The following is a 49666-nucleotide window of genomic DNA, read 5'->3' as shown; positions in this document are numbered from 1 at the left end:
GCCTGCGCGGCATGTGGGCCCACTTGGCCTCGAACCGCATGGGCGGTGGCGTCGGTTCGCGCTTCGGTGAGGGCGAAAGCCAGCTGGAGGTCGACCGTCGTATGGTGCGCAAGCGCATCACCTCGATTCGCCGCGAGCTTGCCCACTTAAGCGAGGTGCGCTCGCTGCAGCGCGAGAGCCGCTATGGCAGCGGTATGTTCAAGGTAGCCCTGGCGGGTTACACCAACGCGGGCAAAAGCTCGCTCATCAACCGACTTACGGGATCCGACGTGCTCAGCTACGACAAGCTGTTCGCCACGCTTGATTCCACAACACGCAAGTTCGAGCTGCCCGAGGGACGCGAAATCACCGTCACTGACACCGTTGGGTTCATCCAGAAGCTTCCGACCACCTTGGTGGAAGCCTTCAAGTCCACCCTCGATGAAATTACCGGTGCCGACCTTATTCTTCACGTCGTCGATGCCTCCTCGCCAGAGTTCGAGGGGCAAATCGATGCGGTCCATGACGTTCTCGACCAGATCAGCGCCCAAGATATCGCAACGATTCAGGTATTCAACAAGTGCGATATGCTCGATGACGACACTAAGGCCGGCTTGAAACGTCGATTCCCCCATGCCCAGTTCGTCTCAGCAAAGACCGGCGAGGGGATCGACGCCCTGGTCTCGGCCATAGCCGCCTCAGCTTCAGCCAGCGACGTGAAGCTTGACGTGGTTATCCCTTACCAGCGGGGCGATTTGGTGTCGTTGGCCCATGAGCGGTGTCATATTATCTCCGAGAACCATGAGGCCGATGGCACGCATCTGCAAATGCTGGTTTCACCTGCCTTCGCCGCTTCCTTTGAGGCCTTTGCCTGCTAGCCCTATCCCATGGCCAACCTAATGCGCTCCAAGCAGAAAGTGCGCCCTTTCCTGTGAAAGGGCGCACTTTGCTGAACAAGGGAGGGGGAGGGAAGTCGAAACCCTACAGGCGACGAAACACCGCAACCACTTTGCCAGCGATGGAGCATTGCGTGGTGATAATAGGCTCCATGGAGGAGTTTTCTGGCTGCAGCCGAATATGATCGGCCTCTTTGTAGAAGCGCTTGACCGTTGCGCCATCGTCGATGATGGCCACGACAATATCGCCGTTGTTAGCCACAGGCTGCTCTTTCACGACTACGTAATCACCGTCGTTGATGCCGGCCTCGATCATTGATTCACCGCGAACGGACAACATGAACGAAGGAGCATCGCCCACAATATCAGTGGGGAGCGTGATGTTGTCAGTGATGTTTTCTTCGGCCAGAATAGGGGAGCCGGCAGCAACATTGCCCACAAGGGGAATGGTGACCAAATTGCTGTAGGCCTCTGCCCCCGAAACGGCGGCCGACGCAGCGTCTTCGATGGCATAGGTGAGGGCAATGGAACGGGACTTGAGAGGATCGCGCTTGATAAAGCCCTTCTCTTCAAGCGCCTTCAAATGCACGTGCACGGTGGAAGGGGAGGAGAGGCCCAGAGACTGGCACACCTCGCGCACCGTCGGACCGTACCCTTTCTCTCGGATGCAGGCCTCGATGCAGTCGAGCACCGCTTGCTGCCTCTTGGTCACTTTGTGCGTCATAGTGCATCCTTTCAAAAACGTACATTTGTTTTATTTTCTCTTGACATGAACTTTTGTTCGATCTATTATAACCACGAACAAAGGTTCTACGCAAGAGGTCAGGAGAGAAAAATGGCTCGCTATGAATTCCCCATCGCTTTCGCCCTCAGCACCATCGCCAGCTTTGTCATCTTCTTTGCCTAGGTAAGCGGGCACCTCTGGGGTGTCGCGATGGTAGCAATGTTTTGAAAACGCAAGGATGCGTCTCTTCATAGGGTATGATGGGCTTCACACTCATTGTTAGGAGACCCTATGCGTTGTCCATCCTGCGGCTATCCCGAATCAAAAGTCGTCGATTCTCGCTCGGCGGACGAAGGAGCCTCTATTCGTCGGCGTCGCGAATGCCTTGAATGCGGCCATCGATTCACCACCTATGAGCGCCTGGCGGAAAACCCCATTCTCGTAACAAAGACCGATGGCTCCTCTGAGGTGTTCGATCGAGCGAAGCTGATGCGCGGCCTTCTTATCGCTTGCGCGAAACGGCCTATCACGCCTGAAAAGGTAGACAACCTCATTGCCAGTATCGAAACCGAGCTCCGGTCGACCCAGCGCACGGAAATCAAATCGAAGGACCTCGGCGACATGGTGCTCGCGCGGCTCGCTAACCTCGATGACGTTGCCTATATTCGGTTTGCCAGCGTCTACAAAGATTTCCAGAGCATCGAAGAGTTTTCGGCCGCCCTGAAAGAGATAGGGTAGTGCCGTGCTCAATATCCCCATCAAGCTCCTCGATACCGAACTACCCGCCCCGGCCTATGCTCACCCAGGGGACGCTGCCCTTGATATCCGCTCCACCATTAGCGGCACCCTCGAACCAGGAGAGCGCCAATTGGTTCCCTGCGGGTTTGCCTTAGCGCTTCCCGAGGGCTACGCCGCTCTCGTCATTCCCCGGAGCGGTTTGGCCGCCAAACACGGCATCTCCGTCGTCAACGCTCCGGGTCTCATTGACAGCGGCTATCGTGGCGAAATTAAAGTTAGCCTTGTCAATCTTGATTCTGATCAGGCTTTTTCCTTCGAAAGAGGCGACCGGATCGCCCAATTAATGATCATTCCCGTCCCCGCAGTCCGCCTCCAGTGCGCCGACGAGCTTCCTTCCAGCGACCGAGGCGTCCAGGGTTTTGGCAGCAGCGGGCTTCAATAAGAATCGAGCGAACCATGACCGAACAAGACAACAAGCCCCAGCAGCCGGAAGCCCCGGAGTCATCCCAAGGCACGAACGGCCCCGTTTCTCAACAGAACCCGCAGGCTCCTTTGCCGCCTGAGCCTCAGCCCATCGCGCCGCAAACCCCAACGCCAGAAACGCCAGAAACTTCCGGGCCTCAAACCATTGCTGAGCAATCAGAGCTCAATTCAGCACGTACGCTTTCTACCATCGCCACTATCGGCGGTCCGGTTTCTTTTATCATCGGCGGCGTGCTGCTCAGCTCAGTCTCGCTCATTTGCGCGCTCTTGGCATTCTTTAAAACCAAACGAGTGCTCGCCAATCCATCTTCGCCGTTTTTAGCCTACGCCAAGGCGCTGCGCCAAACTGCCATCATGGGCTTGTTCATTAGCCTTGTCGCTCTCGTGCTCAACATCATTGGCGTAGTGACCATGATGCCCATTCTTCTTGACGCCCTCCAGTCGGGCGACTATAGCTCCATCCTTGGCAACGGCGTCACCGCAACGCAGGCACCGTCATCTTCAGGAGAATCCGCCTGGGGCTAACCCCATGGCGCCTCCACAAGCTTCAAGTACAATAGCGCCAGCCATTTCGATACCTGCCTTAGATTTCATAATGAAAGGATGATAATCCATGTTATGTAAAGTAAATTCCTTGAACAGGACATCACGGTTCATTGGTTCTTTCCTGGCGGTTTTGGCTCTGACTCTTGGCATGGCTACCCTTTCGGGATGCACACAGCCGCAAGATGACTCGGAGGCCATCCGTCAATCGCTCAGCTCGGAACTCGACAGCATCAAAAACCTGGACGACACCTTTGTCACGGAGTTCTCTGAAAGCATCAACATGAGCCAGCTCTCCATGTACGGCATTGACGGCGTGGAATTCATGAAGGCCTACCTCAACGGCTTCGACTACACCATCGACGACATCACCGTTAATGGCGACACGGCCGAAGCGCAAATCACGCTTACCTGCAAAAGCTACACAGGCTACCAGAAAGCCCTTGAGGAAGCCGTCACTAAGATCACCGAGAACCCCGACGAACTGGCCGGCATGTCCAACGAGGACATCAATAAGAAAATCGGCGAGATTGTCACTGGCTCTTTGGACAATGTCGAACTGAAGCCGACGGAGCCCATTACCATTACTTATACGAAAGTTAATGACGTATGGGAGCCGGCATCTTCTACTTCGGGCGATATTTCTGCGGCTCTTATGACCAACTAGCCCGCTGGTTTCTTCCAAGCACCGCTTAAGGCACCTGGCAACGGGTGCCTTCTTTTATAATGAGCCTATCGAACACTCCCCTTCTAAGGATTTCAAAAAACGAACATGCGTACTAATAGTAGAAAAGGGGAGGGGCGGTCGTTCTCCCCTCTCACTCCCCGCCTTATGATGCAGCTGGCCGCCCCCCATACCTGGCCCGCTGCTATCTTGCCCGTCCTTATTGCCGTTGGCTGCACGGAGGCAACCTGCGGATCATTCTCCCCTCTTAGGGCTGTCGTGCTTCTTGTTATCTGCATTCTCATGCAATCATCGGTCAACACCTTCAACGACTATTTCGATTTCGTCAAAGGCACTGACAGCGCCGATGACAATGTCGAGGTTACCGATGCGGTGCTTGTCTACAACAACGTGAACCCCCGATCCGTGCTCGCTTATGCTATCGGTCTCCTTGTGGCCGCCTTTGCGCTGGGCCTCTACATTATCGCCGTCGCTGGATTCATTCCCCTGGTCATCGCCCTTATTGGGGCTCTTATCGTCGTGCTGTACTCGGGAGGCAAGACCCCCATCTCCTACCTGCCCATCGGCGAGATTGTCAGCGGCGGCGTCATGGGCGGCCTCATGCCCCTCGCCTGCTATCAGGTGCTCTCGGGCACTTTCTCCTGGATGATGCTCGTGTGGAGCATTCCCACCATTATCGGCGTCGGTCTCATCATGATGACGAACAACACCTGCGATATCGAGAAGGACCTTGAGGCTTCCCGTCGCACCCTGCCCGTGCTGCTCGGACGCAAGCGCGCCCGTGTACTCTACCATGGCCTTCTGGTGGCCTGGGCCAGCACCATCGTTCTCATTATCGGTCTTTGGTTTCCCCGGGGCCTTATCATCATGCCCTTCATGCTGCTCGCGTGCTACCCCCTTATGATGGGGCTTTGGAAAAACCCGCTTGCCCCTGCCGCGCGCATCGGCGCCATGGGCCAAATCTGCAGCGTCAACGTGGCTCTCGGCGCGTTCTATGCCTGCGCCCTCATGCTGTAGTATCCGGCCAGAGAATCTGCACCTTATCAGGGAAAAGACGGGGAAGATGCTCCACATCGAACGTCGCGAGAAGCTCTTCCGGTGTGGCGGGATCACTGGTGGGCGCAAGGCCCGTTTTGCCGGCAATATGGCCAATAACCGCTTCAGGGGTCTTGAATCGCACCAGCAGCTCGTCAAGAGCCGCATCTTTATCGCGCTTCGAGAGCCGCCGATCCTGTTCTCCCACTAAAAGCGGCACATGGGCATAGGTGGCCTCAGGCAAGCCGAGCAGCCTCTGCAGGTATATCTGCTGAGGTGTCGAGCACAGCAGATCGACCCCGCGCACAACGGAATTCACTCCCTGGGCCGCATCGTCCACGACAACCGCAAGCTGATAAGCAAAAGCCCCGTCGGAGCGACGGATAAGAAAGTCACCACATTCAGTGCTGAGACACTGGGACGTCGGCCCTTGGACGAGATCGTAAAAGGAATAAACCTCATCAGACACCATAAGACGTTGGGCCGGATGGCGTCCTGCGGCTTCGCGCTCGGCGCGCTCGTCGGTCGACAGCCATCGGCAGGTGCCGGGGTACACCGGCTTCTCCCCTCGATGGGGCGCAGAAGCGGCATGGAGATCGGCCCGGGTGCAATAGCAGGGGTACACCAGATCACGACCGCAAAGCTCGTCAAAGGCCGCCCGGTACGCCTCATCGCGGGTGCTCTGAAAAAAGGGGCCGCGGTCCCACGTGAGGCCCAACCTTTCAAAGTCGCGTTGCACTCCATCGATGAACTGGGGCTTTGAGCGTTCGCGATCAAGGTCTTCCACGCGCAGCACCATGGAGCCGCCCTGGGACTTGGCGACGAGCCACGCCACCAGAGCGGCGAAAATATTGCCGGCATGCATGCGGCCCGTGGGCGACGGAGCGAAGCGCCCCACGACGGGAGCGTGGCCCTCGCCCTGCACTAGCGATGCAGAAGATCGAGTCGCCGGCACTGCTTCTCCTGGGACCGCGGGCGCCATGCTACTTCTTGCGGCGATCGTCGACGTGCTTGGCCTTGCCCACGGCACGCTCGATGCCGCCCGGCTCCACCAGGCGCACCGCCGGAGCCACCAGCAGCGTGCTCTTCAGCTTCTCGGCAATGTTCTCCTTGATAACGTTCATGGACTCGAAGGAGTCGGAGAACGCCTCGGGTCGCAGCTCGGTCTCCACCGTGAAGACGTCCATGCCGTTTTTCGTATCGACAATGATGTGGTAATGGGGCGTCACTTCGTCGATGCCGCTGAGCACGTCCTCGATCTGCGAGGGGAACACGTTGGTGCCACGGATGATGAGCATGTCGTCGCTACGCGAACGCACCTTGTCCATGCGCGCATGGGTGCGCCCGCAGGCACAGGGCTCGGTATGCACGCGCGTCAGGTCATGGGTGCGATAGCGCAGCACGGGAATGGCCTGCTTGTCCAGCGGCGTGAGCACGAGCTCGCCCATCTCTCCCTCGGCCACGGGCTCACCAGTTTCAGGATCCACCACCTCCCAGAGGAAGTGATCCTCGGCGATATGCTGCTGGAAGCGTTCGGCCAAGCACTCGCCCGACACGCCCGGTCCCATTACCTCGGTGAGACCGTAATTATCCGTGCAGGTGATATGCATGCGGCGCTCGATCTCGGCCTTCAGGCCCGGCGGGCACGGCTCGCCGCCGAACAGGCCCACGCGCAGAGGCGAAGACGCCCAATCATAGCCCATCTGCTCCCCCACCTCGCAAATATGCATAGCGTAAGAGGGCGTGGCCACCAGCACCGTGGTACCGTAGTCCTCGATCATCTGGATGTGGCGCTCGGTATTGCCCGAGCCTGCGGGAATCATGGCGCAACCCAGCTTCTGCAGGCCGTAGTGCAAGCCGAAACCGCCGGTGAACATGCCGTAGCCGAAGGCCATTTGGGCCACATCGCCCGGCACGACACCGGCCATTTGCACAAGACGCGCAATGCAGTCGCTCCACACGTTCAGGTCGTCCGGCGTATAGCCCACCACCACCGGTTTGCCGGTGGTGCCTGACGAGGAATGCAGTTCGCGCACTTCGGACAGGGGAACCGCAAACAAGCCGAACGGGAACGTGTCGCGCAGAGCGGTTTTGTCCGTAAAGGGCAACTTGCGCACGTCATCTAAGGTTTCGATATCCTCGGGCGCCACGCCCATCTCGTCCATCTTCTGACGGTACCAGGGCACGCGCTCGTAGGTATAGGCAACCTGGTTCTTCAGCTTCTCCAGCTGCAGGGCCTCGATGTCCTCGCGGGAGGCACATTCGATCGCTCGATCATAGATGGGCAGCGCATCGAAGCGCCCCTCTTGAGCCGCGCGCAGAGCTGCGCCCTTCTCAGTGACAGCGAAAGTTTCCTCAGCACACGCCATGGGCCTAGGCCTCCTTCCAGTCGGGGCGCTCGGCAACGTAGCGCGTGATATCTTCCTGAGCGATCGTCTCCACAGGCTGATCAGCCAAAAGTTCGCGAGCCCGCTCGGGATCGGTAGTGGAGAGCACAATGTAGGTGGAGATCATCGAGTAGCTGTACACCACATTGATACCGCACTCGGCCAGCACACCCATAACGCGCAGCAGCTCGCCGGGCTTGTCCTCCAGCTTGAGACACAGTACCGGAGACACCGCGCAGGCACAGCCGGCACCGCGCAGAGCCTCGTAGGCCTCATCGGGCTTGTCCACCACAAAACGAAGGATGCCGTACTCTCCGGTATCGGACGCCGAATAGCCGCGCACGCTGACTCCGGCCTGGTCGAACAAACCCAGGACGCGGCCTAAATGGCCCGGCTTGCTCTCGGCGAAAACACTGATCTGGGATACCGTCATGATCTAGTTTCCTTCCTGCTCGAGCACGAAAGCGCGACCGGCGCGCAGAGCGGCCACATTGGCCTCGATAGTGTGCGCCGGCACCCGCTCCTCTACCGTGGCCACCCATACCTCTTCGGGAATGTCGAGCCGCGCTGTGAGCGCCCCGAGCAGCACCACGTTGGCGGTCTTGGGATTGCCCACCTTCCAGGCGATGTCAGCCGCGGGCACCAGAAGCGCGCCGGCGTCGATCAGGGTCTCGCGGGGATGAGCCGGCATGGAAGCCGCGCCCGTGAGCACCGGCAGGGGCTTAATGGCCTCGTCGTTGACGATCAGCGAGCCGCCCTCCTTCAAGTTGGGCAGATTGCGCAGGGCCTCGGTCGTTTCAAAGGCGACAATAATGTCGGCGCTGCCCGCATCAGCCACCATGGACTGCACGTTCTCCCCGACGCGCACCACCGTGGTGACGGCGCCGCCGCGCTGGGACATGCCGTGAATCTCGGACACCTTCACCTGAAGGCCGGCGCGCATGCACCCGAAGGCCAGCAGATCGGCGGCAAGGATGGTTCCCTGACCGCCCACACCGCACAGAAGCACTGTTTTCGTATCGCTCATAGCTCTCCCCTACTCCTTCACGATGGCATCGAAACGGCAGTACTGAGCACATTGACCGCAGCCGATGCACTGGGCGCGATCGATATAGGCCACGCCCATCTCGTCGCGGGCAATGGCGGGGCAGCCCAACGTGGCGCACACGCCGCAGGCCGTGCACTTACTGGTGACCTCATAGGGCTTCTTAGACACCCGCTCCAGCAGCACACAGGGAGAACGGAACACGAGCACCGAAAGGCCCTCGAAGGCCGTGGCCTCTTTCAGGGCCGTGCGCACGGCTTCGGCATCGTTCGGATCGATCACCCGCACATCCTCGACACCGAGCGCCGACACCACGCCCTCGATGTTCAGCTCGCGGCTCGGGCGATGCTGCAAGGTCACGCCGTTGAAGGGGTTGCCCTGACGCCCGGTCATGGCCGTGGTGCGGTTGTCGAGCACGCAGACGGTGCCGGACCCCTGGTTGTACACGGTGGAGATCAGCGAGCTCAGGCCCGAATGGGCGAAGGTGGAATCGCCGATGACCGCCACCACGGGCTTGTGCTCGGTGCCGGCCAAGGCCAGCTCGAAGCCGTGGGACATGGACACCGACGCACCCATATCCACCGTGGTGTCCATAGCTGAAAGCGGCGGGAGCGCGCCGAGGGTGTAGCAGCCGATATCGCCCGTGACGATGGCCTTCATCCGAGCCAGCTCCTTGAACACGAGGCGATGGGGGCAGCCCGCGCACAAAGCGGGCGGCCGCGGCGGCAAGCCCTCGACCGGGGCCGCATGGGGCGGCTCCTCCAGACCAAAGGCCGCTCGCACCAAACCGGGGGTCAGCTCGCCGGCGCGCGGCAGGGGCTGCGGAGTGTCGACCACGGGAACGCGGCAGGCGCGCACGGCATCGATAAGGTAGGTGGACGCCTCTTCCACGACATAGAGCGCGTCGACGGAATCAGCGAAATCGCGGAGCGCCTGGGCCGGCAACGGCCAGGTTACGCCCAGCTTGAAGATGCTCGCTTCGGGCAGCGCCTCAGCTACGTGCTGGTACACCGCTCCGGCGCATACGACGCCTACGGCGGAACCGCGGCGAATGACCTCGTTATAGGGGCACTCCTCAACCCACGCACGCAGAGCGTCGATGCGGTCGAGCTGCACCAAACGGCGCGGCTTGGCGAAGGCGGGCATCATCACCCATTTTGCCGGGTTCTTCTCGTAGGGGCGCAACGGCACCGCCTGACGCTCACCCGGCTCCACGGGCGTCTTCGTGTGGGAGATGCGCACGCTCGAGCGAATAAGGAAGGGCACATCGAAGCGCTCGGAAAGGTCGAAGGCCTCGCGGGTAAAGCGCAGAGCCTCGGCCGAATCGGCAGGATCGAGGCACGGAAGCGCCGCCGCCATGGCGTAATAGTGGGAGTCCTGCTCATTCTGAGAGGAGTACATGCCCGGATCGTCGGCGGCAAGGATGACAAAACCGCCGCCCACTCCCGTATAAGCAGCCGTGAACAAGGGGTCAGCCGCCACGTTCACCCCCACGTGCTTCATGGTGGCCAGCACGCGCGCACCGGCCGCCGAGGCACCGACGCCCACTTCCACGGCCACCTTCTCGTTCACGCACCATTCTGCGTACACGTCGTCCTTCTTAGCAAAGGCCTCGAGGGTCTCCGTGGACGGGGTTCCCGGATAGGCCACGCCAATGGTGCACCCGGCCTCCCAGGCGCCCTGAGCGATGGCCTCGTTTCCCGACATCAACTCCATAGACTCTTTCCTCGTCTTCTCAGGCGGCCTCCCCTGGCCGCAGCTCGATGGTTAGTTTTCCTCGTATTGAAGGCAGAAGGTGCCGATTTGCACGTAATCGCCGGGACGCAAGGTGCGCGCCTCGACGTTCTCGTTGTTCACCCATACGCCGTTGAACGAATTGGCATCGCGAATGACGAAGCAGCGCCCCTCGGGCTCGATGGTGGCGTGCATGCGCGAGACGGTCATGTCGTTCAGGAAGATGGAGCACTGCGGGCTGCGACCCACGGTCATGGGCTCGGCCTTCAGGGTATAGCTCAACCCCACCTGCGGTCCGCGCACGACGTTCAGGCAGGCCTGGGCGGGCGCCGCCTCGACAGCCGCCACCTCCTCGGCCTCCATGACCAACGGCTTGAACGCCTGGGTGGCGCCAAGCAGTTTAAACCCGCACGTGGGGCAAACGGCATCGCCAGGCGACACCGGATGGGAGCACACTGGACATACTTCGCTCATGGCTCTCTCCTTCTCTTAGTTGCTCTCGCCCGCATCGGCAGGCGCTTGATTGTCGGACTGATCGGCTTCATTCGCTGTGTTTTCGGCGTCGTCCTCGGTGGCGTCATTGCCTGCATCCGCCTGATCGTCGCCGGCTGCAAGCGCCTCGGCCGCCGAGGGAGCTGTCGTCGATTTACTGTAGATGAGCGGCGTCTCGTTGTACACAAGCGGATCGGCTACTTCGGCGGTGCCACCCAAGCCCTGCCAGAGACGATCCCACCAGATGCCCAAGCCCTCGAGAAAGTCAGGGGCGGCGGCGTCTTCGGTGGCCACCAATTCTTGCGAGGCAATGACCTGGTTGTTCTGGTAGAAGTTTACCGTACCCACCACGTCGCCGACGCTCACCGAGCCGTTGAGCTCCCGGTAAGTGAACTCCTGGCTCACATTACCCTCAGGGGCGAAGACCTCCACAGATGCCGCCGGATCGGCAAAAGTGGCTTTCACGCGCTTGTCGGGCCATGCGGTGAAAGGCACCTCAGCGATAAGCGGCACCTCGGTTGCGGTGCCATCAACGGTCATGGTCGTCGTTTGACTCGTATGGGCCAACGGGTAATCGATCTGATTGTCGTACACCCAGCTGAACAGCGCCTCGGCATCTTCAAAACGGCCGTTTTCCGAGGGAGCTCCCAAAACGATGGCGTAGAGATAGGAGCCGTCCCGCTGGCAGGCGCCCGCGAAGGACTGCCCCGCCTGCTCGGTATAGCCCGTCTTGATGCCGCACGCTCCCTCATAGCGGCCAAGCAGCAAGTCAGTGGATGTCAAGTTGATGACCAGGGCCTCTTTGCCCCGTTTGACGGTAATCTGCGCCTTTTCCTGGGCCACGATGTCACGGAAGGTCTCGTTCTCCATGGCATGCTGGCACATAAGCGCCACATCATGGGCCGTGCTGTACATCTCGTTGTCGTAGTTGCCGATGTCGAGACCATGGGGATTGGCGAAAAGCGTGTCGTTCATGCCCAGCTCGGCAGCTTTAGCGTTCATAGCCGCCACAAAAGCCTCGTTGTTCGACTGGTCGTCGGAGGTTTTCAGCGCGGCCCCCACCGTGTCGGCAATGGCGATGGCGGCATCGTTGCCCGATGACACCATAAGGCCCGTTAGCGCCGCTTTCATGGTAAGGGTATCGCCGGCGGCAAGACTCGCCGTGGACTCGCCCACCTGGGCGGCCTCGGCGGTGACCGTCACCGTATCCTCCAGCGAGGCGTTCTCCAGCGCCACGATAGCGGTCATCACCTTCGTGATGGAGGCAATATGGGTGCGCTCGTTCGCCTCACGCGAGAAGTACACGGTGCCCTTGTCGTCCATCAACAGCGCGTACTGGGCTGTGACATTCGGAGAGGCCACCGCCGGAAGACCCCGCTGTTCAACGGTCTGCCCGAGCAGCTCGTCGGTGCTGCGCACTTCGGCCCAAGCCGCGGGCGCCAGGGAAACCGCAAGCGCCAGGGCGCACAGGAGCGCCCAGAAACAGGCGAGCGCCCGGGTCCTCAGACCGGTGCGCTCGCAGGCAGAACCAACGGAAAGCGAAGCGTTATTGTGCATCGACCGCATAGACGTCTTCCGGAGCAAGAATCGTGAAACCGGCTTCGGCAAGCACCGCCTCGGCCTCGTCGCCGCCAATCTTAAGCACGTCAATGGCGCGGCCGTCGGCCGTGCAGAAGCAGTAGCCGTACTCGACGTTCATGGAGGCGCCCTCGCAGAAGCCGAGCAAGTCGGCCAGCGTGCCGGGCTTGTCAGCCACCGACACGGCGATAACCGGCGTCAGCGTGGCACGGAAGCCCGCCTCGCACAGTTCCGCCGCTGCGCGGTCGGGGGTGTCGCAGAAGATGCGCAGGATGCCGAAGTCGGCCGTGTCGGCAATGAACAGGGCCTTCATGTTGATATCGGCATTGGCCAGGGTGCGCGTGGCCGCGGCCAGGCGCCCCTTCTCGTTGGTGAGAAAAACCGTCAGCTGAGAAATCATTAGTTGGTCTCCCCTCTCAGGTCGATAACGCGCTTCGCCTTGCCCTCGGAACGGGCGATGGTCTTGGGTTCCACGAACTTGATGTCCACGGCCACCTGCAGGTTGCTCTTGAGCGCAGCGCCCAGACGGCTGCGCAGATCCTCGAGCTTGCGCACCTCGTCGATGGGGAAATCGGGCTCGGTTTCCACCTGCAGCTCGACGTGATCGAGCGGGCCGCGCGTGGTAAGAATGATCTGGTACTGGGTGGCGATCTCGGGGAACTCGGTGATGACCTGCTCGATCTGGGACGGGAACACGTTCACGCCGCGGATGATGAGCATGTCGTCGGTACGGCCCAGCAGACGCCCGATTTTGCGATGGGTGCGCCCGCAAGCGCAGGGCTCGTCAATGATAGTGGTAACGTCGCGGGTACGATAGCGGATCATGGGCGAGCACTCGCGGGTAAGCGTGGTGATGACCAGCTCGCCCACCTCGCCATCCGGCAGCACCTCGAGGGTTTCGGGATCGATGATCTCGCAGAAGAACTGGTCCTCGGCAATGTGCAGACCGCCGCGCTCCTTGCACTCCATGGCCACGCCCGGACCCATGATCTCGGAGAGACCGTAGACATCGCAGTACTGGAGGCCCAGCTTGTCGGCAATTTCCTGGCGCATGTTCTCGGAGCAGGGCTCGGCGCCGAAGATACCGCCGGAAATTTGGAACTCGGTAGCGGGGTCGTAGCCCATCTCGATGGCCGTGTCGGCAATGAGCAGAGCGTAGGACGGCGTGCAGCAGAGGATGTCGGTATGGCAGTCCTTCATCATCTGAATCTGGCGCTTCGTGTTGCCCGAAGAGGTGGGGATGACGGTGCAGCCCATGGCTTCGCCGCCGGCATGAGCGCCCAAGCCGCCCGTGAACAGGCCGTAGCCGTAGGACACCTGGATGGTGGAGTCCTTCGTGCCGCCCACCATGGCAATACCGCGGGCGAAGCAGTCGCCCCAGTTCTTAAGGTCGGCGGCGGTGTGGCCCACCACCGTGGCCTGTCCCGTCGTGCCCGAGGAGGCATGGATGCGGGCCACGTCGGCGTTCTCGCGGGCGAACATCCCGAAAGGATAGGCATCGCGCATGTCCTGCTTCACCACAAAGGGGAACTTCTGCAAGTCCTCCAACGATTGCAGATCATCGGGAGCAACACCGGCTTCATCGAAGCGCTGGCGATACAGTTCCACGTTCTCATAGGCGTTGCGCAGCGATTCGCGCAGGCGCTCCACCTGCAGTTCACGCAGCTCCTCGCGCGGCATGGTCTCAATCTCCGGTTGGAAGTACACCGTCATCCTCCTTTTCCTGTTCGCTTTCCGTCGGGGTGTTCGGTCCCACCACGATCACCTCGTCGATTGGCGCGTAATTGGACGTGAAGTCCTCTTCGTGCCGCACATTCCCACTTCTATCGCGTACGATGCGATGCACCGTGACACTTCGACCATCGGCGCCCGTCGTTTTCACATAGCGCGTGCCCTCGGGCTCGTTCTCATCGACCTGGTACTTCGTTTTATAGGCCTCGCCTTCGGCCCAGTCGCCCGTCTTCGTGGAAACCACATAGCCTGGATCGATGCCATATAGTGTAACGGTTAGGGTGCTGTCGGTGTAGCGCGCCCGCATCAAAACATCGGAAGAACTGTCATTTTCCCACGTGAGATCAAGATCAGGATAGGCGATGGCCGCATCGCGGCCCGTGGGATAGCTGGAAATGTAGAGGGAGTGGTTGCGCCGCTCGGTTACGGGAAAGCCCGCTTCGTAGACAGCGTTGAACACCGTCGTAGCCACCTGGCAGATACCGCCGCCGATGGCGTCATCGTACTCGCCGTTGATGATGGCATGGGCGGCCTGGAAGCCTGAGTCCTCGGAAGCCTCGCCCACGGTATCGTTGAACGACCACGTTCCCCCATTGGCCGGAGCAATGGAGTCGTTGAGCAGGTCAGCTGCCAAATGGATGTTGTGACGGCGATTCGCGGTAGCGGCGCTGTCGGTATACTCCGTCGTATAGGAAGATATCTCGCTGATAAGGCCTAAATCGAGCGCCTCATCGAAGGTGCTGCGCTCGGGAGCGGCGTCCCAGCCGATGCGCACGGTGGACTTGTCCGCCGAGGCAAGCTCCGTCGACCCCGTCGCGTCATAGGCACCAAAAAGCTCCTCGTTGGCCTCCTGCAGCGCCGTGGCCAGCTGAGGGTAACGCGAGCCGGGAGCCGTGAGCACCCACACTTCTCCCCCTTCGTTTTGGAAGGAAACGGTGGCGCCCGAAGTAAAACCCGCCCCTCGAATAAGCGCAAGTAGATCGGCGCGCGCCACAGCCTCGTCAATGACGGGCGCAAGACGCCAGGAGCCTTCCTCTCCCGTCACCTTCGTCGTCACCCACGAGCCCAGATCGGCTCCGACGATGTCCCACTGATTGTCCTCGAAGGCGAAGGCAATGCCGCGATCGATGACTGCTTGCACGAAATCCGCGGTCTGACGGGCCGCCGCCTCATCGATGCGCAAGGGGGCGTAGTAGGCCTCGGCCACAAAGGAGAAGTCACTGCTCTGCTCGCTGAGGAAACCTTCTTGGAGGCGATCTTGCAGCTCCGCAGGATCAACGATGGTGCCGTCATGGCCCTCCGTCACTGTTACCGCGCCGTCGTCGATGGCTATGCCCCAATCCTTGCGGGGCTCGCCGATGACCTCGTCGATACTCGAGGCCAGCGCTTCGACGGCCTCCTCGTCGAATTCAAGGCGCACGGCAATGGCGCGGCCGGCGGCACCAGCCTCGATGCGCTCGAGGACTCCCCCGTCGCGCCCGATGGCGAACGCCTCTTCAACGAGGGCGTTAACGGGAACGCGCGCGCCCAAGGTGCCCGCCTCGGCCACCCACAGCTGCTTGTTCTTGCGAGCCTCTTCCACCGACACCTGCTCGGCCGTGGCTTCTTCTTCGGCCAGCTCGCTCGCCACATCCACCGATTGCTCGGCTTCAGCACTGGCGAAGATATAGCCGCGCCCCGCAGCCACCCGAGGGCCGTAGGCAGCATCCACCGCCTCGCGCGCCTCTTCCTGGGTCATGCCGGAAACGTCGACGCTTCCAATGGAAACCCCCTGGTAAATACGACTGCCGTGAAGCAGGCCGTCGATACCGCCGGCCACTACCGCCACCAGCAGGAGCGCCACCACCACGACGATGCCGCGCCGCCAGGCAGGGGTCGGAGACGATGCCGTCCGCTTTCCCGCCTGAGAGGCGCCAGGCCGGCGGGAGCCGCTTGAGGGGCGCAGAGGGGCAGCTCCCGAGGGGCGGCCGCCGGTCGTGCGCTTCGCCGGAGCGGCCGAGGCGCGTCCGGAGGCGCGCTGGCCGGCACCCCGCGATGGCGCGGCGGAAGAGGGGCGCCCGAGCTTGGCGCCCGCACCCCGCGAGGAAGGCCGCGCCGCGGTTGAGCCCACGGGACGGCCCCGGCGCACCGAAGCGGAAGAAGGCGCTGACGGGTGCTGCTTTTTCGATGACGAGGCGCCCCGCGTACTCGAGACCGACCGAGAGGCCGACGACGCAGATCGCGACCGGCGACCAGAGGCTTCCTCGCCTCGACGAGGACGAGCCGGGCGACCCGAAGACGACGAAGCCGCTCTCTCTTTACGAGAGGCGGCGGGACGTGTCGGTTTTTTTCGCGGATCGCGACCGGGGGCCGCGGAACGATCAGACGACGCCATCAGCGGGCTTGCCCTTTTCCCTCAGCACACGGCCCAGCGCTTTGGCCGCGGCAACTGAATAGTAGACCGTAACGCCCAGCGACAAAATAAGACCGGCATAGATGAACCAAATACCCCAGGAAACCGGTGCGCCGTTGAACCCGGGCAACCAGGAGAAATCGCACCAGCCTAAACCGGGAATAAGCGGCCAGTTCAACAGCAGCCCCGAAAAGCCAACGAACAAAAACGTGGTGGCGAACTTCCCGGGATAGATCACCGGAACGCGGATATGGAAGCGGGACAGCAACCAACCGCCGCCCACCAGCAAATAGGCGTCGCGCACTACCACGACGATAATGACCCACAGCGGGATGCGCCCCACTAAAAAGACGCCCAAAACACCCGTGATCATGAGGATGCGATCGACGGCTGGGTCGAGGATTTGTCCCAGGCGCGATACCGTATGGGTGCGTCGGGCAATCTGCCCGTCGAGGAAATCGGTGAAAGCCGACGCGGCAAACACGAGCGTGGCTGCCAGGTTGTAGCCGTTGAGAAGAAGAACCAGATACACGGGCACCATGCACAGACGAACAAAGGAGACCACATTGGCCAGCGTGAAGATTTTCGAAGTGACCTCTTCGGGGGCCTGAGGGGTGGTCTGTGGGTCGGGCATGCCCCTGCCTTTCTGTCTCTCAAAAAGTCCGGACTCCGTAGGGAGCCCGGACGGTCATGTCACTGTTCGATTTTATCAGAAGCGCGCTGCTTCCCCATGGTCACTCCGGAGTTCCTGACACTCCGTAGATTACAATTTGGTCACAAGGCCGCTTAAGCCGTGGCTTCAGCGGCGGCCGTCTCCTTTTTCGGATCGGGCACCGTTACCACCGTGCAGGACTGCGCCGTGGCCACGGCCGTGTAGGTGGGCTCCATGATCAGGCAGTGCTTCGGGCACTGGCGCACGCAGGAACCGCACTGTACGCAGCGGAACGGATCGATGGACCAGGTGCGCTCCTTCTTCTCCACCACAATGGCATCAGCGGGACAGCACTTCTGGCAGATGCCGCACAGAATGCAGCGGGCGGCATCGTTGGCCACGTGGCCCTTGAGGCCCGCCGGCGCCGGCTTCTGCTCGAAGGGGTACAGGATGGTCTCGGGCTTTTTGAACAGCGAGCCGAAGGTCATGCCTCCGAGTTTGAAACTACCCATGTCGGCCTACCTTTCCGTGCAGCTGATGCAGGGGTCGATGGTGAGAATGATCATGTTCACGTCCGCCAGATCGCAGCCCTTCAGGGCCACGGTCATACCCGCAAGGTTCTGCGAGGTGGGCGTGCGCATGCGCATGCGCTCCAGGTTCTTCGTGCCGTTGCCGCGCGCATAGTAGTAGCACTCGCCGCGGGGCTGTTCGAGCACGTTGGAGGCCTGGGCGCCGTCGGCCGGCGAGCCCTTCACGTCCACAGCGATGTCGCCAGCGGGCATCTTGGCCGCCAGCTCCTCGATGATGTCGATGGACTGAAGCACTTCCAGGCAACGCACCTTCACGCGGGCGAAGCAGTCGCCGCCGTTATCGGTGATCACCTTGAAGTCGGACAGATCGCCGTAGGCGCCGCGACCGAACATGCGCACGTCGTAGGCCACGTTGGAAGCGCGAGCGAAGGGGCCGACCATGGAAAGCTCCACGGCGTCGGCCTGGGACAGATAGCCCACGCCCACGGTGCGGTTCTTCACCGACGTGTCGGTGAGCAGGGTGTTCATGATGGTGGTGTACTCGCCGCGAATGCCCTCGAGCACCGAGCAGATCTCACGCATCATGGCATCATCGATGTCGCGCACCACGCCGCCTACCTTCACCACGGAAAGGATGACGCGGCCGCCGGTGGTCTTCTCGAAGATGTCGAGCACGCGCTCGCGCAGGCGCCAGCAGTGCATGAACATGGACTCGAAACCGAAGGCATCGGCCGCCAAGCCGAGCCACAGCAGATGCGAGTGAATACGGGACAGCTCGTGCCAAATGACGCGCAGGTACTCGGCGCGCTTGGGCACCTCGACGCCCATAAGCTCCTCGACGGTTTCCGCATAGCCCAGGGAGTGGCCCATGGCGCAGATGCCGCAGATGCGCTCGGCAATGTAGATGAACTGGTTGTAATCGCGCGTTTCCACCAGCTTCTCAAGGCCGCGATGGACGAAGCCGATCTGGGGAATGCAATCGACCACCGTCTCGTCCTGCACCACCAAGTCGAGGTGCAAAGGCTCCGGGAGCACCGGATGCTGGGGGCCGAAGGGAATGATTGTCGCCTTGCTCATGCCTACTCACCTTCCCCTTCTGCGTTCGCAGCCGCTTCTGCAGCCTTTTTCATCTTTGCTTCCATAGCAGCGCGCACCTTGGCGGCCTTCTCCGGGTCGAGGCCCGCAATCTTGGCTTCGATAGCGGCCTCGTCGATGACGGGGGCCGCGGGGGCCGGAGCCGGAGCTGCCTCAGCAGCGGCCTTCTTCATCTTCGCCTCCATAGCAGCGCGCACCTTGGCGGCCTTCTCCGGGTCGAGACCGGCAATCTTGGCCTGAATGGCAGCCTCGTCGATGACGGGGGCCGCCGCCGGGGCCTCGGCAGCCTTCTGAGCCGCCGCCTCCTTGGCAGCCTTGGCCGCGGCCACCTTCTTCGCCTTCTCGCGGGCAGCCAGCTGCGCCGGCGAGATGACCGTCATGGGAGCTTTCTCGGCCAACTGGTAGAAGTTGCCGCCGAAGTCGATGGCAATGCCGGCAATGTTGAGCCCGTAAAGATCGTGGATCTCGTTCTCGCAGACGAAGGCCTCGAGGTACACGTCGGTGATGGAGGGCACCACCTGCTCGACCGTCACGCCGCGCACCACCAGATTGTCGAGCACGCCATCGAGCATGTAGGAATAGACCAGGTCAACGCCGTTCTCGGTGTTCACTGCCAGAATTTGCACGTAGCGCCAGCCTGCCGCTTGACGCTCTGCCGCCGAGACATGGATGTCCTCGAAGGCAAGGTCCTTGAAGTCCTGGGAAAAGGTTGCCATGGTTACGCTCCCTTCTTGGCCGCTTTGAGGGCCTTCGACTTCTCGTCGAGCACGGCCACGCCCTGGACGATAGCGTCGATGAGCTGCTCGGGACGCACGGCGCAGCCCGGAGCGTACACATCGACGGGGATAGCTTGATCGACACCACCGATGACGTTGTAGCAATCATGGAAGACGCCGCCGGAGCAAGCGCAGATGCCACAAGCCACCACCACTTTGGGCTCGAGCATCTGGTCGTAGATCTCCTTCACCACGTTGATGTTCTGCTCGTTCACGCTACCCGTAACCAGGAAGATATCAGCGTGCTTGGGATTGCCCGTGTTGATGACGCCGAAGCGCTCACCGTCGAAGCCCGGGCACAAGGTGGCGAGCACCTCGATGTCGCAGCCGTTGCAGCTGGAGCCGTCGTAGTGGATGACCCACGGTGATTTTGAAGCAAATGCCATGGTAATCCCTCCTTACAGAAACGCGAGGACGGCCACGTTCACGCCGCCGGCGATAAGCGCCACGAGCCATGCCGACTTGAACATGAACTGCCACTTCACACGCGCGAAATTGTTGTCGATCCAAATTTCCAGGAAGTACACCAATAGCACGATGACCAGGGCGATAACAAGGGAGACGGGGTTTGCCCAGACAAAGAACATGCCGATCCAGCCTAGGAACAGGACGTTCTCGCACCAGTGCATGATCTCCACCAGACCCAAGGTGGGACCGGACATCTCCGTGGTCACCCCGCGGACAATTTCCTGATGGGCATGATGGGACATGGACAGATCGAAGGGCGACTTGCGCAGCTTGATGGTGAGGATGAACAGCACGCCCAGGAACACGAGCCAGATGGTGCACACCACCGGATGGCTGAGGCCGAGCACCGCTGCCACATCGAAGGAGCCCGACGCCTGGAAGAAAGCCACGGCCATCAACAGCACCATGGGCTCGTAGCACATCACCTGCAGTGTCTCGCGAGCCGCGCCCACCTCCGCGTAGGGAGAGCGGGTGGAGTAGGCCGCCATGATGAAGAACAGGCTGGACAGGGTGATGATGAACACGCACATAAGCAGGTTGCCGCCGGAGAAGAACACACCGCCGGCCACCACGGCGAACAGCAGCGCAGAGGCCACGTACACCGATTCCACGCTGTTCACCGACACACGCTCCTTCTCAAAGAGCTTGCGCACGTCGTAGTAAGGCTGCAGCAGCGGCGGTCCCACACGGCCCTGCATGCGGGCCGAGATGATGCGATCGAGACCGGCCAGGAAACAGCCGATGACCGGGCCCAGGATGGCAAACAGAAGGGTGCCGATAAGCATAGCGAGCAAAGACATTGATATCACACCCTTCCTAGAAGACGATGGGAGTCAGAACGAAGGCCACTACAAACGTAACGACCATGATGACCGAGTTGAACACCACGCCCACCGGAGCGATGCGCTTCTCTCCGAAGACCGCGTCCATGTACCAGTTGCGAGCCGAGGCCTCGGTAGTGCCGGACAGGGAGTTTTGGAACGAACGCGCGTCGTTGTCGCGGCTGACACCCGCCAGATACACGCCCACCCGACGCCCCTTCTGCTTGGAGCCCAGCCCCGAGAAGAGCACGATGACCACCACGGCCGTGCAGATGGAAGCCAGCCACAGGTTGTCGCCCGTGATGTCCTGACCCAGGGTGCCGTAGACCGAGTACACGTAGGGCTCCACGTTGAACGCGGAGATAAAGGGCAGGAACACGCAGGCTAGCACCAGCAGCACGGCCATGAGCAGCAGCGACACCCACTCGGTGGGACGCACCGTGGTCTCGACGTTCTGCGGATTGCCCGCGATGCCGGCCAGCTTGCCGAGCCACTTCGCCCAGAACATGAACGTGGCCGCCGAACCGAAGGCCAGAATAAGGATGAGGGCCACCTGGCGCGCGTCCACGAAGGACACAAGCGTTGCCCACTTCGCCATCAACATGCCGAAGGGCGCGATGAACATGCACATGATGCCCAGCATCATAAAGCGGGCCAAGCGGGGCATGCGATCGAACAAGAGGTCCATGTCCTCGATGTCGCGGCTGCCAATGTGGTGCTCGGCCGTGCCGACGCACAGGAACAGCAGCGACTTCGCAATGGCATGGAACAAGATGAGGAAGCACGCGGCCCACACGGCCTCAGCCGTGCCCACGCCGGCGCAGGCCGTGATCAGGCCCAGGTTGGCGATGGTGGAGTAAGCCAGCACGCGCTTGGCGTTCGACTGCGAGATGGCCATGAACGAGCAGAGCACGAAGGTAATGCCGCCCACCAGCATGACCATGAGCGAGGGCGTCGGGCACACCTGCATGATGGGGGCCAGCTTCACCAGCATGAACACGCCGGCCTTCACCATAGTGGAGGAATGCAGCAGCGCACTGGTAGGCGTGGGGGCCACCATGGCGCCGAGCAGCCACGTTTGGAAGGGCATCTGAGCAGCCTTCGTGATGCCGGCAAAGGCCAGCGCCGTCACGGCCAGGGTAACCAGGGCCGGGTTGTTCACGCCGATGACGAGGAACTCGTAGAACGAGAAGGTGCCCACCGTCAGGGCGCAGGAGTACAGCGCCACCAAAAAACCCAGGCCACCGGCAAGATTCATGATGATCTGACGGAAGGCATTCTTGATGGCCTCCTCGGTGCGCGTGTAGCCGATGAGCAGGAACGAGCAGAGCGTGGTGACCTCCCAGCCCGTGAACATCCATTCCATGTTGTTGGCGAACACGATGAGGAACATGGCCGACAGGAACACGAACATGAGGGCGAAGAACATCGGGCGGCGATCGGGGGCATCCACGGGCTCATGGGCCTGGAAATCTTCCATGTAGCCCAGTGCGTAAATGCAAATGCCCGAGCCTACCACGCCGATGATGAACACCATCAACAGCGACAGCGAGTCGAAATAGAGGCCGTAGGGCACCTCGATCTCATGGGCGAACGCAAACTCGAGCACGATGGCGCCCACCACCTGCACCACCGCCAGCACCGCTGCCCACACGTTCTTGTAGCGAACGGCGAACCAAATGATCGTGGCGGCGATGAGGCAGCTGATTCCCGTGCAAACGAAATCGAGCACCTCGCTCTCAAATTCGAAGAGCGTGCACGAAGCCCCCAGATTGAGCACCACCATGATGACCGACGCGATGCCGATGACGACACCGGATACGCACACCACGATGTTACGCACCTTGTCCTGCTTAACGAACAGCAGCACTGCCGCGACAATCAGGGGGAACACAATGAGAAATCCGAGCAATCCAAGGCTGAATTCCATGCAGGATCCTCCTTACCCTAATTCGGCCCCTTTCGCCTTTATTTGCCGACGAAAAGAACAAGATCCCGAAGGACCTGGACAGTACCTTAGCAAAGGAGGCGCAGGTGGGCGTTGCCACTTGGGGGCCTTGGGGCTATTGCTCGGTAAAGGGTGGAGAAATTTTGTGCACGTGCGCTAGCTGGGAGGCTTTGGTGGTTGCTCAATCTGGCCGCTCCCGCTTGCTCGGCCTTCGGCCTTGCGCGCGGTTGCTGGGTGGTTCCGGGTTGCTCCACCTGGCCGCGGACGGCCCCGCTGCCCCACTCCGGGCACGCGCCGCTCCGCTGCTCGCTTCGCTCGTGCGCTGCGCTCCCTCATGCATTTACTGGGCGACCTTCGGTCGCTTTTTCTTTTGGTGTTCAGACGGTGCCCTGCGGGGGCGGCGGGGCCGTCCGCTACTCCCCTGCTGGCTGGCGGGGCTGATCGAACTTGGATCCAAGCGCGGCGCCGGCTGCGGCGCCCAGGAGCGCTGGGATGAGCCAGCTGAAGCCGTATTCGTAGAGCGGGGCTGCCTCGACGAAGCTGAGAGCGCCGGTCAAATCGTTGACGGTGAGCATGAGGCTGGCGACCACGGCGGCCAGGGCCGCGCCTTTGAAAGTCCAGGTGCTCTTGATGTGCTTGCGGAACAGAAGCAGGATGACGGTAATCATGAAGGGCGGGCAGATAACCGAGAGGATGGGGGCCGCCATGTTGATGATGTTCGTGAGGCCCAAATTGCAAATGAGCAGGGCGATGACCACAACGCTGATGAGCCCCGCTCGGTAGCTGATGCGGCGGTTGGAGATGCGCTCGACGTATTCGGCCGTGGCGCCGCACAGACCTACGGCGGTGGTGAGGCACGCGAAGCCGACGACAACGCCGAGTACGATAAGGCCCACAGGGCCCATCAGCTGCTCGGTGATGAGCGTGATGAGCGTGGCCTGGTTCACATCATGCGGCACCACCGTGGCAGCCGTGGCGCCCAAGTAAGTAAGGCCGCCGTAGATAAGCGTTAGCAAGATGCAGGCCACCAAGCTGGCGCGGGCCGTCACCGACAGCTGATCGCGGGCCGATTGATAGCCAGCAGCGCGCACTGATTCCTGCACGATGATGGCAAAGCCCACGACGGCAAGAATGTCCATAGTCTGATACCCGGCCGAAATGCCGTCGGCTACCACGGTAGCGGACTCAGGCGCTACCACCGGGCCCAGCGGATCGGCGATGCCCGACACCACCATGATGATGATGCCCACTACCAGCACCGGGGTAAGGATCTTGCCGACAATGTCCACAATACGGGTGGGGCGAATGGTCAGCGCAAGTACCACGGCGAAGAACAGCAGCGAAAAGGGCAGCAGTCCGATGGCGTCGCCCAAAAGCGGCGCGATGGCCATCTCGTAGGTAGTAGCCGCCGTCCGCGGCGGGGCGATAAGCACGCCGGTGCACAAAATGGCGGCACTGTTGAGTACCAGACCGGCTCGCTTACCCAGCACTCCCTGGATAGACAGAATAGAGCCGCCGGCAGCGTTGATGGCGTAAACGCCAATACAGGAAATGACCACGTCGACGAAAACGAAGCACGCCAAGCCCAACGGCCACTCGAAGCCGCTTTCCATGCCAAGAAACGGCGGAAAGATCAGATTACCCGCGCCGAAGAACATGGCGAACAACGCCAAGCCTACGACGAGCGAATCTTTGTTCATGCTTCCTCCCAAAACAACAGCGGTCTCCTGCGATTTTCTCTATTCTCGCAGGAGACCGCTGAATTTATGCGCTCATCCTAAAACGGCACAAAATCGTAAAGGGAACCGGAAGAAGCGGGGCCTAGCAACCGGCCGTAGCCAAGGCCTGCTCGTCGAGGGCGATGAGCACGGCGTCCTCCTTGGCATTCTGCAGCAGCACCGGCAAGTCGATGGCCTCGAAGAAGGCCTGGCGCTTCCCGTCGTCACCATCGGCCAAGACAATGACATCGGCCCCTTCCACCAGAGGTTTTGCCACATTCTCGGTCTCGCGCTGCAGAATACGCAGCTCACCCACGGGAACATCGGCCTTCGTGAGCGCCGAGCAAAAATCCATGCCCAGGTTCTCGATGAACGTATCGTCATCGGGATCAGCAGCAATCATCAGCAGCCGCGGATTCTCCGGCCAAACACCGGCCACGTCCTCGGGCAGCGTGCACGTAGGCTTGAGCGAGGCGAAGCGGTACAGACCGCGGATTTCGTAATCGCAGGGATCAACGGCCACAATGGTTTTTTTCATGGTTGCATCCTCCTTGTTTTTGCTTGGCATCAGCCTACCATACCCTCCCCTCTTCGATTCATTGGCATTTATCACAAGCTATCGGAAGCTGTCGTTTTGCAGCTCTGGTACGCGAACGCTCGCTACGAAAATGCCACTCGATGATTTTGGCGAAAAAACTCTTGCAAACGTGAAAAGGGAAGGTTACTATAGACAAGCTGTTTGGGCGAGAGCCTAAAAGCCAACGGGTTGTGGCGCAGTTTGGTAGCGCACTTGACTGGGGGTCAAGGGGTCGCAGGTTCGAATCCTGTCAACCCGACCATGAGACTTAAGAGGCTCCGTCGATATAAGATATCGACGGAGCCTCTTGCTTTACCGAAGTCTTTGCACAGGTGGGGTTTACAGGCATCTTAGCTGCACCCCCCCCCCGGCAGAAACCCTGCACTTCCTCGCCAATGTTTTCCCAGCTGCACACCAACAATGGCTGTTGACATCTGGAATGACAACAGAGCAGATACCCATCTCACCCGGATTAGTCTCAAGTACAAAAACAGCGGGGCGCCCTCCCCTCGGAAAGCGCCCCACCTCACTCGTTGTCTCGATCTCCTTCTTTAACGCTCAGTCCCGTCACCGAACAGCAGGTCGTGCTCCAGGCCGACGATTTGGGAGCGCGCCTGTTCGCGCAGGTTGTTCAAACTGGCCAGATACTGGCGATAGAGCACCACCGTCAGGTAGCGGCCGCGCGGGGTCAAGGTCAGCTCGTCGTCGTTGTCGGTGGCGAAGGCGCCGTTGAGGCGCATAAAGGCCATCTCCGCGGGAAGCCCCCGCTCGACGCTGACACCGAAGTCGCGCTCGAACTCGTGCTTGTCGAAACGCAGAGCGTAAAGCTGCAGCAGGAACTTGTAACGCATCATGTCGCGGCGCGAGATAACCGCCTGGCCCAGCAGGGGCGCCTGGCCCTCGGCCAGCTGGCGACCGTACTCTTTCAGGTCAAACGTATTCACCAGCAGCCTATGATCGAGATGGGTAATGGAGCCGCTGCCGATGCCCACGCACTCCTCGTAGGACACGGCGTACTCGTCCACTTCCAAATGCTCGGTGCGCTCTTGATTCTCGTCGAGGCGATTAAAGGTCCACAAGGTGCGACGCTCGAAGAACGGATGCTCGCCGCCGGCCAGCACCTCGTCGATAATATGGTAGAAGCGACGCTCCTTCTCGTAGTCCATCTTGCCCAGAACGTTCTCCATCTTGCGCGTGGTGGCGTGGGACTGGTACAGCGGCGAGAAGGTGGTCTGGTCGCAGCCGCAGAGCGTGATCTTCTCCAAATCGCTGAACAGGATATCCTCGGTTTGCGAGGGGAAGTTGAAGATCATATCCACATTCAAGGATTCGAAATATGGGGCCGTCTCGCCAATGCGCTCGAAAATCTTCTGGCCACTGCCGTATTTCTCGTAGCGGTCCATCTGCTTGAGCAGTTCGTCGTCGAAGCTCTGCACCCCTACCGAAAGACGCTGCACGCGGCCCTTCAACTTATCCAGATAGGCCGGAATAAGGTGGTTCGGGTTCGTCTCGGAGTTCACCTCGCGAATGGAGAAGAGCTCGCGGGCCAGATCGATGGTCTCGCACAGCTCGTCGATGTCCACCGTCGGCGTGCCGCCTCCCACGTACATGCTCTCGAAATCATAGCCCTGATCGGCTAGCATGCGCATTTCCTTGCGCAGCGACGCGAAATAGTCGCGCGCTCGCTCCTCGCGATAGGGAAAGCGGTTGAAGCTGCAGTAGGGGCACAGACGCTCGCAGAAAGGCACATGGGCGTAGAGCGTATAAGGGCGACCGGGCACGGGATCGGGAAGCTTATCCTGGCTGGGGGGTTTCAGGGTCAACTGGTTTTTTGCCAAGGTGCCGACGACACCCGTAAGCAAACGCTCGGAAAGCATAGATCTCCTTCAGCTCGTCAGTTTGCGCCCTGCACCTCCCCCGATTGCGTGACGCATTTCAGTAAGTGGTGTCATCCTATCACTGCGACCGACGAAGCCCGAAATTTATTGCTGATTGCTTACGTCATCGTAAACTTTACACATTGCACGAAAGAGCAGACGGCACCCTAGCGCTCGGCCGCGTCCCATCCGGGCTTGCCCACGCCGCCCTGCTCGATGGTATCGAGCAGCCCCTGGCGATCGAAGACGCCCACCTTCCGATAGATATTGCTCACATGGTGCTTGGCCGTGCCCTGGGCAATATGAAGCTCCTCGCTGAGATAGGGCACGGAGCGCCCGCGCGCCAGCAAAACGAGGACCTCGGATTCCCGATTCGTCAAATGGCACATCTTGGCAATGGCCGCGCACTTCTCTTCCAAAGAGGCATCGACCTGCTGCGCACGGGGCGTCACGTAGAGCCGCTGGACGTCCGCCACGGTGAAGAACAACATACCGATGATGGCGAGGGCCAGCAAGGTCACCAGCAGCACATCGGTGCGCAGGGCTTCCGACCAGAACACCGACCCCATCAGGCCGTTGGCGCCAATGGAGCCGAACAGGGTGCCGGTGCGCGCCACCAAAATTGTCAGACCGAAGGACATGGCCACCGAGATACGCCCACGAAAAGCCACGTCCGTGGAAACGAGCATCATGAGCATGTCCAGACAGTAGATGCCCATGATGATGAGACCCGATCCTAAAAAGGGGTAGAGCGGCGGCTGCAGCAAAAGGAACACCAAACCCACGGCCATGGCCGGGAGCACGGGCCGGTAGAGGGAGAGCGCCTCGGCTGGCGCGGGCGACACCATCATCGAAAGCGTAATAGCGGCAATGCCCGCCCCCGCCAGGATAAGAGACTTCGCCGTGAAGTCGGCATCGCCTACGGCAAACGAGCCGATAACGCCTTGGCTGAGGCCCCAGGCCAGACTCAGGATAAAGATGCTGACCAAAAGGCGACGCACGGGAACCGTCGCGATATCAAGGGGAATAACCGAAGGCTCACGTCGCGGCTCGTTGCGGCAGGCCGCCAAAATAGCGGTCGAGGCCACCGGCATCGCCGCCGTGGCAGCTACCGCCAAGGGCGCCGGCATCCAATAGATGAGAAAGAACAGCACGAAGGCAAACGTATACGAGGCATAGAGGTGACGCCCGACGCGCCCGGTAGCCAGGGCGCTCCATAGCTCGCCCCACATAATAAGAAGAAGCGCATTGCCGAACGAGGCCAGGAGCGCCCCTCCGACAAAGAGCCCCAAGCCCAGCCAGCCGCCCGCGGAGCCGAGAGCAATGGGCATCACCACCGTGCCCACGGCCGTTGTAGCCGCAGCCGCCACAAACGCGCTGCGCCGGCCGAGAAACGGAGCCCAACGACGCGACAGCAACACCACTGCAGCGTAGCTGACAGTGATAAACACCAGCAGAAGAAGCAGAGGATTGCCGAAGGGAACGACCACCTCGACGGAGGGCACGATAAAGGTCGTGCACATAGCGACCATCTGCCATACCTGCCAAAAGCCAAGGCCTAGCAAGCGCCAATCGGCCGACCATCCGCTCTCCCTCAAAACGGTGATAAGACGCCCTCGAGGGCGCGGTTGCGAAGAGGCCGCCTCGCTGGCCGTCTCCGGGGTGTGTTGCTCCATAGGTATCCCTCCCTGACGTGCCCTCTCTTTCCGCTCAGCTCCGCGGGAAGTGCGAACGTCTCCCAACGTCCCTCGTCCGCTGCACGTCTTGCTAAATCTAACTCAAAAGAACGCCTCCCAACAAGGAAAGTCCTATTTTCCTATGGGCCGATTTGGCCCATTTTGGGTCTGATCGGGGAAATGTACCGTTTCGCAAGATGCTCGTTGACAGCTTGTCATGGAAGAATGCGTCCTGGGAGGGATGCCGCGGACTTCTTGAAACCAGTCCTCGGCTCCCCGATAAGTTGAGGCGAAGTGAGGGCTTCGCCAAGGAAACGGAAGGGGTTTCAATGTCTGAAATCACTAACAAGGGCCTGTCCCGCCGCGCCTTCTTGGGCATGGGCGCTACCGCGGCCGTGGCTGCCGGTGCCGCCGGTCTCGTGGGCTGCGCTCCCGCCGCCCCGGCTGAGTCCGGCACGGCCGCGGGCAGCAGTGAGAACTTGGCCGCCACGGGCAAGGCACAGTACGAGTGGGAGATCGCTCCCGAACCCATCACCGACATCGCCAGCACGGTCGATACCGACATCCTGGTGATCGGCGCTGGCCTCGCCGGCTGCGCGTGCGCCGCTGCCGCCGCTGAAAAGGGCGGCAAGGTGACCGTCGTCGAGAAGTCCGAGAGCTGGAACGGCCGTGGCGGCGGATTCGGCGCCATTAATTCCCGCTACATGGAGGACCTCGACGTCAAGGTGGACAAGGTGAACGCCAAGCAGCACTGGATCGCCCAGTGCGCCAGCCGCGCCAACGAGGATCTTATCGTGAAGTTCTTCAACAACTCCGAGGAGGCCTCCAACTGGCTCATCGACAAGGCCGAGGCCAAGGGCGGTTCCGCCATGGTGGGCGCCTTCTACAGCCATGACGACGTTTACGCCGAGCAGCCGGGCTACCACATGTTCATGTTCCCCGAGGATACCGATCTCACCTCCACGGGCTTCGCCGGCGCCGAGCTGTGCTACCTTGACGCCGTGCGCGACGGTGCCGAGTTCGTGTTCAACTCCCCCGCCGTGCAGCTTCTCAAGGACGAGTCCGGCAAGGTAACCGGCTGCATCTGCGAGACCGGCGAGGGCTACGTACAGTACAACGCCGCCAAGGGCGTCGTGCTGGCCACGGGCGACATCGGCGGCAATGTGGAGATGTGCGAGGCCTATGCCCCCATCTGCGTCGAGTACGGTCAGCCCCGCAGCCAGTACACCCCCGCCGGCGTGAACACCGGCGACGGCCACAAGATGGGCATGTGGGTCGGCGCACAGCTGCAGGACCTGCCCTTCCCCACCATGATGCATCCCCAGGCTTTCTGCTGGTTCCACGGCCCCTTCCTGTTCGTGAACGACAACGGCGAGCGCTTCATGTGCGAGGACACCTGGGTGCAGGGCAAGTCCCTGGCCATCAACCGCCAGCCCAACGGCGAGGCCTGGTCCATCTTCGACGCTAATTGGCCCACCGACCTGGTGAAGGGCCTGCCCTATGGCGGCGGCATGTTCTGGGACTCTTTCCGCCCCTACGGCAGCGACCTTGAGCTGGCCCCCGAGTACTTCAAGACCCAGATCCCGCTGTACATCGAGCAGGGCATTGCCTACGAGGCCGACACCATCGAGGACCTGGCTGCTCAGATCGGCTGCGACCCCGCGACCCTGACGGGCACCGTCGACCGCTACAACGGCATGTGCGAGGCCGGCGAGGACACCGACTACTACAAGAAGCCCGTGTTCCTGACCCCGGTCAAGGAAGGCCCCTTCTACGCTCTGAAGGTCGGTCCCGCGCTGCTGGCCGTTACCGGCGGTCTCAAGTGCAACACTGACTTCCAGTGCCTGGACGCCGAGGGCAACCCCATCGAGGGCCTCTATGTGCTGGGCAACGTCATGGGCGACATCACCGCTGTGGACTACCCCATCAACGTGGCGGGCAACAGCCACGGCCGTTGCATCACCTACGGCTACCTGCTGGGCCACGACCTGGCCGGCGCCTAAGCAGCGCCCATAGCGCTCGGCGAGCACCTTCGCTCGCTCCAACGCACCAACTTCGGCTTGCCAGCGGATACCCTCCCAATCCGCTGGCAGCACCTTCAGGAGCCCTTCGGGGCTCCTTTTGCTGCGAGGGGAAAGCTGCTCCGAGCGAACAACGGCATAGCGATCCGCGCTCGGCACGTGCAGACATGCACTTACGACGAGCACTTGGGTTTGGACTTGGACTTGGACTTGGACTTGGACTTGGACTTGGACTTGGGATCAGGCTTAGGCCCAGGCTTAGGCTCAGAATCGAGCTCAGACTTATGCCTCGTCTCCCACATGGGGAGCCAGCAGGTGCGTGAGCACGCGCACATGGGCGCGGGAGCGGTTGAGGCACGGCACGTAGATGAAGTCATCCTCGATCTCCTGCCGGGCGTGGTTGCCGCGCAGGTAGTCCTCGGCGGCCTGCTGGCGGCGCTTCGTGCGGAAAACGTCGCGATGGGCCTCTTCATGGCAGGAGGCTACGGTTTTTCCCGTATTCTCCAAGGCACCGGGCTCTTCATCAGCATCGACGAAGTCGCCGGCCAGCGCCGCCCGATACAACGGCTCCAGCTCGTAGGGAATGTCGTAGAGCGTCTCCAGGCAGTCCACCGAGAAGTTGGGGCACACTATGAACAAGCGGCTGCCAGGCTCGGCGGCCTGGGCCAGGCGCACCAGCGTGGGCCGGGTGAAGGGCGAGAGCCACGTGCGACCCTTATCGAAACGGCTTTGGTAGCTGATGGTCCACCGGCGCCGATCGAGGCCGAGCTCACCGGCCACGGCCAAGCTGGTTGCCCCCGTCTGCAGCTCGTAGGTGTCGTCCGCCTCGATGTCCTTGAGCGGAATGGAGTGGAACGAGAACAGAAGGCGATCGTTGGAATCTTCACGGAAGCCGGCATTGCGAACGGAGGCGGCAATGGCGCGCACGTAGACAGCGTCCTCGCTGTAGCCTTCGATGACCTCTACCGGATGCTTCCACCGCGCACGGCGCACGGCCTTGTGCAGCGCATCGGTAACCGAGCCCACCGTCGAGTAGGCCGTTTGGGGATACATGGGAAGCACCACGAGCTGCGTGCAGCCCGCTTGCTTCAGCTCCTTAACAGCCTGCTTGAGCGAGGGCTTGCCGTAGCTCATACCTGCGCGCACTTCCACCGGAAGGCCGCGTTCGGCGTAATACTCGTTCAGCCCGCGTTCGAGCGAGCGGTAAATGACGTTCAGCGGCGACCCTTCGGGCATCCAGATTTCCTCGTACTTGGCCGCCGAAGCCTTGGCGCGCTTGCGCAGGATAACGGTATGGAGCAGGCACCACCATATGGGCCGCGGCATGGGACAGATGCGCCGATCCATAAGGAACTGCCCCAAGTACTTCTTCACGGCCTTGGGCGTAGGAGCCGCCGGCGTGCCCGTGTTCGCAATAATGACACCGATTTTCGGGGCGGCCAGGGCCTTGTTCTTGCGACGCGCACGTTTAGTCATGGAATACCTGGCCTTCCACGGACGGGGTGGGAGCGGACGCCATAAGAGTGGCCACCTCGCGCCCCGCTTCGGTTTTTCCCAGCGAACGCGGAGCCAAGCTATCGAGGGCCTCCTGCAAATCCCGCGGCAAGTTGTCGGCGAAGGAGAGCGGCTCCCCCGTTACCGGGTGCTCGAAGGCAATGCTGTAGGAGTGCAGGAATTGGCGCTCGAGCCCCAGCTGGGCACGGGCATCCCGCGGGCCGTGGGCGTTGTACACCGGATCGCCCACAATGGGATGCTTCGTGTACTGCATGTGCACGCGAATTTGATGGGTGCGTCCCGTGAACAGCTTGCACTCGATAAGGCTGTAGCCGTCATCGCGCGGGCCGTGCTCGAAGCGCTCCAGCACCCGGAAGGTGGTAATGGCCTCCCGCGCCGAGGGCACATCGCGCACGGCCATGCGCGTGCGCTCGTTGGCCGAACGGGCAATGGGCGCGTCGATCATGCCGGTGTCGTGGGCCATAATGCCGTGCACCAGGGCAATGTAGTGGCGATCCACAGCGCGGTCCTGGATCTGCGCCATGAGTTCCTCGCCCGCCAGGTTGGTCTTCGCGGCCAGCATGAGCCCCGAGGTGTCGCGGTCGAGGCGATGGACGATGCCCAGGCGATCGGCTTCTTCTCCCTGCACGTTGCAGAGGTTCTCCTCGCCGCAATGCCAAATAAGGGCATTCACCAACGTGCCGTGGGAATGATCCACGGAAGGATGGCACACCAGGCCCACCTGCTTGGAAATCACCAGCATGTCGTCGTCCTCGAAGCGCACATCCAAATCGATGGGCTCGCCATAGACCACCACGGACTCGGGCTCGTCGTCCACCTCGTAGACGACGGTATCCCCGGCAGCCACCGCATGCTTCTTCGACACCGTCTGGCCGTTCACGAACACACGGCCCTCCTCGATGGCGCGCGCGGCTGCCGAGCGACTGGCATAGAGACCTCGCGCCGCGCAAAGGGCGTCAAGACGGCTGCCGGCATCTTCGGCAGCTACGATATGGCATAAGGAGCGTTGCATAGGTCCATTCTATCCTTGAGGTTCGTTGGTCTCATCGCTCGAATAGGTGATACGTGCGAACGGCAGTCTGGCGCTCGCAACAATTCGGCGCCTACGAAGCCGCCGGTGGGTCTGCAGGCTCCTCTTCGGCACGAGAGCCCCGCATAGACCAGAACATGCCAACAAAGAAGATGACGAATCCGCAGGTTACGCCGATGTCAGCCACGTTGAAGGTGGGGAAATTGATAAATACGGTATCGATGAAGTCCACGACATAGCCCAAGGTAAACCGATCAAGGGCATTCCCCAGACCGCCCGCAACGATAAGAGCGAGACCCACCGTCTCCACGACCGAGGCGCGCTTGCCCGCCGTGAAGAGGTATACCGTCAACGCCACGCACACCACGGTGGACATGACGCCCAGGGCAAAGGTGGAGTCGTCGAACATACCCCACGCCGCGCCCGTATTGTGCACCAAGCGGAACTGCACCAACCCCAGGAAGGGACCCGCCACCACCTGGCCCACGGTAAACCCGTTGAAATAGGCTTTCGTGGCCATATCGAGGGCAAACCACAGCACCACAAGAGGCACGAAAATGGCAGCGTTTCGGCGGCGAAGACTCGATGCGCCGCCCGTCGCAGGGAGGGGCGTCCCACTCCCCTCCCGCTGGTGCGACGGCGTTGTTCTCTGCTGGTCAGTCACTTATTCCGCCTCGAAACCCAGAGCGTCCAGGGCGTTGCCACAGCGCTCGCAGACGTCGGGGTGATGCTCGTTGCCGCCCAAGGTGCGGATGTTCCAGCAGCGCGGGCACTTCTCGCCCTCGGCCACCGAAACCTCTATGGTCACTTCCTCATCGGGGCCCTCCCGGAAGGCTACGGAGGCTACGATGAAGAGCTCCTCGAACACCGCCGGGTCGAAGGCGGATGCCGTGGCCACCACGCCAGCTGGCGCCGTTACCACAAGAGCCGCCTCCTGGCTCTTGCCGATGATCTTATCGTTACGGGCATCTTCCAGCGCCTTGGTGACCACCTCGCGCACGGCCATCATCTCGCCGAAAGCCGCCACCTGCTCGCCGGCATCGGCAGGAAGAGCGGGGGCGAAGTCGCGCAGCGCGGGCCAGCCGGCCAGCTGTACCGACTCCTCGCGGCCGGGCAGGTTGCGGAACGCCGGCGGGTAGCACTCCCACACCTCGTCGGCGGTGAACGACAGGATGGGGCTCATAACGCGCACCAGCACCTCGAGGATGTTCATGAGCACCGTCTGCACGGCGCGGCGGCGCGGCGAGTTCGGCGCCTCGGCGTAGAGACGATCCTTCGTGACATCCATGTACACCGAAGACAGCTCGTTTACGTACTCATAGAGCGTGCGGTAGACACCGTTGTAACGGTAGTTTTCGTAGCCCGCCTCCACTTCGGCGAGTACCTCGGTCAAGCGCACGAGGGCCCATTGGTCGAGCGGCTCAAGCTCGTCCCAGGACTCCACCATGTTCTCGGGACCGAAATCGTTCAAGTTGCCCAGCAGGAAGCGGAAGGTGTTGCGGAAGCGACGGTAAGCGTCGGACACCTGCTTCAGAATGCCCTCGGAAATGGACACGTCCTGGGAGTAATCGCAGGAAGACACCCACAGGCGCAGAACATCCGCACCGAACTTGTCGCACATCTCCACCGGATCGATGCCGTTGCCCAGGGACTTGGACATCTTGCGGCCCTCTTCGTCAACGGTGAAGCCGCAGTGCATGACCGACTTGTAGGGCGGTACGCCGTAGGCGCCGATGGAAGTGAGCAGCGAGGACTGGAACCAGCCGCGGTGCTGGTCAGAGCCCTCCAGGTACATATCAGCCGGGAAGCGCAGGCCGTCCTCCTCGGAGCGGTGGCGGCACACGCTGGTGTGGCTGACACCGGACTCCCACCATACGTCGAGGATGTCCTTCTCGGGCACCAGGTCGGTGCAGCCGCACACTTCGCACTTGGTGCCGCGGGGCAGGTACTCGCTGGGCGCCTCGGTGAACCAGGCATCGGCGCCCTTCGTATTGAAGAGCTCGATGACCGCGTCGAAGGTTTCCTCGGTGGCCACGGTGCTGCCGCACTTCGCGCACTTGAACACGGGAATGGGCACGCCCCAGCTTCGCTGACGTGAGATGCACCAGTCGGGACGGTCGGCCACCATGGCGCCGATGCGGTTCTTCGCCCAGGCCGGCACCCAGGTTACCTCGGTGTTGATGGCGCGCAGGGCATCCTCGCGCAGGGAGTTCTTGTCCATGGACACGAACCACTGGTCCGTAGCGCGGAAGATGACGGGCTCGTGGCAGCGCCAGCAGTGCGGGTAAGAGTGGTTGATCTTCTTCTCGGCCACCAGGGTGCCCTGCTCGCGCAGCCAGTCGATGATGACCGGGTTGGCCTCATCGGTAGACAGGCCCGCGAACTGACCCGCTTCGTCGGTGAACACGCCGTTGTCGTCCACGGGCATGAGCAGCGGAATATCGAACTCCAGGGCCACCAGGTAGTCGTCCTGGCCATGGCCGGGGGCCGTGTGCACGGCACCGGTGCCCGTGTCGAGCGTGACGTGGTCGCCGTAGATGACGGTGCCCTTGATGTCGTGGCGGATGGGAGCAGTGTAGGTAAGGCCGAAGAGCTGCTTGCCCTTGATGGTCACCGGCTCGCCGGCGGCATCGGACACGAAGCCGTAATCCTCCCAGCCGGCCACCTCGGCCACCGTCTCCACCAGCTCTTTCGCCATGACCAGGTTGTCGCCATTCACCTGCACCATGACATAGTCGGCGTCGGGCGCCAGGGACACGGCGGTGTTCGCCGGCAGCGTCCAGGGCGTGGTGGTCCAGATGAGCACGTAGGCATCGCCCGCGGCCCCGTTGGCCTCGAAGATGCCCGGCACAGCGTCGAGCTTGAACTTCACGTAGATGGAGGGGGACACCTCGTCACCGTATTCGATTTCCGCCTCGGCCAGGGCCGTGTGGCAATGGGTGCACCAGTGGATGGGCTTGCGGCCGCGGTAGATGGAGCCCTTCAGGTACAGGTCCTTGAAGATTTCCACGTTGCCGGCCTCGTAGTTGGGAATGAAGGTGAGGTAGGGACGGTCCCACTCGGCGTTCACGCCCAGGCGCTTGAAGCCCTCGCGCTGGATGTCCACGAAGCGCTCCGCCCACTCGCGGCAGGCTTTGCGCAGCTCCGGCTGGGAGATCTCGGCCATCTTCTCGGGCCCCAAGGTAACTTCCACCATGTGCTCGATAGGCTGGCCGTGGCAGTCCCAGCCGGGCACATAGGGCGTGAAGTAGCCGCGCTGGGCGTGGCTTTTCACGACGAAGTCCTTGAGGATCTTGTTGAAGGAGTGACCGATGTGGATGGGGCCGTTGGCATAGGGCGGCCCGTCATGCAGGATGAAGGGCTTGCCGTCCTTGTTCTTCTCCAGGACGCGATGATACAGATCCTCCTGCTGCCATTTCTCCAAGCGCTTCGGCTCGTTCTGGGGCAGATTGCCGCGCATGGGGAAATCGGTCTCGGGCAGGTTCATGGTGTCTTTGTAACTGGTGGCCACGTTCACTCCCTCTTCGGTTCTTCTTCCAACGATGTTCTATGGCAGGGATGCCCAGGCATCCCCTTGTTTGCAACTGGTAAAGTATAAAGCAAGCACCCCACGCAAACCACCATTGCGCCCAGGGTGCGCGGAAAATCCGCGCCGATGGCACAGGCAATCGTTACAGGTTCGTCTCAAGGCCGCTCGGGATCGCGTGCCCTCGGCGGTTTCCGTCGACCTTTGGAGTAGAATACCGCCAGATCCAAGAAACGCAGCAGCGCCCCATCGTCCGAGAGGAGCGACCATGGCCTTCGCCATCGTCACCGATTCATCATCCAACCTTACCGAAGAGCTCATTGACGAGCTTGACCTGCACATTCTGCCTCTCACCTTCATGGTAGACGGTCAGGAGTTCCAAAGCTACCTGAAGGGCGAGAAAACCGACCTTTCCCAGTTCTATACCATGATGCGCGAGGGCAAGGTCATCACTACCTCGCTGCCGAACCTCAAAGCCTCCCGCGAGCTTATCGAGGGCTTGCTGAAAGAGGGCCAGGACGTTCTGTACCTGGGCTTTTCCAGTGGGCTTTCCGGCACCTATCAGGCCATCGAGCTCATCTTGGCAGAGCTGGCCGACCAGTACCCCGATCGCACCGTCATGGGCGTGGACACCTTGGCGGCCTCCATGGGCGAGGGCCTGCTGGTGTACTATGCCGCCCGTAAGCGCAACGAGGGCGCCTCCATCCAAGAAGTACGCGACTGGGTGGAAGAGCATAAGCTCCATCTGGCCCACTGGTTCACCGTGGACGATCTCATGTTCCTGTTCCGCGGCGGCCGCGTGTCGCGCACCAGCGCCTGGGCCGGCACCCTGCTCAACATCAAGCCGGTCATGCACGTGGACGACGAGGGGCACCTCATTCCCCTAGAGAAGGTGCGCGGGCGCAAGAAGTCGCTCAAGGCCCTGGTCGACCACATGGAGCAGACGGCCAACACCCCCGTGGCCGAGCAGACGGTGTTCATCAGCCACGGCGATTGCCTCGAGGATGCGCAGTACGTGGCCGATCTGGTGCGCGAGCGCTTCGGCGTCACCGACATTGTCATCAACTACGTAGACCCAGTGATTGGCGCCCACTCGGGCCCGGGCACCATGGCCCTGTTCTTCCTGGCCAGCGAGCGCTAAGACTTTTTTCTAGCCTGTCGGGGCGGCTACCGAGCCGCCCTTTTTTACGTCATCCATTCAGAACAGATGTTTTATGTTCTGCAGCGGTGCGCTACAATGCGCTCATGAGCGATAGCGAGAACATACTGCTCCCTCCCTGGGAGGGCCCGGCCATCCTGCTGGTGGACCTGGACGCCTTCTTCGCCTCAGTTGAGCAGCTCGATCACCCCGCTTGGCGCGGCAAACCCGTCATTGTGGGCGGCGATGCCGATGCGCGCGGCGTGGTGTCCACCTGTTCCTACGAAGCTCGGGCCTTCGGCGTGCGCAGCGCCATGGCCTCGGCCCTGGCGCGCCAGCTGTGCCCCGAAGCCATTTGGACCCGGGGCCATTTTCACCGCTACCGCGAAGTATCGGCTGCCATCATGGCCATCCTGCGCGACGAGACGCCCCATGTGCAGCAGGTTTCCATCGACGAGGCGTTCATGGACGTGAGTCCCACCGCGGTCAACACCGAGCACCCCGTGGCCATTGCCCGACGCATCCAGGATCGCGTCGCTGCCCTAGGCGTCACCTGCTCCATCGGCGTCGGGGTCAGCAAGTCCGTAGCGAAGATTGCCTCCGATCGCGACAAACCCCGCGGCCTGACGGTGGTGTATCCTGGCACCGAGCAGGCCTTTCTGGCACCGCTGCCCGTGCGCACCATGAGCGGTGTGGGAGCTGCCGCTGAGAAGGTGCTCAAGGCCCACGGCATTCGTACCTTGGGCGACCTGGCTGCCGCTGACACGGCCCTGCTCAAGCGCGTCTTCGGCAAGAACGGCGAGATGATGCGCGAGCGGGCCCTAGGGGCCGACCGTTCCCCCGTTGTCGTCGATGACGAGGTGAAGTCGGTATCCAACGAGGTCACCTTCGCTGAGGACCTCACTGATCGGGAAAGCATCGAAGCCGCCCTGGCCACCATCGCGGCCAAGGTGGGCCGACGTCTGCGGCGCAAAGGGCTTACCGGGCGCACTATTGCCATCAAAGTGCGCTACGACGACCGCTCGGTGCATTCCGTCCAGCGTCAGCTGCCCACCCCCACTGACGACGACTTGGCCTTCACTCCCGTCCTGCGCACCATGATCGACGATCTGTGGGAACCGGGCATGAAGATTCGCCTGCTGGGCGTTGCCGTCACCCATTTCGAAACCGAGGAAAACAGTCAGGAGTCCCTCTTCGACGCCTCGCTGTTCGACGCGTCCAAAGCCGATGAGGCCGCGCCGCTCATCGAGGACGACGTCAAACGCCGTCGCCTCATCGAGAACCTGGATGCCCTGCGCGACCGCTTTGGCGACGACACCGTGCGCTTCGGCTTTGAGCTACGCAACCAGGGCAACACCACGGGTTCCTCGTCCAAGAACGTCGAGGATTACAAGTAGCGAAGCCAATGGCCTCGAGCACCCCGGGCACCAAGAGCCGCAACTCGCAACTTCCTGGTTTACAATAGACGCATTCCCACCCAAGGAGGCAGCCATGGAAACCGTTCTGACTATCGATATCCGTAATACGCGCACCCGCATCGGTCTAGCGTGCGACGATACGCTGATCTCCCAGTGGGCCGTCCCCACCAACCCCGCTGACACCGCTGATAGTGCCGTGGCCTGCGTCCTGGCATTCTTCGACGCCCTTGAGCGCGGTCTGGCGCCGCTGGAGCCGAACGCACCAGCCACTATCGAGCTGGCCGAGGCCGCCCCTTTAGCTGACGGCGCCATCATTTCCTCGGTCTTCCCTACGCTTACCACCGTGTGGATCGAGGCGGCCCGGCGCCTCACCGGTGCGCGCCCCTTGACCGTCGGCCCCGGCCTCAAAACCGGCCTCAAGATGAACTTCGCCGATCCCACGGCCGTAGGCGCCGACCGCGTGGCCGAGATGGTGGCCGCCAAGACCACCTACGGATCCCCCGCTCTCGTCATCGACCTGGGCACCTCTACCACCTTCGAGCTGCTGGACAAGGAGGGAGCCTTCCGCGGCGGTATTATTGCCCCAGGCATGAACCTGGGGGCCGCGGCGCTGGCCCGTGGCGCCGCGCAGCTACCTGCCGTGGAAGTGCGGGCCCCGAAAACGCTGCTCGGCCGCACCACGGCCGAGGCCATGCAGGCAGGCATCGTTATGGGAGAAGTGGCCCGCATCGACGGCCTTATCGACATGATTTGGGCGGAAGCGGGCTACACCACGCCGCTCGTGCTCATCGGCCAGGGCGCCGAGGCCATCGCCGCTCTCATGACCCATCAGGCCACCGTCGACCAGACCCTTGCTTTGCGCGGCTTGCTGGAGCTCTACCAAGCGAACCGCCGTTAGAAATTCCGCGCCGTTAGTTGAACTTGAAGATCTTCTGAGCGATGTGGTAGCCCTTCAGACCGATCTTGCCGCCCAGCTCCGTAGGGAGATTCGTGCTGATGTTGAGCACATTGGTGCGCACGCGGCGATAGAGCGAGGGGTTTTGCTCCTTGAGGTAGTTCCAAATGTCCTTAAGGTCTTCCTCGTCCTGCTCTCCCCCGCGCATGCGCAGAAACACCGAGCAGATGCACATCATCATAGACAGATAGTTGCGCAGGTAGTGGCGCAGATGGCGGTTGCGCACCGCCTGGGGGTCCACATTGTCGATCATCTGGCGCGTGACCCGCAGCTGCTGGTCCATGCGGCCCATCATGACCTTCTCGTTCACCGACTGGTCCTCGCGGCCAATGAAGTAGCGGTAGGCGTCTACGTCGAAATAGCGCATGGTGCGCACGTACACCAGCGGCTCATAGACGAAGATGTTGTCCACGTAGAAGGTGTGCTCGGGCAGCTTGAGCCCCATTTTTCGAAGCATATCAGTGCGGTAGTACACCGAGTGCATGAGCAGGTACTGGGAGGGCAGGAAGGTGCCCACCTCGTCCCAGCCGAACTCGTAGCCCTCGGGGAAGACGTTGGTGTAGCCCATGACCTTCTGCACACCCTCGTCCACTTTCTCGTAGACGTAGTTGGCCACCACCATGTCACAGGGCACCGGGGCGTTCACTTGGGAGCGCAGATACTCCATGAGCGGCTGCATGGCCTCGGCATCGAGCCAGTCGTCGGAGTCGACCACCTTGTAGTAAAACCCCGTCGCATTCTCCAAGCCGGTGTTCACCGCGCCGCCATGGCCCTTGTTAGGCTGATGAATGGCGCGAATGATATCGGGGTATTCCGCCTGCCACCGATCGGCAATGGCCGCGGTATCGTCTTTGGTGGAGCCGTCATCGACGAGCAAAATCTCGATGTCGGTACCGCAGGCCAGAATGGACTCAACGCAATGGTCCATGTAAGCCGCGGAATTGTAGCAGGGCACAGCGAAGGTGATCGTCTTCATGAAGCCTCCTAGGATGCCTGAGTCGTCGCACCGCTGACAGCATCGACGGCCTCGGGGTCGAGCCCGTCGCAAAGGGCCAGAATGCGCTGAGAAGCCGTCAGGGCATCGTCGACCACCTTGTCCATATTGAAGTAGCGATACTCCGCCAAGCGGCCCAGCGGATGGAAGTTCGGCAGGGTGTCGGTCAGGCGACGGTAGCGCTCGTACAGCGCATCGTTGTCGTCGTTGATGATGGCATAGTAGGGAATCTGCGTGGCCGGATCCTCGTAAGCGCGCGAGTACTCCTTCATGATGGTGGTCTTGTCGCCGCGCTGGCCCGTGAGCCACTTGAACTCGGTGATGCGCGTGTAATCCTCCGTCACCGTGTAGTTCACCGTGCCGCAGGGCAGGTGGTAGTCCTCGTCGAAGGTCTCGTAGACGAAATCGAGGGAGCGGTAGGGCAAGCGGCCGAACCGACCGAGGAACAGCTCGTCCAGCGGCCCAGTGTACACGATCGGCCCCTCGAATTCGCGATCCTTAATACGGATTGCCTCCAGCGGCGCGTCCTCTTCGCGGCCCGAGAACACGAGCTCGAACACACTCTCGGCCTCGGTATTCAGGCAAACGGTAATACCCTCGTGACCCAGCATGTTCTCGAAGAGCCGCGTGTAGCCGTCCTCGGGCATGCCCTGGTAGGTGTCTTGGAAGTAGCGGTTGTCGCGGGACAGGAACACCGGCACGCGAGCCGTCACGGACGGATCCACCTCTTCGGGAGTAAGGCCCCACTGCTTCTGCGTGTAGTATAGAAAGACGTTCTGGTAGATGAAATCGGCCACTTCCTGCAGCTCGGGATCTTCCTGGGCGCGCAGCTCATTGATGGTGACTTTGCGCTCGTCACCGAAGGTGTCCACGAGCTTCTTGATAAGACGAGCTGCCTTCTCGTCGCCAAAGGCGATCTCCATAGAGTTCTTGTTGAAAGGCACGGGCATATAGGTGCCGAACCAGTCGGCCAGCACGCAATGCTGGTAGGAGGACATGGCCGAGAAGCGCTTGAGGTACTCGTAGGCGCGCTGGCTGTTCGTATGGAAGATGTGGGGGCCGTAGCGGTGCACCAGGATGCCCGCCTCATCGTATTCGTCGTACATGTTGCCGGCGATATGGGCGCGCTTCTCGATGACAAGCACCTTCATGCCGCCCTGTTCGGCCAGCTCACGGGCCGTCACAGCACCAGCGAAGCCGGAGCCCACCACCACGGCATCGTAGTCGTCAATAGCGATATCGCGAAAATCGGCATAGTTCACTGCCATAAGGGCTCTCCCCCTGTTGTTAGCCTGCCAGCACAGCGCCTTACCGGCGCCGCCTTGTTCAAATCCGAAGGATATTTTACCGAGTCAGGTCTGATGATGAAGAAGGTTCACATACAAACCGAATATATGAACCTACGGGGCGATGTCTCCGCTTGCGACGGTTGTCCACCCGCTATCATAAAGACATGCCATCCGCTTAAGGAGAAAGGACCCGTGCATGAGCGCATTTCTCGACACCATGATCGCCCAGGCCAAAGCCGACAAGAAGACCATCGTCCTGCCGGAGGGCAACGACGTGCGCACCCTTCAGGCCGCCGAGAAAATTCTCGCCGACAACCTGGCCGACCTCATCATCCTCGGCAACGTGGACGACATTGCCGCTGCAGGCTACAACCTGGAAGGCGCCCGCATTATCGACCCCTTGACCTCCGATATGCGCGAAGGCTACGCCGAGAAGCTGGCTGAGCTGCGCAAGGCCAAGGGCATGACCGTCGAGGACGCCCTGGCCCTTATGGACAATGAGCTCTACTTCGGCATGATGATGGTGAAGGACGGCGAAGCCGACGGTCTCGTATCCGGCGCCTGCCACTCCACCGGCGACGTGCTGCGCCCTGCCCTGCAAATCTTGAAAACGGCCCCCGGCGCTCAGATGGTCAGCTCCTTCTTCGTCATGAACGTGCCTAACTGCGACCTGGGTCACAACGGCACCTTCCTGTTCAGCGACTGCGGCCTGGAGGTTCAGCCCGACGCCGATCGCCTGGCCCAAATTGCCATCAACGCCGAGAAAGCCTGGCGCTCGCTTATCGACGACGCCGATCCGGTCATCGCCATGCTCTCCCACTCCTCCTACGGCTCCGCGAAGAACGACGACGCCAACAAGGTGGTGGAGGCTACGGCGAAGGTGAAAGAACTGGCGCCCGAGCTGGTGGTCGACGGCGAGCTGCAGCTGGACGCCGCCATCGTGCCGGAAATCGGCGCCGCCAAGGCCCCCGAGTCCGCCGTGGCCGGCCGCGCTAACGTCCTGGTGTTCCCCGACATCGACGCCGGCAACATCGGCTACAAGCTGGTGCAGCGCCTGGCCAACGCCGAAGCTTACGGCCCCATCCTCCAGGGCATCGCAGCCCCGGTAAACGACCTGTCCCGCGGTTGCTCGGCCGACGACATCGTAGGCGTGGTGGCCATCACGGCAGTGCAGGCGCAGAACAAGTAACTGCTGGCAATGCCCTGTTAGCGTCTGCTGAGAGCGGGTGCCGCTTGTCCGGTCGGACGGGGCCGGGGGCTCCTTCCGGGGAGCCGCTTCGCTACCTCGCCTTCGGCTCGGGCGCTGCGCTCCCTCATGCATTAACTTTGGAGGCTCTTCGAGCCTCCTTTTCTTTTGGTGTTCAGACACCCCGGCAGGAGCCCCCGGTCCCGTTCGGCCTACTTTTCCGCAACCAACAAAAAAGACCCCGAAGGGTCTCTTAAGCAAATTAAAACCTAGGTTCGCCTAAGGAAATCAGCGAGGGTCCGACAGGTGCCTGGAATTGCCCCGCCTTTCGCCCAAGCGTACTTCGGTACGCACCGTGGCGAAAACAAGGGGCAAGGCCAGGTGCCTGTCGGAACCGCAGCGTCGGCGTGAACGTCGTTGCGTTAGCAACGGCGGAACATCAAAGACCCATACCGTCTTCTTTGACAAGCTGGTAGGTATCGCGGGCGATCATATATTCTTCGTTAGTGGGGATGACCACGATGCGTACGGCGGAATCGTCGGTGGAGATTTCGCGCTCGTGGCCGCGCAGCTTGTTCTTCTCAAGATCGATCTTGATGCCCAGGGGCTGCAAGCCGGCGAAAATCATACGGCGCATCTTGTCGCAGTTCTCGCCCACGCCAGCCGTGAGCACGATGGCGTCGACGCCGCCCATGACGGCGATGTACTGGCCGATGTACTTCTTCACGGAGTTCGAGTACATATCGTAGGCCAGCTGGGCGCGCTCGTCGCCCTCTTCCGAAGCCTGACGCACGCTGCGCAGGTCGTTTGAAATGCCGGAGATGCCCAGCAGGCCGCTCTTCTTGTTCATGAGGTCGTTGACCTCGGCCGTGGTGAGATTCTCCTTCTCCATGATGAAGGGGACGATGGCCGGATCGACGGCACCGCAGCGCGTGCCCATCATGAGGCCGTCGAGCGGCGTAAGACCCATGGACGTATCCACGGCCACGCCGTGATCGATGGCGGAAATGGAGCAGCCGTTGCCCAGATGGCAGGTGATGAGTTTCAGATCCTCCAGCGGCTCGTCCATGAAGGCGGCGGCACGCTCGGAGATGTAGCGATGGCTGGTGCCGTGAGCGCCGTACTTGCGAATGGCGTGCTTCTCGTACAGCTCGTAGGGAAGCGGGTACATAAACGCTTTCGGCGGAATGGACTGGAAGAACGAGGTGTCGAACACCGCCACCATGGGCTTGCCGGGCATCTGTTGCTTGCAAGCCTCGATGCCCATAAGCGCGGCTTTGTTGTGCAAGGGAGCCAGTTCGGCCAGCTCGTCGATTTTGGCGATGACGTCGTCGTCGATGAGTACCGAGCGATCGAAGTACTTGCCGCCCTGCACAACGCGGTGGCCAATGGCGTCGATCTCGTCGAGAGAGTCGATGGCCTTAGTCGAGCCCGAGGTGAGCGCCTCCAGCACCAACGCCATGGCGGCATTGTGATCGGGCATGGGAGTGTCGTGCACTACTTCGTTCTCGTCGATGCCATGCTTGTGGAAGGCCTCATGGGAACCGACACGCTCGCAGATGCCTTTGGCGAGGACGTCTTGAGTTTCGACGTTGATGAGCTGGTACTTCAAAGACGAGGAACCAGCATTGATGACGAGGACGTTCACTGACTTACCTCCTAATCATGAGTATTAGATCATTGTAGGAGGAAGCCGCAGGCGAAGCAGGGCGCAGCGCGGGGGTTTCGGCGAATGGAGCCCCGCTCGCCGATTATGTTACGAGAGCGTGGTGTCCTGGGTCTCGTCGTCGGGAGCGACCACCAGCTCGCCCATCAGCACCTCAACCTGCTGTTCGGCGGCGTTCAGGCGCTTTTGCAGCGAACCCAAGAGCGCCACCCCGCGCTCATAGCGGGCCAAGCTGTCTTCCAGCTCCAGCGTGTTGCTTTCCAAAACAGCCACAATGGCCTCCAACTCGTCAAGGGCCGCACGAAAGCTGAGCTCCTCGACGGGCACCAAGGCGACTGTCGACTCTTCGATACTCTCGGTCATAATCATCCTTTCACTTCTACGATTGGGCAGGATCCGGCTGAACCTCGTCCACCGTGCACTTGATGGCGCCATCGGCCACGGTTACCGACAAGGGGTCTCCCGAGGTCACTTGCGTTGTCGAACGCACCACCACTCCCCCTTCGGTGCGCGCAATGGCATAGCCGCGGCTGAGCACCGTCAAGGGCGAGAGATCGTGCAGGCGCGCCGCAGAGAGCGCAACTGCCGCACGGAAGCGCTCGGGAAGCGCCTCCCCCTGGTAGAGCAAGCGCCGCTGCGCCTCGGCGGTGCGCTGACGCGCAGGGCCGCACAGTGACGGCCCCAAGCGCTCGAGCGCGCGATGGGCTTGCTGAAGGCGCTGGCCATCCTCGCGCAGCGCTGCCGGCAACGCCGAGGTCAAGCGTCCCGCCAAATCGTCCAAGGCCAGCGCCTCGGCATCGAACAGACGCTGGGGCTCGCGGAATACCGGCAGGGAGGCTACCCGCTCCAGCCGCAAGCCCAATTGGTCAAGACGCCGTTGCTGAGCATTATGGAGCCGCGCTGCCAGGGCATCCAGGCGCGCCGTTATCTGCTCGACAGCGGGAGCCACGGCCTCAGCAGCGGCCGTGGGCGTAGAAGCGCGCACATCGGCCACCATGTCGGCAATGGAGGTGTCGGGCTCATGCCCGATGCCCGTAATAACCGGCACGGGACAGGCGGCGATAGTGCGAGCCAGGCGCCGATCGTTGAAGGGCATGAGATCCTCGAACGAGCCGCCGCCGCGCACCAAAAGCACCACTTCGGCCCCCGAGAACACCACTTTGGCCAAGCCGTCTACCAAAGCATTGGCCGCACCCGGGCCTTCCACGGGCACGCCTGCGAACAAGATGCGCGCCAAGGGGTAGCGGCGGCGCAGCGTGCGCAACACATCGTGAACCGCCGCCCCGCGCGGTGACGTGACCAAGCCGATGGTTTGCGGATAGGCTGGCAGCGGCCGCTTGCGCGCCGCATCCATAAGGCCGGCCGCCTCCAGCTCGCGGGCAAGATTGGCCACTTGCAAACGGAGCTGCCCCTCGCCGGCCAGGGCGATGGAGAACACGTCGAAGTTCATACGCCCCTTGGCCGCGTAGAGCGAGAAGCGGCCCGTCATCTCCACCAGCGCCCCCACCGTCAGCGGCACCCCGGCGGCACGATAGCGGTTCATCCACATCATGCAGGGCAGCGACGCCTTCTCGTCCTTGACGGTAAAGTACACCGCCTTGTAGCCGGGCTTGTCGTTCACTTCGGAGACTTCGCCCACAAGGCGCACGACCACGGACTCAAGGGCGTCCTTCGCCATGCCCATGGCCGCAGAAACCGAAAGGGCCGCCTCGGCGTCCCCTTCAGCAGCGCCTCCGGAAGGCGCAGTTTCATACTCGGTTTCGGCGCGCGTCAAAGCTCGTTACTCCTGACGCTGGCCGAGCAGCCACAGCAGCTGCAGGATAGAGGTAAGCGCTGCCGCCAGATAAGTGAAGGCGCAGGCCCGCAGTACGTCGAAGGCGCCTTTGCGCTCCTGGGCCGGCAGGCCGATTTGACCCATATAGGCCATAGCGCGCTGAGAGGCGTTGAACTCCACCGGCAGCGTAACGAGCTGGAAGAGCACCACCACGGCGTACATGACAATGGCCAAGGTAGTAAGGCCCGCCAAATTCAGCACAATGCCCGCCAGCAGCAGGAACATCCAAGCGTTGGAGGCCAAGTTGACCGCCGGCACGATGGCCCCGCGGATTTTCATGGGCGTGTAGTCCTGGGCGTACTGGCAGGCATGGCCCACCTCGTGGCACGCCGTGGCCGTGGCCGTAATGGTGCGCCCGTCATAGGCCTCGGGCGAAAGGGTGACCGAGTTGCTGCGCGGGTCGAAGTAATCCTGCCCCGGGCCGCCACGGAAAATCTGCACGTTGGTGATGCCGTAATAGGCAAGCATTTGGCGGGCCGCCTCGGCTCCGGTAATGCCCGTGGAATTGGCCACGTGGCTGTAGGTTTTCAGTTTGTGGTTGACGTACCACTGGGCGCCCATGCCGATGATCAAGGTGACCACGATGAGCATCAAGTAGCTGTTACTGATCATATGCTGTACTCCTCACATACCGTGCTCTAATTTGGGAGCCATTATAAACAAGTGTTCGAAGGACGAGCCAGCCCTTGGGCGAATACGTGAAAGATACGTAACCCGCACCGCTTCACAAACCTTTAGCGAGCGATGGGAGAAACTACCAAGCCGTCGGGCCCCAGAGACAGAGCGAGCCGCCCGGCCAGCAGCTCCAGCAGCTCCTCCCCCACCATGGCGCGGCGCCACCCCTTCAGCACGTCGGCCTGATCGGTGTAGCCCCGGGCCACCAGGGAAAGTTCGCTGCGTCCGGCCAACGTCTGCATCGCGATATCGTTTTCCTTGGCGCGCTGGCGCACCAGCGCCTCCATAAGATCGACCTGGGCATCGACGTTCGGCTCGCTTTTGAGCGCCTTGTCGAGCTCGGGCCACTGATCGGCCGGAAGGTCGAGGCCCGTGACGATTTCGGCAACGACGGCCCGCGCGTCTCGTGTGCTCAAGCGCTCGCGCACCCCGCGCACCATGAACAGCTCGTCGATGGTGCGCGCTTCACGGCGGCACGCCTCTACCATCTGCTCGTCAGTGAGAATCCACTTGCGCGGCAGATCGCGCTGCTGGGCGGTCACCTCGCGCCACGTGGCCACTTCGCGTGCCGCTGAAAGCTGCCGGCGGCTCAGCTGCCCCACGCGCTTGAGACGCTTGAAGCGCTGACGCACATCGATCACGTAGTTCGCCGGGTCGGCCATGGCGGCAAAGTCGTTGTCGAGCCAGGCCAAGCGCCCTTTTGCCTCGAGCCGCTCCACCATAATGCGGTACATGCGCGGCAGGTACACCACGTCGTCGGCCGCGTAATCAAGCTGAGAGGCCGACAGGGGACGCCGCGACCAATCGGTAAACGAATCGCTTTTCTTAAGGGCCACGCCGCAGAGGCTGTGCACGAGCGGCCCATAGCCAATCTGCAGCGTGTGACCCAGCAGCGCCGCCGCTACCTGGGTGTCGAACAATGGCGCGGGCAGCACGCCCAATTCGCGATGAAGGATCTCGAGGTCTTGATGACCCGCGTGGAAGAGCTTCATGATGGACGGGTCTTCCAGCAAAGGAACGATGACCATAAGGTCGTCAACGGCAAAGGGATCGACGATAGCCACTTCGGTGTCGGTAGCCAGCTGCAGCAGGCACAGCTTCGCGTAATATGTCTTCTCCCGCAGGAACTCGGTATCAATGGCCAGCACCGAGGACGAAGTCGCGCGCCGCACAAAAGCATCGAGGTTTTCTTGGTTCGAAATGTATTCCACCGTCGTCCTTCTCTGGAATAAGTTCGGTTGTAGTACCATCCCATGATAACAAGGGAAAGGAATTCTGTGAAACTGCTCATCATTAATAATCTGTCATCGGGCTTCGGCGATGGAGCGATTTACGACTTCATGCGCTCCTTCAACCGCGACGGTGACGAGATCGTGGTGCGCTCCACAGGGGGCGCTACCGACCTGCGCACCTTCCTCCACGACGCCGAGCACTTCGACGCCGTTGTGGCCGCCGGCGGAGACGGCACCGTGGCCTCGGTTGCCTACGTGCTGGCCGAAACCGGCATCCCCGTCCTTCCCTTCCCCGCCGGCACCGCCAACTTGCTGGCCTCGAACCTGGCCTCTCCGGCCGAGCCCCATGCTTTGGCGAAGATGATGCGCGAAGAACGGCTCATGGATTTCGACCTGGGCGAAATCTCATTGGAGGACGGGCGTACCTACGGTTTCTCGCTCATGGCCGGCGCTGGCTACGATGCCACCATCATGGAAGGGGCCGTGGCCGCGAAGAAGCTGCTGGGGCCCATGGCGTACTTCACGGCGGCCTTCTCCAACCCTGCGCCGCAGTTCTCGCAGATCGGAAGAGCGTCGTGTAGGGAAAGAGTGTAGGCTATAGTGTAGA

At 61.6% G+C, this 49666-nt stretch carries 44 protein-coding genes and 1 tRNA gene; 12 read left to right on the top strand and 33 right to left on the bottom strand.

Going from position 1 to position 49666, the window contains the following annotated elements; translation table 11 throughout:
* On the top strand, nucleotides 1-857 hold an 857-nt coding region (gene hflX, locus QZ307_RS03320; RefSeq protein WP_295995825.1), incomplete at its 5' end, for a GTPase HflX.
* A gap of 103 nt (nucleotides 858-960) precedes the next feature.
* Here the strand turns inward: hflX and lexA are convergent.
* Entirely contained in the window at nucleotides 961-1599 is a 639-nt protein-coding gene (gene lexA, locus QZ307_RS03315; protein WP_295995822.1) for a transcriptional repressor LexA, read from the bottom strand.
* A 291-nt stretch (nucleotides 1600-1890) separates the two neighbouring features.
* On the opposite strand from lexA, the gene nrdR reads away from it, so the two are divergent.
* The 5 genes from nrdR to QZ307_RS03290 all read left to right on the top strand — a co-directional run bounded on the left by nrdR (nucleotide 1891) and on the right by QZ307_RS03290 (nucleotide 5065).
* On the top strand, nucleotides 1891-2337 hold the full coding sequence (gene nrdR, locus QZ307_RS03310; protein WP_295995819.1) for a transcriptional regulator NrdR: 447 nt from the start codon (nucleotides 1891-1893) through the stop codon (nucleotides 2335-2337).
* Between the two features lie 4 nt (nucleotides 2338-2341).
* Nucleotides 2342-2779, top strand: coding sequence for a dUTP diphosphatase (dut, locus tag QZ307_RS03305; RefSeq protein ID WP_295995816.1), 438 nt, complete (start codon nucleotides 2342-2344; stop codon nucleotides 2777-2779).
* Between the two features lie 14 nt (nucleotides 2780-2793).
* Nucleotides 2794-3345, top strand: a complete 552-nt coding sequence (locus QZ307_RS03300; protein ID WP_295995813.1) for a hypothetical protein — start codon at nucleotides 2794-2796, stop codon at nucleotides 3343-3345.
* Nucleotides 3346-3514: 169 nt separating this feature from the next.
* A complete protein-coding gene (locus QZ307_RS03295; protein ID WP_295995811.1) occupies nucleotides 3515-4030 on the top strand; it encodes a hypothetical protein in 516 nt (171 codons plus the stop codon).
* 105 nt (nucleotides 4031-4135) lie between these two features.
* Entirely contained in the window at nucleotides 4136-5065 is a 930-nt protein-coding gene (locus QZ307_RS03290) for a prenyltransferase (RefSeq protein WP_295995808.1), read from the top strand.
* Here the strand turns inward: QZ307_RS03290 and gluQRS are convergent.
* The 19 genes from gluQRS to QZ307_RS03195 form a co-directional block, all read right to left on the bottom strand.
* A complete protein-coding gene (gluQRS, locus tag QZ307_RS03285) occupies nucleotides 5055-6038 on the bottom strand; it encodes a tRNA glutamyl-Q(34) synthetase GluQRS (RefSeq protein WP_295995805.1) in 984 nt (327 codons plus the stop codon). The two genes, QZ307_RS03290 and gluQRS, sit on opposite strands and share 11 nt — an antisense overlap.
* 28 nt (nucleotides 6039-6066) lie before the next feature.
* Nucleotides 6067-7452, bottom strand: coding sequence for a phenylacetate--CoA ligase family protein (locus QZ307_RS03280; protein WP_295995802.1), 1386 nt, complete (start codon nucleotides 7450-7452; stop codon nucleotides 6067-6069).
* A gap of 4 nt (nucleotides 7453-7456) precedes the next feature.
* Nucleotides 7457-7903, bottom strand: a complete 447-nt coding sequence (locus QZ307_RS03275; protein WP_295995799.1) for an amino acid-binding protein — start codon at nucleotides 7901-7903, stop codon at nucleotides 7457-7459.
* A gap of 3 nt (nucleotides 7904-7906) precedes the next feature.
* The gene (locus QZ307_RS03270; RefSeq protein ID WP_295995797.1) at nucleotides 7907-8497 is read right to left on the bottom strand and encodes an indolepyruvate oxidoreductase subunit beta; all 591 of its coding nucleotides are present in this window, start codon (nucleotides 8495-8497) and stop codon (nucleotides 7907-7909) included.
* A 9-nt stretch (nucleotides 8498-8506) separates the two neighbouring features.
* Complete coding sequence (locus tag QZ307_RS03265) at nucleotides 8507-10231, bottom strand: thiamine pyrophosphate-dependent enzyme (RefSeq protein ID WP_295995794.1); 1725 nt, start codon at nucleotides 10229-10231, stop codon at nucleotides 8507-8509.
* Nucleotides 10232-10282: 51 nt separating this feature from the next.
* Nucleotides 10283-10723: an FHA domain-containing protein gene (locus QZ307_RS03260; RefSeq protein WP_295995790.1), complete on the bottom strand. Its 441-nt coding sequence runs from the start codon at nucleotides 10721-10723 to the stop codon at nucleotides 10283-10285.
* Nucleotides 10724-10738: 15 nt separating this feature from the next.
* The gene (locus QZ307_RS03255) at nucleotides 10739-12298 is read right to left on the bottom strand and encodes a D-alanyl-D-alanine carboxypeptidase family protein (protein ID WP_295995787.1); all 1560 of its coding nucleotides are present in this window, start codon (nucleotides 12296-12298) and stop codon (nucleotides 10739-10741) included.
* Entirely contained in the window at nucleotides 12288-12719 is a 432-nt protein-coding gene (locus tag QZ307_RS03250; RefSeq protein WP_295995784.1) for an amino acid-binding protein, read from the bottom strand. The genes QZ307_RS03255 and QZ307_RS03250 overlap by 11 nt, the downstream gene beginning before the upstream one ends.
* Nucleotides 12719-14026: a phenylacetate--CoA ligase family protein gene (locus QZ307_RS03245; protein ID WP_295995782.1), complete on the bottom strand. Its 1308-nt coding sequence runs from the start codon at nucleotides 14024-14026 to the stop codon at nucleotides 12719-12721. The genes QZ307_RS03250 and QZ307_RS03245 overlap by 1 nt, the downstream gene beginning before the upstream one ends.
* Entirely contained in the window at nucleotides 14004-15899 is a 1896-nt protein-coding gene (locus tag QZ307_RS03240) for a VanW family protein (RefSeq protein WP_295995779.1), read from the bottom strand. Before QZ307_RS03240 ends, QZ307_RS03245 begins: the two co-directional genes overlap by 23 nt.
* Before the next feature lie 511 nt (nucleotides 15900-16410).
* Nucleotides 16411-17076 (bottom strand): CDP-alcohol phosphatidyltransferase family protein, encoded by a 666-nt coding sequence (locus QZ307_RS03235; protein WP_295995776.1) that lies wholly within the window; start codon nucleotides 17074-17076, stop codon nucleotides 16411-16413.
* Nucleotides 17077-17228: 152 nt separating this feature from the next.
* Complete coding sequence (locus QZ307_RS03230; RefSeq protein ID WP_295995773.1) at nucleotides 17229-17606, bottom strand: 4Fe-4S dicluster domain-containing protein; 378 nt, start codon at nucleotides 17604-17606, stop codon at nucleotides 17229-17231.
* Nucleotides 17607-17612: 6 nt separating this feature from the next.
* On the bottom strand, nucleotides 17613-18701 hold the full coding sequence (locus QZ307_RS03225; protein WP_295995770.1) for a nickel-dependent hydrogenase large subunit: 1089 nt from the start codon (nucleotides 18699-18701) through the stop codon (nucleotides 17613-17615).
* Nucleotides 18702-18703: 2 nt separating this feature from the next.
* A complete protein-coding gene (locus tag QZ307_RS03220) occupies nucleotides 18704-19435 on the bottom strand; it encodes an NADH-quinone oxidoreductase subunit C (protein ID WP_295995766.1) in 732 nt (243 codons plus the stop codon).
* A 2-nt stretch (nucleotides 19436-19437) separates the two neighbouring features.
* A complete protein-coding gene (gene nuoB / locus QZ307_RS03215) occupies nucleotides 19438-19881 on the bottom strand; it encodes an NADH-quinone oxidoreductase subunit NuoB (RefSeq protein WP_275207770.1) in 444 nt (147 codons plus the stop codon).
* A gap of 12 nt (nucleotides 19882-19893) precedes the next feature.
* The gene (locus QZ307_RS03210; RefSeq protein WP_295995763.1) at nucleotides 19894-20763 is read right to left on the bottom strand and encodes a complex I subunit 1 family protein; all 870 of its coding nucleotides are present in this window, start codon (nucleotides 20761-20763) and stop codon (nucleotides 19894-19896) included.
* 16 nt (nucleotides 20764-20779) lie between these two features.
* A complete protein-coding gene (locus tag QZ307_RS03205; RefSeq protein ID WP_295995760.1) occupies nucleotides 20780-22714 on the bottom strand; it encodes a proton-conducting transporter membrane subunit in 1935 nt (644 codons plus the stop codon).
* A 431-nt stretch (nucleotides 22715-23145) separates the two neighbouring features.
* Nucleotides 23146-24432 (bottom strand): branched-chain amino acid transport system II carrier protein, encoded by a 1287-nt coding sequence (brnQ, locus tag QZ307_RS03200; RefSeq protein WP_295995758.1) that lies wholly within the window; start codon nucleotides 24430-24432, stop codon nucleotides 23146-23148.
* 121 nt (nucleotides 24433-24553) lie between these two features.
* A complete protein-coding gene (locus tag QZ307_RS03195; RefSeq protein ID WP_295995754.1) occupies nucleotides 24554-24988 on the bottom strand; it encodes a hypothetical protein in 435 nt (144 codons plus the stop codon).
* Between the two features lie 224 nt (nucleotides 24989-25212).
* Between QZ307_RS03195 and QZ307_RS03190 the strand changes: the two genes are divergently transcribed.
* Nucleotides 25213-25289 (top strand) — tRNA-Pro (locus QZ307_RS03190).
* Nucleotides 25290-25578: 289 nt separating this feature from the next.
* On the opposite strand, the gene QZ307_RS03185 is transcribed toward QZ307_RS03190, so the two are convergent.
* Both QZ307_RS03185 and QZ307_RS03180 read right to left on the bottom strand, forming a co-directional pair.
* A complete protein-coding gene (locus QZ307_RS03185; RefSeq protein WP_295995751.1) occupies nucleotides 25579-26904 on the bottom strand; it encodes a coproporphyrinogen III oxidase family protein in 1326 nt (441 codons plus the stop codon).
* A 167-nt stretch (nucleotides 26905-27071) separates the two neighbouring features.
* Nucleotides 27072-28580: a LuxR C-terminal-related transcriptional regulator gene (locus tag QZ307_RS03180; protein ID WP_295995748.1), complete on the bottom strand. Its 1509-nt coding sequence runs from the start codon at nucleotides 28578-28580 to the stop codon at nucleotides 27072-27074.
* Between the two features lie 329 nt (nucleotides 28581-28909).
* Here QZ307_RS03180 and QZ307_RS03175 point away from each other — a divergent pair, with 329 nt between their 5' ends.
* A complete protein-coding gene (locus QZ307_RS03175; RefSeq protein ID WP_295995745.1) occupies nucleotides 28910-30583 on the top strand; it encodes an FAD-dependent oxidoreductase in 1674 nt (557 codons plus the stop codon).
* A gap of 300 nt (nucleotides 30584-30883) precedes the next feature.
* Here the strand turns inward: QZ307_RS03175 and hemH are convergent, their stop codons facing one another.
* The 4 genes from hemH to ileS all read right to left on the bottom strand — a co-directional run bounded on the left by hemH (nucleotide 30884) and on the right by ileS (nucleotide 36657).
* Nucleotides 30884-32077, bottom strand: coding sequence for a ferrochelatase (gene hemH / locus QZ307_RS03170; protein WP_295995742.1), 1194 nt, complete (start codon nucleotides 32075-32077; stop codon nucleotides 30884-30886).
* On the bottom strand, nucleotides 32070-33128 hold the full coding sequence (locus QZ307_RS03165; protein WP_295995740.1) for an RluA family pseudouridine synthase: 1059 nt from the start codon (nucleotides 33126-33128) through the stop codon (nucleotides 32070-32072). Before QZ307_RS03165 ends, hemH begins: the two co-directional genes overlap by 8 nt.
* Before the next feature lie 91 nt (nucleotides 33129-33219).
* Nucleotides 33220-33810, bottom strand: a complete 591-nt coding sequence (gene lspA / locus QZ307_RS03160) for a signal peptidase II (protein WP_295995735.1) — start codon at nucleotides 33808-33810, stop codon at nucleotides 33220-33222.
* Nucleotides 33811-36657, bottom strand: a complete 2847-nt coding sequence (ileS, locus tag QZ307_RS03155; protein ID WP_295995733.1) for an isoleucine--tRNA ligase — start codon at nucleotides 36655-36657, stop codon at nucleotides 33811-33813.
* A 283-nt stretch (nucleotides 36658-36940) separates the two neighbouring features.
* Here ileS and QZ307_RS03150 point away from each other — a divergent pair, with 283 nt between their 5' ends.
* From QZ307_RS03150 to QZ307_RS03140, 3 genes are all read left to right on the top strand, one after another.
* Nucleotides 36941-37813, top strand: a complete 873-nt coding sequence (locus QZ307_RS03150; protein ID WP_295995729.1) for a DegV family protein — start codon at nucleotides 36941-36943, stop codon at nucleotides 37811-37813.
* Nucleotides 37814-37917: 104 nt separating this feature from the next.
* Entirely contained in the window at nucleotides 37918-39207 is a 1290-nt protein-coding gene (gene dinB / locus QZ307_RS03145; RefSeq protein WP_295995726.1) for a DNA polymerase IV, read from the top strand.
* A gap of 94 nt (nucleotides 39208-39301) precedes the next feature.
* Entirely contained in the window at nucleotides 39302-40126 is an 825-nt protein-coding gene (locus QZ307_RS03140) for a type III pantothenate kinase (RefSeq protein WP_295995723.1), read from the top strand.
* Nucleotides 40127-40139: 13 nt separating this feature from the next.
* Here QZ307_RS03140 and QZ307_RS03135 read toward each other — a convergent pair whose 3' ends face one another.
* Nucleotides 40140-41159 (bottom strand): glycosyltransferase family A protein, encoded by a 1020-nt coding sequence (locus QZ307_RS03135; RefSeq protein WP_295995720.1) that lies wholly within the window; start codon nucleotides 41157-41159, stop codon nucleotides 40140-40142.
* An 8-nt stretch (nucleotides 41160-41167) separates the two neighbouring features.
* Entirely contained in the window at nucleotides 41168-42445 is a 1278-nt protein-coding gene (gene glf, locus QZ307_RS03130; protein WP_295995717.1) for a UDP-galactopyranose mutase, read from the bottom strand.
* Between the two features lie 217 nt (nucleotides 42446-42662).
* Between glf and pta the strand changes: the two genes are divergently transcribed.
* On the top strand, nucleotides 42663-43655 hold the full coding sequence (gene pta / locus QZ307_RS03125) for a phosphate acetyltransferase (protein WP_295995713.1): 993 nt from the start codon (nucleotides 42663-42665) through the stop codon (nucleotides 43653-43655).
* Between the two features lie 436 nt (nucleotides 43656-44091).
* On the opposite strand, the gene QZ307_RS03120 is transcribed toward pta, so the two are convergent.
* From QZ307_RS03120 to rnd, 5 genes are all read right to left on the bottom strand, one after another.
* Nucleotides 44092-45300 (bottom strand): acetate kinase, encoded by a 1209-nt coding sequence (locus QZ307_RS03120; protein WP_295995711.1) that lies wholly within the window; start codon nucleotides 45298-45300, stop codon nucleotides 44092-44094.
* Nucleotides 45301-45408: 108 nt separating this feature from the next.
* Nucleotides 45409-45681 (bottom strand): exodeoxyribonuclease VII small subunit, encoded by a 273-nt coding sequence (gene xseB, locus QZ307_RS03115; protein WP_295995708.1) that lies wholly within the window; start codon nucleotides 45679-45681, stop codon nucleotides 45409-45411.
* 16 nt (nucleotides 45682-45697) lie between these two features.
* Nucleotides 45698-47092 (bottom strand): exodeoxyribonuclease VII large subunit, encoded by a 1395-nt coding sequence (gene xseA / locus QZ307_RS03110; protein WP_295995705.1) that lies wholly within the window; start codon nucleotides 47090-47092, stop codon nucleotides 45698-45700.
* Between the two features lie 6 nt (nucleotides 47093-47098).
* Nucleotides 47099-47764, bottom strand: coding sequence for a zinc metallopeptidase (locus QZ307_RS03105; protein WP_295995702.1), 666 nt, complete (start codon nucleotides 47762-47764; stop codon nucleotides 47099-47101).
* A 122-nt stretch (nucleotides 47765-47886) separates the two neighbouring features.
* Nucleotides 47887-49038, bottom strand: coding sequence for a ribonuclease D (gene rnd, locus QZ307_RS03100; RefSeq protein WP_295995698.1), 1152 nt, complete (start codon nucleotides 49036-49038; stop codon nucleotides 47887-47889).
* Nucleotides 49039-49666: the final 628 nt, after the last annotated feature.

Source organism: uncultured Adlercreutzia sp. (assembly GCA_910585575.1).
Taxonomy (GTDB): Bacteria; Actinomycetota; Coriobacteriia; order Coriobacteriales; family Eggerthellaceae; genus Adlercreutzia.
The sequence above is the reverse complement of the archived record's forward strand: the minus strand, read 5'-3'. Positions and strand labels throughout refer to the sequence as shown.

Bases quoted from the DNA above. Each gene is read 5' to 3' on its own strand.
- QZ307_RS03255 (WP_295995787.1), bottom strand. From the start codon at position 12,298: ATGCACAATAACGCTTCGCTTTCCGTTGGTTCTGCCTGCGAGCGCACC.
- QZ307_RS03135 (WP_295995720.1), bottom strand. From the start codon at position 41,159: ATGAAGACGATCACCTTCGCTGTGCCCTGCTACAATTCCGCGGCTTAC.
- brnQ (WP_295995758.1), bottom strand. From the start codon at position 24,432: ATGAACAAAGATTCGCTCGTCGTAGGCTTGGCGTTGTTCGCCATGTTC.
- QZ307_RS03235 (WP_295995776.1), bottom strand. From the start codon at position 17,076: ATGCCCGACCCACAGACCACCCCTCAGGCCCCCGAAGAGGTCACTTCG.
- QZ307_RS03220 (WP_295995766.1), bottom strand. From the start codon at position 19,435: ATGGCAACCTTTTCCCAGGACTTCAAGGACCTTGCCTTCGAGGACATC.
- QZ307_RS03225 (WP_295995770.1), bottom strand. From the start codon at position 18,701: ATGAGCAAGGCGACAATCATTCCCTTCGGCCCCCAGCATCCGGTGCTC.
- QZ307_RS03150 (WP_295995729.1), top strand. From the start codon at position 36,941: ATGGCCTTCGCCATCGTCACCGATTCATCATCCAACCTTACCGAAGAG.
- QZ307_RS03140 (WP_295995723.1), top strand. From the start codon at position 39,302: ATGGAAACCGTTCTGACTATCGATATCCGTAATACGCGCACCCGCATC.
- QZ307_RS03185 (WP_295995751.1), bottom strand. From the start codon at position 26,904: ATGCTTTCCGAGCGTTTGCTTACGGGTGTCGTCGGCACCTTGGCAAAA.
- xseB (WP_295995708.1), bottom strand. From the start codon at position 45,681: ATGACCGAGAGTATCGAAGAGTCGACAGTCGCCTTGGTGCCCGTCGAG.
- QZ307_RS03270 (WP_295995797.1), bottom strand. From the start codon at position 8,497: ATGAGCGATACGAAAACAGTGCTTCTGTGCGGTGTGGGCGGTCAGGGA.
- QZ307_RS03205 (WP_295995760.1), bottom strand. From the start codon at position 22,714: ATGGAATTCAGCCTTGGATTGCTCGGATTTCTCATTGTGTTCCCCCTG.
- QZ307_RS03265 (WP_295995794.1), bottom strand. From the start codon at position 10,231: ATGGAGTTGATGTCGGGAAACGAGGCCATCGCTCAGGGCGCCTGGGAG.
- QZ307_RS03280 (WP_295995802.1), bottom strand. From the start codon at position 7,452: ATGGCGTGTGCTGAGGAAACTTTCGCTGTCACTGAGAAGGGCGCAGCT.
- pta (WP_295995713.1), top strand. From the start codon at position 42,663: ATGAGCGCATTTCTCGACACCATGATCGCCCAGGCCAAAGCCGACAAG.
- QZ307_RS03290 (WP_295995808.1), top strand. From the start codon at position 4,136: ATGCGTACTAATAGTAGAAAAGGGGAGGGGCGGTCGTTCTCCCCTCTC.
- dinB (WP_295995726.1), top strand. From the start codon at position 37,918: ATGAGCGATAGCGAGAACATACTGCTCCCTCCCTGGGAGGGCCCGGCC.
- QZ307_RS03295 (WP_295995811.1), top strand. From the start codon at position 3,515: ATGGCTACCCTTTCGGGATGCACACAGCCGCAAGATGACTCGGAGGCC.
- QZ307_RS03105 (WP_295995702.1), bottom strand. From the start codon at position 47,764: ATGATCAGTAACAGCTACTTGATGCTCATCGTGGTCACCTTGATCATC.
- QZ307_RS03275 (WP_295995799.1), bottom strand. From the start codon at position 7,903: ATGACGGTATCCCAGATCAGTGTTTTCGCCGAGAGCAAGCCGGGCCAT.
- QZ307_RS03180 (WP_295995748.1), bottom strand. From the start codon at position 28,580: ATGGAGCAACACACCCCGGAGACGGCCAGCGAGGCGGCCTCTTCGCAA.
- QZ307_RS03250 (WP_295995784.1), bottom strand. From the start codon at position 12,719: ATGATTTCTCAGCTGACGGTTTTTCTCACCAACGAGAAGGGGCGCCTG.
- nrdR (WP_295995819.1), top strand. From the start codon at position 1,891: ATGCGTTGTCCATCCTGCGGCTATCCCGAATCAAAAGTCGTCGATTCT.
- QZ307_RS03230 (WP_295995773.1), bottom strand. From the start codon at position 17,606: ATGGGTAGTTTCAAACTCGGAGGCATGACCTTCGGCTCGCTGTTCAAA.
- glf (WP_295995717.1), bottom strand. From the start codon at position 42,445: ATGGCAGTGAACTATGCCGATTTTCGCGATATCGCTATTGACGACTAC.
- hemH (WP_295995742.1), bottom strand. From the start codon at position 32,077: ATGACTAAACGTGCGCGTCGCAAGAACAAGGCCCTGGCCGCCCCGAAA.
- QZ307_RS03260 (WP_295995790.1), bottom strand. From the start codon at position 10,723: ATGAGCGAAGTATGTCCAGTGTGCTCCCATCCGGTGTCGCCTGGCGAT.
- QZ307_RS03300 (WP_295995813.1), top strand. From the start codon at position 2,794: ATGACCGAACAAGACAACAAGCCCCAGCAGCCGGAAGCCCCGGAGTCA.
- QZ307_RS03165 (WP_295995740.1), bottom strand. From the start codon at position 33,128: ATGCAACGCTCCTTATGCCATATCGTAGCTGCCGAAGATGCCGGCAGC.
- lexA (WP_295995822.1), bottom strand. From the start codon at position 1,599: ATGACGCACAAAGTGACCAAGAGGCAGCAAGCGGTGCTCGACTGCATC.
- nuoB (WP_275207770.1), bottom strand. From the start codon at position 19,881: ATGGCATTTGCTTCAAAATCACCGTGGGTCATCCACTACGACGGCTCC.
- QZ307_RS03195 (WP_295995754.1), bottom strand. From the start codon at position 24,988: ATGAAAAAAACCATTGTGGCCGTTGATCCCTGCGATTACGAAATCCGC.
- QZ307_RS03175 (WP_295995745.1), top strand. From the start codon at position 28,910: ATGTCTGAAATCACTAACAAGGGCCTGTCCCGCCGCGCCTTCTTGGGC.
- QZ307_RS03210 (WP_295995763.1), bottom strand. From the start codon at position 20,763: ATGTCTTTGCTCGCTATGCTTATCGGCACCCTTCTGTTTGCCATCCTG.